General features: G+C 61.3%; 49 protein-coding genes and 1 riboswitch (2 of these 50 running past the window's edge). Of the genes, 16 read left to right on the forward strand and 33 right to left on the reverse strand.

The window, feature by feature from the left end; all coding sequences use genetic code 11:
- The 3 genes in view from folK to folP are tightly spaced (each overlapping or abutting the next) and all read right to left on the reverse strand, a layout consistent with a single transcriptional unit that may run on beyond the window.
- On the reverse strand, positions 1-11 hold the 5' portion of the coding sequence (folK, locus tag J5289_RS11695; RefSeq protein WP_247749095.1) for a 2-amino-4-hydroxy-6-hydroxymethyldihydropteridine diphosphokinase. 508 nt of this gene lie to the left of the window's left edge; the window shows 11 of its 519 coding nt (coding positions 1-11); it begins with the start codon at positions 9-11; its stop codon lies beyond the left edge, outside the window.
- Complete coding sequence (gene folB, locus J5289_RS11700) at positions 4-372, reverse strand: dihydroneopterin aldolase (RefSeq protein ID WP_142822878.1); 369 nt, start codon at positions 370-372, stop codon at positions 4-6. Before folB ends, folK begins: the two co-directional genes overlap by 8 nt.
- The gene (gene folP / locus J5289_RS11705; protein WP_247749096.1) at positions 369-1,220 is read right to left on the reverse strand and encodes a dihydropteroate synthase; all 852 of its coding nucleotides are present in this window, start codon (positions 1,218-1,220) and stop codon (positions 369-371) included. The genes folB and folP overlap by 4 nt, the downstream gene beginning before the upstream one ends.
- A gap of 110 nt (positions 1,221-1,330) precedes the next feature.
- Between folP and J5289_RS11710 the strand changes: the two genes are divergently transcribed.
- Positions 1,331-1,960: a DUF922 domain-containing Zn-dependent protease gene (locus J5289_RS11710; protein WP_209183856.1), complete on the forward strand. Its 630-nt coding sequence runs from the start codon at positions 1,331-1,333 to the stop codon at positions 1,958-1,960.
- 295 nt (positions 1,961-2,255) lie between these two features.
- Here J5289_RS11710 and J5289_RS11715 read toward each other — a convergent pair whose 3' ends face one another.
- Positions 2,256-2,576, reverse strand: coding sequence for a 2Fe-2S iron-sulfur cluster-binding protein (locus J5289_RS11715; RefSeq protein WP_142822881.1), 321 nt, complete (start codon positions 2,574-2,576; stop codon positions 2,256-2,258).
- Between the two features lie 158 nt (positions 2,577-2,734).
- On the reverse strand, positions 2,735-3,103 hold the full coding sequence (locus tag J5289_RS11720) for an Hpt domain-containing protein (protein WP_142822883.1): 369 nt from the start codon (positions 3,101-3,103) through the stop codon (positions 2,735-2,737).
- A gap of 470 nt (positions 3,104-3,573) precedes the next feature.
- On the opposite strand from J5289_RS11720, the gene J5289_RS11725 reads away from it, so the two are divergent.
- The gene (locus J5289_RS11725) at positions 3,574-10,446 is read left to right on the forward strand and encodes a hypothetical protein (protein WP_209183857.1); all 6,873 of its coding nucleotides are present in this window, start codon (positions 3,574-3,576) and stop codon (positions 10,444-10,446) included.
- A gap of 113 nt (positions 10,447-10,559) precedes the next feature.
- Here J5289_RS11725 and J5289_RS11730 read toward each other — a convergent pair whose 3' ends face one another.
- From J5289_RS11730 to J5289_RS11780, 11 genes are all read right to left on the reverse strand, one after another.
- Complete coding sequence (locus J5289_RS11730) at positions 10,560-11,462, reverse strand: hypothetical protein (RefSeq protein ID WP_209183858.1); 903 nt, start codon at positions 11,460-11,462, stop codon at positions 10,560-10,562.
- A 337-nt stretch (positions 11,463-11,799) separates the two neighbouring features.
- Positions 11,800-12,102 (reverse strand): RcnB family protein, encoded by a 303-nt coding sequence (locus J5289_RS11735; protein ID WP_209183859.1) that lies wholly within the window; start codon positions 12,100-12,102, stop codon positions 11,800-11,802.
- Between the two features lie 157 nt (positions 12,103-12,259).
- Positions 12,260-13,867, reverse strand: a complete 1,608-nt coding sequence (locus J5289_RS11740; RefSeq protein WP_209183860.1) for a glycoside hydrolase family 43 protein — start codon at positions 13,865-13,867, stop codon at positions 12,260-12,262.
- A gap of 86 nt (positions 13,868-13,953) precedes the next feature.
- Positions 13,954-14,985 (reverse strand): L-glyceraldehyde 3-phosphate reductase, encoded by a 1,032-nt coding sequence (gene mgrA, locus J5289_RS11745; RefSeq protein ID WP_209183861.1) that lies wholly within the window; start codon positions 14,983-14,985, stop codon positions 13,954-13,956.
- 64 nt (positions 14,986-15,049) lie between these two features.
- The gene (locus tag J5289_RS11750; protein ID WP_209183862.1) at positions 15,050-16,183 is read right to left on the reverse strand and encodes a Gfo/Idh/MocA family protein; all 1,134 of its coding nucleotides are present in this window, start codon (positions 16,181-16,183) and stop codon (positions 15,050-15,052) included.
- A 14-nt stretch (positions 16,184-16,197) separates the two neighbouring features.
- On the reverse strand, positions 16,198-16,959 hold the full coding sequence (locus tag J5289_RS11755) for a sugar phosphate isomerase/epimerase (protein WP_209183863.1): 762 nt from the start codon (positions 16,957-16,959) through the stop codon (positions 16,198-16,200).
- An 87-nt stretch (positions 16,960-17,046) separates the two neighbouring features.
- The gene (locus J5289_RS11760; RefSeq protein ID WP_209183864.1) at positions 17,047-19,503 is read right to left on the reverse strand and encodes a glycoside hydrolase family 2 protein; all 2,457 of its coding nucleotides are present in this window, start codon (positions 19,501-19,503) and stop codon (positions 17,047-17,049) included.
- 121 nt (positions 19,504-19,624) lie between these two features.
- Entirely contained in the window at positions 19,625-20,716 is a 1,092-nt protein-coding gene (locus J5289_RS11765; protein ID WP_111221842.1) for an ABC transporter ATP-binding protein, read from the reverse strand.
- Positions 20,717-20,718: 2 nt separating this feature from the next.
- Positions 20,719-21,657, reverse strand: coding sequence for a carbohydrate ABC transporter permease (locus tag J5289_RS11770; protein WP_209206547.1), 939 nt, complete (start codon positions 21,655-21,657; stop codon positions 20,719-20,721).
- Positions 21,650-22,546, reverse strand: coding sequence for a carbohydrate ABC transporter permease (locus J5289_RS11775; protein ID WP_209206546.1), 897 nt, complete (start codon positions 22,544-22,546; stop codon positions 21,650-21,652). The genes J5289_RS11770 and J5289_RS11775 overlap by 8 nt, the downstream gene beginning before the upstream one ends.
- 66 nt (positions 22,547-22,612) lie before the next feature.
- Positions 22,613-23,851 carry an ABC transporter substrate-binding protein gene (locus J5289_RS11780; RefSeq protein WP_209183867.1) on the reverse strand — a complete coding sequence of 413 codons (1,239 nt, stop codon included), beginning with the start codon at positions 23,849-23,851 and terminating at the stop codon, positions 22,613-22,615.
- Between the two features lie 445 nt (positions 23,852-24,296).
- Here J5289_RS11780 and J5289_RS11785 point away from each other — a divergent pair, with 445 nt between their 5' ends.
- Positions 24,297-25,337, forward strand: coding sequence for a LacI family transcriptional regulator (locus tag J5289_RS11785; protein WP_209206545.1), 1,041 nt, complete (start codon positions 24,297-24,299; stop codon positions 25,335-25,337).
- A 92-nt stretch (positions 25,338-25,429) separates the two neighbouring features.
- Here the strand turns inward: J5289_RS11785 and gndA are convergent, their stop codons facing one another.
- Entirely contained in the window at positions 25,430-26,857 is a 1,428-nt protein-coding gene (gene gndA, locus J5289_RS11790; protein WP_209183869.1) for an NADP-dependent phosphogluconate dehydrogenase, read from the reverse strand.
- Positions 26,858-27,062: 205 nt separating this feature from the next.
- Between gndA and J5289_RS11795 the strand changes: the two genes are divergently transcribed.
- Positions 27,063-27,470 carry an SRPBCC family protein gene (locus tag J5289_RS11795; RefSeq protein ID WP_209183870.1) on the forward strand — a complete coding sequence of 136 codons (408 nt, stop codon included), beginning with the start codon at positions 27,063-27,065 and terminating at the stop codon, positions 27,468-27,470.
- Here the strand turns inward: J5289_RS11795 and J5289_RS11800 are convergent.
- From J5289_RS11800 to J5289_RS11815, 4 genes are read right to left on the reverse strand one after another with little or no spacing between them, the layout of a single operon-like run.
- On the reverse strand, positions 27,467-28,078 hold the full coding sequence (locus J5289_RS11800; RefSeq protein WP_209183871.1) for an ABC-type transport auxiliary lipoprotein family protein: 612 nt from the start codon (positions 28,076-28,078) through the stop codon (positions 27,467-27,469). The two genes, J5289_RS11795 and J5289_RS11800, sit on opposite strands and share 4 nt — an antisense overlap.
- A 32-nt stretch (positions 28,079-28,110) precedes the next feature.
- Complete coding sequence (locus tag J5289_RS11805) at positions 28,111-29,481, reverse strand: MlaD family protein (RefSeq protein ID WP_142822911.1); 1,371 nt, start codon at positions 29,479-29,481, stop codon at positions 28,111-28,113.
- Between the two features lie 4 nt (positions 29,482-29,485).
- A complete protein-coding gene (locus J5289_RS11810; RefSeq protein WP_142822913.1) occupies positions 29,486-30,307 on the reverse strand; it encodes an ABC transporter ATP-binding protein in 822 nt (273 codons plus the stop codon).
- Between the two features lie 46 nt (positions 30,308-30,353).
- A complete protein-coding gene (locus J5289_RS11815) occupies positions 30,354-31,514 on the reverse strand; it encodes an ABC transporter permease (protein WP_111221833.1) in 1,161 nt (386 codons plus the stop codon).
- 109 nt (positions 31,515-31,623) lie between these two features.
- On the opposite strand from J5289_RS11815, the gene dgcA reads away from it, so the two are divergent.
- Positions 31,624-32,607 carry an N-acetyl-D-Glu racemase DgcA gene (gene dgcA, locus J5289_RS11820; RefSeq protein ID WP_209183872.1) on the forward strand — a complete coding sequence of 328 codons (984 nt, stop codon included), beginning with the start codon at positions 31,624-31,626 and terminating at the stop codon, positions 32,605-32,607.
- Here the strand turns inward: dgcA and J5289_RS11825 are convergent.
- Both J5289_RS11825 and J5289_RS11830 read right to left on the reverse strand, forming a co-directional pair.
- A complete protein-coding gene (locus J5289_RS11825; RefSeq protein ID WP_209183873.1) occupies positions 32,559-33,782 on the reverse strand; it encodes an MFS transporter in 1,224 nt (407 codons plus the stop codon). The two genes, dgcA and J5289_RS11825, sit on opposite strands and share 49 nt — an antisense overlap.
- A 107-nt stretch (positions 33,783-33,889) precedes the next feature.
- On the reverse strand, positions 33,890-34,756 hold the full coding sequence (locus tag J5289_RS11830; RefSeq protein ID WP_209183874.1) for a UDP-2,3-diacylglucosamine diphosphatase: 867 nt from the start codon (positions 34,754-34,756) through the stop codon (positions 33,890-33,892).
- Positions 34,757-34,991: 235 nt separating this feature from the next.
- Here J5289_RS11830 and J5289_RS11835 point away from each other — a divergent pair, with 235 nt between their 5' ends.
- Together J5289_RS11835 and J5289_RS11840 are read left to right on the forward strand one after the other, a co-directional pair.
- Positions 34,992-37,304, forward strand: coding sequence for an NADP-dependent malic enzyme (locus J5289_RS11835; protein ID WP_209183875.1), 2,313 nt, complete (start codon positions 34,992-34,994; stop codon positions 37,302-37,304).
- A 215-nt stretch (positions 37,305-37,519) separates the two neighbouring features.
- On the forward strand, positions 37,520-38,614 hold the full coding sequence (locus tag J5289_RS11840) for a DUF2865 domain-containing protein (protein WP_209206544.1): 1,095 nt from the start codon (positions 37,520-37,522) through the stop codon (positions 38,612-38,614).
- A 3-nt stretch (positions 38,615-38,617) separates the two neighbouring features.
- Here the strand turns inward: J5289_RS11840 and bluB are convergent, their stop codons facing one another.
- A complete protein-coding gene (gene bluB, locus J5289_RS11845; protein WP_209183877.1) occupies positions 38,618-39,307 on the reverse strand; it encodes a 5,6-dimethylbenzimidazole synthase in 690 nt (229 codons plus the stop codon).
- 43 nt (positions 39,308-39,350) lie between these two features.
- Positions 39,351-39,551, reverse strand: a riboswitch (cobalamin riboswitch).
- Between the two features lie 38 nt (positions 39,552-39,589).
- Positions 39,590-40,420 carry a PD40 domain-containing protein gene (locus J5289_RS11850; RefSeq protein WP_209183878.1) on the reverse strand — a complete coding sequence of 277 codons (831 nt, stop codon included), beginning with the start codon at positions 40,418-40,420 and terminating at the stop codon, positions 39,590-39,592.
- A 186-nt stretch (positions 40,421-40,606) separates the two neighbouring features.
- Between J5289_RS11850 and J5289_RS11855 the strand changes: the two genes are divergently transcribed.
- Positions 40,607-41,137: a DUF1003 domain-containing protein gene (locus J5289_RS11855; protein ID WP_142822927.1), complete on the forward strand. Its 531-nt coding sequence runs from the start codon at positions 40,607-40,609 to the stop codon at positions 41,135-41,137.
- Between the two features lie 31 nt (positions 41,138-41,168).
- Here the strand turns inward: J5289_RS11855 and J5289_RS11860 are convergent, their stop codons facing one another.
- Positions 41,169-41,564 (reverse strand): GFA family protein, encoded by a 396-nt coding sequence (locus J5289_RS11860; RefSeq protein WP_209183879.1) that lies wholly within the window; start codon positions 41,562-41,564, stop codon positions 41,169-41,171.
- A 388-nt stretch (positions 41,565-41,952) separates the two neighbouring features.
- Between J5289_RS11860 and J5289_RS11865 the strand changes: the two genes are divergently transcribed.
- The 3 genes from J5289_RS11865 (at position 41,953) to J5289_RS11870 (ending at position 44,111) form a co-directional block, all read left to right on the forward strand.
- Complete coding sequence (locus tag J5289_RS11865; protein ID WP_209183880.1) at positions 41,953-42,372, forward strand: TadE/TadG family type IV pilus assembly protein; 420 nt, start codon at positions 41,953-41,955, stop codon at positions 42,370-42,372.
- Positions 42,372-42,863: a pilus assembly protein TadG-related protein gene (locus tag J5289_RS29205; protein ID WP_247750656.1), complete on the forward strand. Its 492-nt coding sequence runs from the start codon at positions 42,372-42,374 to the stop codon at positions 42,861-42,863. The genes J5289_RS11865 and J5289_RS29205 overlap by 1 nt, the downstream gene beginning before the upstream one ends.
- Positions 42,864-42,962: 99 nt before the next feature.
- A complete protein-coding gene (locus J5289_RS11870; protein ID WP_247750655.1) occupies positions 42,963-44,111 on the forward strand; it encodes a hypothetical protein in 1,149 nt (382 codons plus the stop codon).
- A 66-nt stretch (positions 44,112-44,177) separates the two neighbouring features.
- On the opposite strand, the gene J5289_RS11875 is transcribed toward J5289_RS11870, so the two are convergent.
- The gene (locus J5289_RS11875; protein WP_142822934.1) at positions 44,178-45,551 is read right to left on the reverse strand and encodes a class II 3-deoxy-7-phosphoheptulonate synthase; all 1,374 of its coding nucleotides are present in this window, start codon (positions 45,549-45,551) and stop codon (positions 44,178-44,180) included.
- A gap of 252 nt (positions 45,552-45,803) precedes the next feature.
- On the opposite strand from J5289_RS11875, the gene J5289_RS11880 reads away from it, so the two are divergent.
- Positions 45,804-47,093, forward strand: coding sequence for a TadE/TadG family type IV pilus assembly protein (locus tag J5289_RS11880; protein WP_209183882.1), 1,290 nt, complete (start codon positions 45,804-45,806; stop codon positions 47,091-47,093).
- Positions 47,094-47,147: 54 nt separating this feature from the next.
- Here the strand turns inward: J5289_RS11880 and gor are convergent, their stop codons facing one another.
- The 3 genes from gor to rpiA form a co-directional block, all read right to left on the reverse strand.
- Positions 47,148-48,533 (reverse strand): glutathione-disulfide reductase, encoded by a 1,386-nt coding sequence (gene gor / locus J5289_RS11885; RefSeq protein WP_209183883.1) that lies wholly within the window; start codon positions 48,531-48,533, stop codon positions 47,148-47,150.
- A 120-nt stretch (positions 48,534-48,653) separates the two neighbouring features.
- Positions 48,654-49,241 carry a DUF2059 domain-containing protein gene (locus J5289_RS11890; RefSeq protein ID WP_142822940.1) on the reverse strand — a complete coding sequence of 196 codons (588 nt, stop codon included), beginning with the start codon at positions 49,239-49,241 and terminating at the stop codon, positions 48,654-48,656.
- A gap of 4 nt (positions 49,242-49,245) precedes the next feature.
- A complete protein-coding gene (gene rpiA / locus J5289_RS11895; protein WP_209206543.1) occupies positions 49,246-49,953 on the reverse strand; it encodes a ribose-5-phosphate isomerase RpiA in 708 nt (235 codons plus the stop codon).
- Between the two features lie 210 nt (positions 49,954-50,163).
- Between rpiA and J5289_RS11900 the strand changes: the two genes are divergently transcribed.
- The gene (locus J5289_RS11900; protein ID WP_257625351.1) at positions 50,164-50,841 is read left to right on the forward strand and encodes an HAD family hydrolase; all 678 of its coding nucleotides are present in this window, start codon (positions 50,164-50,166) and stop codon (positions 50,839-50,841) included.
- 69 nt (positions 50,842-50,910) lie between these two features.
- Here J5289_RS11900 and J5289_RS11905 read toward each other — a convergent pair whose 3' ends face one another.
- Entirely contained in the window at positions 50,911-52,728 is a 1,818-nt protein-coding gene (locus tag J5289_RS11905) for a murein L,D-transpeptidase (RefSeq protein WP_209184121.1), read from the reverse strand.
- 503 nt (positions 52,729-53,231) lie between these two features.
- Here J5289_RS11905 and fumC point away from each other — a divergent pair.
- Both fumC and J5289_RS11915 read left to right on the forward strand, forming a co-directional pair.
- Positions 53,232-54,623, forward strand: a complete 1,392-nt coding sequence (gene fumC / locus J5289_RS11910; RefSeq protein WP_209183886.1) for a class II fumarate hydratase — start codon at positions 53,232-53,234, stop codon at positions 54,621-54,623.
- A 269-nt stretch (positions 54,624-54,892) separates the two neighbouring features.
- Positions 54,893-55,957 carry a GGDEF domain-containing protein gene (locus J5289_RS11915; RefSeq protein ID WP_209183887.1) on the forward strand — a complete coding sequence of 355 codons (1,065 nt, stop codon included), beginning with the start codon at positions 54,893-54,895 and terminating at the stop codon, positions 55,955-55,957.
- Positions 55,958-55,976: 19 nt separating this feature from the next.
- Here the strand turns inward: J5289_RS11915 and J5289_RS11920 are convergent, their stop codons facing one another.
- Complete coding sequence (locus J5289_RS11920) at positions 55,977-57,167, reverse strand: low temperature requirement protein A (RefSeq protein ID WP_209206542.1); 1,191 nt, start codon at positions 57,165-57,167, stop codon at positions 55,977-55,979.
- A gap of 22 nt (positions 57,168-57,189) precedes the next feature.
- Positions 57,190-57,561 (reverse strand): gamma-butyrobetaine hydroxylase-like domain-containing protein, encoded by a 372-nt coding sequence (locus J5289_RS11925; RefSeq protein WP_209183889.1) that lies wholly within the window; start codon positions 57,559-57,561, stop codon positions 57,190-57,192.
- A 109-nt stretch (positions 57,562-57,670) separates the two neighbouring features.
- Here J5289_RS11925 and moaA point away from each other — a divergent pair, with 109 nt between their 5' ends.
- Position 57,671, forward strand: partial view of a GTP 3',8-cyclase MoaA gene (gene moaA / locus J5289_RS11930; protein ID WP_247749097.1) — a 1-nt sliver only. Its footprint extends 1,073 nt past the window's final position; a 1-nt sliver of its 1,074-nt coding sequence is all that appears in the window; only part of the start codon is in view: it crosses the right edge, with 1 base visible at position 57,671; the stop codon falls past the right edge of the window.

A 57,671-nucleotide genomic window follows, 5' to 3' on the forward strand; every position in this document is an offset into this window, starting at 1 on the left:
GTCTCAGGCAAAGTGCTCGATGCTCACTTGAACGTAGTCGAGAACGCCCGGGACAGGTGCGTTCGGCTTGCGGACGGTCACCCTGACGCGCTTGATCTGCGGAAACTTTTCGCACAGGCCTTTGGCTACGTCGAGCGCCAGCGCCTCGATCAGGTAGCGACGCTTGCCGGTGACGATTTCCTCGATGACGGTGAAGGCGACGCCGTAATTGACGGTGCCGTCGATCGAATCCGTCACCAGCGCCTCGCCGGCGGCAACGTCGAGTTCGGCGTCGACGAAGAACCGTTGCCCTAAAAACTCCTCCTCGTCGTGGACGCCGTGGCGGGCAAAGAATGCACAGTTCTGCAGGGTGATGGTGTAGATACCGCTCATGATGTTTTTATTCCTGATTTCGCCTGCATCTCCAGCATAGCATCGACGACGGCAAGTGCGTCCCTGTTGATTGCGACATTATGCACGCGGAAAATCGCGGCGCCCTGCATTCTGAGCAGCACCGTTGTCGCAGCTGTGCCCGCATCCCGCCCCTCGGCCTCCCGTCCGGTCAACTGGCCGATGAAGCGCTTTCGCGATGTGCCTGCGAGGAGCGGAAGGTCGAACCGCTTCAACTCGGCAAACCGCAGCATGAGTTCCAGGTTTTCATTGCCGTCCTTGGCAAAACCGAAGCCGGGATCGAGCACGATCCTGCCTCGATCGACCCCGGCAGCATCGGCAATTGCCAGCGATTGCTCGAGAAACACCCTCTGATCATCGATAACATCCGCCAACTTCTGGCGTTCGCGACCGGTGTGCATGATGCAGAGGCCGGCCCCGCTCTCGGCGGCAAGTGCTGCAATGTCCGGTTCGCGCTGCAGCCCGAATACGTCGTTGACGATGTGGGCACCGGCGGCAACTGCCAGCCGCGCCGTCTCTGCCCTGTAAGTATCGACGGAGATCAGCGCCTCGGTCTTGCCGCGCAGGGCTTCGATCACCGGCAACACCCTAGCCTGTTCTTCGGCAGCGCTGACGGGTTCGGCGCCCGGCCTCGTCGATTCGCCGCCGATATCGACGATGTCAGCACCCTCGGCGACACAGGCAAGCGCATGGGAGACTGCCGCATCGACGGACTGGAAACGGCCGCCGTCGGAAAAAGAGTCCGGTGTGATGTTGACGATCGCCATGATCGCGCTGCGGCTGAGATCAAGACGACGACCATGGCCCAAATGCCAGATATTATCGCGCATCGCTATCACTAACGTCCGCTCCGTTGAAATTGAAAAAAACCGTCGCCCGATGTTGCGCTCCCAGTGGCTATGCCGCAAGCTTCCGTGAAGTTCAACTGGTCCGATCACGAATGCCGACTGCATCGCGCTTTGCTTGCCTCCCACTCGCCGTTTTGCTGTCATGCGGCGTCTTGCGGAGCGCAGAAGCGGAAGTGGTCGCGCATAAATCCTTCTCTTATTTCGATATCAGCGGCGACACTGCCGACGAACTCGACGAGGCGCTCAATGCCGGCGGCCCAGCGGCGATGGGTGCCAGCAGCCGCCATCCCGGTGCAACCCGCATCCGCTTCGGTGGCCAGGCGACCTATGTGGAGAGCGGCGGCCGGTGCCATATCGGCGGCGCCCGGGTCACGGTTGACATCGTCGTCATCCTGCCGCGCTGGCGGGATCGCCGTCACGCGCAGCCCCGTCTTTCCGCTGTCTGGGACAGGCTGTCGGCCGACATCAAACGCCACGAGGAGCGTCATGCCGAGATTGCGAGGTTGCATGCGCGCAGCCTGGAGAAGGCCATCCTCTCGCTGCCAGCAGAGCGGACCTGCGATCTGCTGCAAGACAAGGTCAGCGGCGAATCAGTGCGCAATACCGTCCTGCACGATCAGGACCAGGCGCGGTTCGACCGTGTCGAGGCTACAAACTTCCAGATCCGCATGCAGCGCCTCGCGCAACGACGACACAGCGAAAAATCGGAAAAGATAGATTAAAAGCATATATTTAGAGAATCGCGACAATCGCTGTCGATCACCGCAACTGTGCGAAATATGACACGCTGTAGCTGAGATAGCAGGGGAAAAGCCGGCTTTACGCTTTACCACAGCCGTAATGTAGGATCATCTTACGTATAGCATCGACGATGTTATTGCGTTCCCATTTTCCTGGGTTCTCCCGGCGTATCCGAAGCCGCAAGCGCTTCCTCCCTCGCCTGTAGGCGATACGCCCGCCTGGCCTCGCTCCGCAAATGGGCGAGGTTTTTTTTGGGGCGCCTTGAGAGATGCAGGACTAGGCTTGGCGCTCCGGCACGTGAACGACAAGGCCGTCCAGCGCCGAGGTCAGCTTGATCTGACAGGAAAGCCGCGAGCTTGGCCTGACATCGAAGGCGAAATCGAGCATATCTTCTTCCATCGCAGCGGGCGGTCCCGCCTGCTCTATCCAGGCATCGTCGACATAGACATGACAGGTGGCGCAGGCGCAGGCGCCGCCGCACTCGGCTTCGATGCCGGGCACGGAATTGCGCACCGCGTTTTCCATCACGGTCGAGCCCTCGTCGGCATCGAAGTCGAAACGCGTGCCGTCGAAAGCAACGATTGTCAGTTTGGTCATGAGATAATCCGGATACGCGAGTGATATTGGCTGGGTGGATTTTCTTCCAACAATTCCAAACAGCAGTCAACATCGCCGGCTCCGAAAGCCACTGGCTCGGCCGGATACCGGTCAGCGATGTTGCCGTCCCTCATGGGGACGGCGCAGCGAATCTAGGCTTAACGGCAAAGCTTAAGAATGAAGTTTTCCGCTTCGACGACGGCGGTGCCGACAGCCGCCATGCAGGCAGCATCGCTGGAGTGCGCTTCGAAAGCCTCGGCGGATTGCGCCACCTTGAAGGCACCGACGGCGCTTGCTGCACCCTTCAGACGGTGGGTCCCGGCCTTCACCTGGTCGGCATTGCCGCTACCAATATCGTGGAGGCAGCTGCGTGCCTGGCGGGCGAACATCTGCAGAACCTCGATTTCGAGCACCTTGTCGCCCATGGTCTGCCGGGCGAGATGGACCAGATCGATCGGCTTTTCCCGCGACGGCCCCATGCCGCGCGAGTTGTCAGGGGCTTCAAATGCAATGTTCAAGGCGGCCATGGGCCCATTCTCCGGTTGTCTCTTGTCGGTGCGTTGCTGCATCCTTGCGGCTGCGGCATGGCCATCCCGTTAAATTCCGGCACAACGAAGGCGGAAAAATGCACGTATGGTTAACGATCGTTAAACACGGTTAAATTATCGGCTTTTCGACAATGCATTGATTTAAAAGGTGTTAACAACACGCTAACGCTTCCGGACGTTTGCCATCCCATAATTGTAACAGTGCTGCTAATGTGTCAGTACGGTACTGGTGTTTCGTGCCGCGGCGTCGCCTTTGCCCGACGCCCCGAAAGTGGTAATGTTTTGGTACCGCCCATTGTGCAAAATTGCACTTCGCGCGGATTGTAATGTGGATGCCGATGCCTTGTTAAGGAAATCGGTAGTACGGCTGGCGAGATGTTGCGTATCGGATCTTGGCGGATTTTCGAAATGCAGGGTCGGCCGGAACGAGTGTAACGAGGCGTATCCGTATGGCGAACAACAAATACAGCGAGTCGGTTGAAGACAAGGCTTTCAAAGCTTTGGACGAAGCGCTGCAAATCGATTTCAGCGATGACGGAATACCAGCTCGCACCGGACCTGCGCCGCGTGCAACGGAGGCAGATTTGGCCGAGACCTCGAATGCGCGTGCACGCCAGGCAAAGGAAGAAGCGGCTCGCAAGGCCGCCGCAGCCCGCGGAATTGCCGGGCGACCGGGCGATACCCCTCGCAATCAGATGTTCGAACCCGCCAACGATACCAGCAGGGCCAGCCCCCAGTCAATCCTGCGCTCGCTGGACAACGCCTCCATCGGCGGCGCCATCCGCAATGCGACGATCTTCTCGGTCATCTGGCTGATTGCCGGCATCGGTCTGACGAGCGTCATCTATTCCCCGCCGATCTGGCAGATCCGCTCGCTTGCTGAACTCGTTGCCCTCCCCGGCGTCATCGCCTGCATCATCGGCATCCTTGTGCCGATCCTGCTGTTCTATGCCTTTGCCATCATGCTGTCGCGCGCCCAGGACATGCGCAATGCCGCCCGCTCCATGGCTGAAGTGGCCCTGCGTCTCTCCGACCCCGAAACGATCGCCTCCGAGCGCATCATGACGGTCGGCCAGGCCGTGCGCCGCGAAGTCTCCGCGATGAACGAAGGCATCGAGCGGACCATCGCCCGCGCCACCGAACTCGAGACCCTCGTCCATTCCGAAGTCAACGCGCTCGAGCGCAGCTACGCCGACAACGAAATGCGTGTGCGCGGCCTCGTCCACGAACTCGGTTCCGAGCGCGACGCCATCGTCAATCACGCCGAGCGCATACGTTCGTCGATCTCTGGCGTCCACGAGCAGATCAAGGAAGACATGTCGCTCGCCACCGAGGAGATCGCCATTCGCCTGGCGACTTCAGGCGAAGCGTTTGCGACCCTGATGGACACGCGCGCCGCTGCACTTTCGGAAAAGTCGAACGCAGCCCTGCAGTCGCTCGGCTCGCTGCTGGCGGCCAAGACCGACAGCCTCATCGAAAACCTGAGTGCTTCCGGCTTCGCACTGAACCAGGAATTCGATACGCGCCTGGAATCCCTCTCCACCACCCTGTCCGAACGCGGCAAGAAGCTTCTCAGCCAGTTCGAGACACGCGCCTCGACGCTGGATGCCAACACCGACAAGCTGAATGCCGCGCTCAACGACCGCGCCCGCCAGTTGAACGAAACCCTGATCGCCCGTACCCGCGAAATTAGCGACAGCCTGAACAGCGGTGAACGCGGCATCACCGGTACCCTCGACAACGTGCTTGCAAAGCTCAACAGCGCACTTGACGAAAAGGGAGCCAGCTTCCGCCAGAGCCTGCAGTCGAGTGTCGACGACACCGTCATGGACCTAGACCTTCGCTCCGGCTTTTTCGAAGAGCGTCTGCAGTCGACGGTCGCGCAGGTGTCGACAAGCTTCGACGAACGTGTCGCGGAATTCGCAACGGCATTCGACAAGCGTGCCGGCTCGCTCGACAGCAAGCTGATAGAAAGCCTTGCGCGCATCAACGAAACGCTGGCCGGCGGCTCGGAAGCCATGGACGGCATCCTTACCACCAGCATCGAGCGTATCGGCTCCTCGCTGACCGACCATTCCTTCGCACTCGCCACAGCCCTGTCGACCGGCCATGAGGTGCTCGAAAGCGCCATCGGCTCGAAGGCAGCCGAAATTACCTCGGCGCTCGAAAGCCGCACTAGCGAATTCACCGCTGCGTTGCGCGGCGCGACTGGCGATGTCGCAGCCGTGCTCGGCACGGGCTCCGAAGAGCTGCAGGCAGCCCTCAGCGCCCGCACAGAGCAGCTGACGTCGGCACTTCGCGGCGCCACGCTCGAACTCTCATCATCCCTCACCACAAGCAGCAACGAACTGAGCAGCACCATCGCAGCCCGCTCAGCCGAGCTGACATCGGCGCTGACAGCCGCCACGACCGATGTTTCGTCGGCCGTCATTTCCGGCACCGAGACCCTGAATGCCACGTTCGAGGGTCGCGCCGAGGCACTGAGCGAGGCGCTTGCTGCACGCTCCGGACAGTTTACCAGCGTCATCGAAACAGCCACGTCCGAACTGACGACGGCGCTGTCTTCCGGTACCCACGAACTGACATCGGCCTTTGTCGGCCGCACGCAGGCGCTCAACGACACCCTGTCGGCGCGCACCGGCGAAATCACCCAGACGCTGGGCTCCGCCCACGAGCGGATCGATGCCGTCATGGCCGAACGCAGCGGCGCGCTTTTCAATGCTCTGTCGGACAGCCAGTCGCGCTTCGAACAGACCCTGGCCAGCCGTTCCGAGACCATCGTCAGCGCCGTTTCGGACAGCCACGAACGCCTGACAGACGCACTGGACGAGCGCACCATGACGCTCGCCATCTCGCTCTCCGATAGCCAGGAACGCCTCGAGCAGACCCTTGCCAGCCGCTCCGAGACGCTTTTGGGCGCAGTATCGACGACCCACGAGCGTCTGACCGATGCCCTGGACGACCGGACGATGGCTCTCGCCATCGCACTGTCCGAAACCCAGGAACGCCTCGACCAGACCCTGGCGAGCCGCACCGATGCCTTCACCAATGCCGTTACCGACAGCCGCGACCGCCTGACGGAAGCGCTGGACGAGCGTGCCATGGCGCTTGGCATCTCGCTGTCCGAGACGCAGGAGCGGCTCGAACAGACCCTGACCAGCCGCACGGACGCCTTCGCTGCTGCCGTTTCCGACGGCCGCGAACGCCTCACCGAAGCCCTGGACGAACGCGCCATGGCGCTGGCGATCTCTCTGTCGGAGACACAGGAGCGGCTCGAAAACACGCTCAGCACCCGCGGCGACGCCATCGCAACGTCGGTTTCCAGCGGTCACGATCGCATGCTGGAAACGCTGGACAGCAAGACCCGCGTCCTCGCGCAGACCTTGGCCGAAAACCACGCTCTGCTGGACGAAACGCTGGGCGTCAGCGTCGAGGCGATCAATGCAGTCGTCTCCAGCAGCCACAGCCGCCTCGGCGATGCTCTCGACGACAAGACCATGGCGCTCGCCATCTCGCTCGAAGAGTCCCAGAACCGTTTCGACAGCGCGCTCGAAGCCCGCACCAACGCCATTCTCGACAGCGTTGCCGGCGCAGAATCCCGCATCGCAGGTACCTTCGGCAAGGAAGCCGAGACCATCCGGGCGGCCTATGTCGACAATCACGAGCGCCTCGACCAGGCTCTCGGTGCCCACACCGAACGGCTGGCCAGCGTCCTCAACAACGGCGGCGAACGCCTCGAAACCGTGGTCGGCCAGTCGACCGCGCGCGTCGAGAATGCGCTTGCCGACACCACGGGCCGCCTCGAGGCCACCATCGGCACCGGCCTGACGCAGATGGACCACAGCCTCGAAAACGCCCACGAGCGCCTGCGCACCACGCTCGACCAGCGCGGCAACGCCATCCAGCAGACGTTGCGCGACGCCCACGAGCAGATCGACGGTACGCTTGCCGAACAGGCCATGACCATCGGCACGTCGATCGCCACCACCGTCGGCATGATGGAAATGTCCCTCGAAGAACACGAAGCCTCGCTCCGGGGTGCCATCGACACCAGCGCCCGCTCGCTCGAGGAACGCCTGCAGAACAGCGCCGGTGCCATTGCCGGCAAGTTCCAGGACGCCGCCGGTGAAATCACCCGCTCGGCCGAAACATTTGCGTCGCACCTGACGACCTCCGTCGAAGGCATGACGACGCGCTTCGAAGACACGGGCTCGCGCGTCGAGTCCGGTCTCGTCGGCATCGAACACCGCATCCGCGACGGTATCTCCGGTGTCGTCGAACAGGTCGACGCTGCCGGTAACCGGCTGGCGGAAAGCCTCTCAGGCAGTGTGGAGCAGATCGACCGCGCCACCAGCGAGGCAGCTGCCCGCCTGACCGAGACCCTCGACGGACGCACTGCCAACCTCAGCAACGCCATGGAAACCGGTACCGCCCGCATCGACGAGCGCCTGTCCACCATGGATCGCGCGCTCAATCTCGGCCTCGATGCTGTCAACCGCACCATCGAGGGCAAGGCCACCGCACTGGCAACGACGCTGCGCACGGCAGTTGCCGACGCCGCGCAGGGCATGGACAACGAAGCCACGCGGACCGCAGAGCTGCTCGCCAGCACCGGCCAGCAGTTTGCCGATAATCTCGGCAACCGCAGCGAAGACTTCACCCGCACGATGGAAGAGCGCTCGCAGGACATCGTACACCGCGTCTCCGAGACCCAGAACCGCCTTGCAGGCCAGGCGGCAGCCGTCGCCCAGACGTTCTCCGAGGCCGGCAACATCATCGTCAACAAGGTTGCCGAAGCTGAAGGCCTCGTCGGCAACCAAGTCACAGCGCTGTCTGCCGCCCTCTCCGAGGTCGAACAGTCGCTCGAGGCCCGCGGCGCATCGCTGCGCTCGGCCCTTGCCGGCACCGGCGAGGAAATTGCATCCACCATGGCCCGCGTCGAACGCGCGCTTGAGGATCGCAGCACCGCCATCCGCACAAGCCTCGACGAACGCAGCCGCGATATCGATGCGACGCTTTCGGATGTCGACAAGACACTCGAAGCCCGCACCCAGCAGATGCGCTCCACATTGGCCGGAACAGGCGAACAGATTGCCTCCAGCCTGACGCGCGTCGGCGAAGCCCTCGAGGAACGCACCAACGCCATCCGCACCAACCTCGACGACCGCGCCCGCGATATCGATGCGACGCTTGCCAATGTCGACAAGGCGCTGGAAGCACGCGGTTCGTCCATTCGCAATAGCCTCGACGACCGGAGCCGCGACCTGAACTCCATGCTGGCCGGCCGCTCTGCGGAACTGGTACGCATCATCGACGAAAAGGCTCGCCCCGTGGTCGACGCCTACGCCGCCACCGGCGAACAGGCAGCCGAGCGCATCGCAGCGGCAGCACAACAGGCAGCCGAGCGCCTGCGCGCCGAGAACGCCGCGCTGGTCAATGCCATCGCGTCGCGCACCAACGAGACACTGGCCGCCATTTCGGCCCGCACGGAAAGCGTCACCAACACGGTGGATGCGCTGGAAACGAGCCTGCTTTCGAATGTCAACGGCCTCATCGAACGGCTGGGCGACAACAACTCGGCGATCGTTGCCATGCTCAACCGCGCCACGCACGATCTGGCCGAAGTCGATACACGCCTCGGCTCGACCAGCACGCGCTTTGCCGAGAGCGCCGGCAAGGCCTCCGAACTGGTCTCCGCCTCGACCCGCCTGCTCGAAGGCAAGATCGACAAGCTCAGCGACATCTCGATCCACACCCTGTCGCAGGTCGGCGGCATCATCAACCGCTTCGATGAGCACTCCAAGGTCCTGACCCAGGCATCGCAGCTTCTGGGCGCCGCCCAGTCGAACCTGATGTCGACGCTGGAAGAGCGTGAAAGCGCTCTGGAAGGCCTCTCGGTCGGGCTCGTTCAGCGCTCCGAGGAAATCGAAAAGACCCTGCGCGCCGTCGGCTCCATCGTCGAAACCGCATTCGACCGCGCCGAACAGCGTTCCAACCAGGTGTCGGGCAACCTGCGCCAGGGCGTCCAGGCATCCGTGGCCGATATCGGTCGCGTGCTGTCCGAGACGGAAGCCCGCGCCCAGCAGACGGCCGAGACGATGCGTGATGCGCTCGCCAAGGCCGGCCAGGAAGCAAACGACGCGATCGAGGGCACCTTCGCCAATGCCGAGCGTCGCTCCAACGAACTCACCAGCCGCCTCCGCGGTGGGCTGACAGCGTCGATGTCGGATGTCGAGAACATGTTCTCGGAAGCTGGCAAGACGACTGACAATGCCGCCTACTCCATGCGCGAAACCCTGCGCGTTGCCGTCGAGGAGGCCATCGACCGCTTCTCCGGCGCCACCGACGAGATCCGCCGTTCGGCCGGCGACATCCGCAAGGAACTAGACCTTACCCGTACGGAACTGAAGCGCGGTGCCTTCGACCTGCCGGAAGAAGCCAAGGAAAGCGCCGCTGCCATGCGTCGCGCCGTGGCCGAGCAGATCAAGGCCCTGCAGGATATCTCGCAGATCGTCGGGCGCTCCTCGCAGCAGCTGGAAATCGCACCGCCAGTGGCACGGGCTTCCGCCCAGCCGCAGCGCGTCGCTCCACAGCCGGCAGCCGTCGCGCCGCAGCCTCAGCCAGTTGCTCCGCAGCCGCAGCCGGTCGCCCAGCAGCGCCAGCCGATTGCCCAGCAGCCGGCACCGCAGTTCCTGCAGCAGACGGAAGCTGCCGCGCCGCAGCGTCCGATCGAGCCGATGGGCCTTCGCGGCACCATCGCTGCCGACCGCGCGCCACAGCAGCCACGCCAGCCCGCAGCAGCGCCAACGACGCCTGCCCGGCAGGATCAGGCCGGCGGCGGATGGATCAGCGACCTGTTGCGCGGCGCATCGCGCGACGACGCGGCCGACACGGCACCGGCCCGCGCACCCGCCCCGCGTGCTCCCGCCGAGACCGCCGCCCAGGCACCTCGCTCCGGCGATGCCAGAAACCCGCGTCACGTCGTGGAATCGCTGAACTCTCTGTCGGTCGATATCGCCCGCGCCATCGATCACGACGCATCGGTTGACCTCTGGCGCCGTTACCAGCGCGGCGAACGGGATGTCTTCACCCGCCGTCTCTACACGCTGAAGGGTCAGCAGACCTTCGACGAGATCAAGCGCAAGTATGACCGCGAGCCGGAATTCCGCACCGCCGTCGACCGCTACATCGGCGACTTCGAAAAGCTGCTCGCAGACGTTGCCAGCACGGATCGCGACAAATCCGTCACCCAGTCCTACCTGACCTCGGACACCGGCAAGGTCTACACCATGCTCGCCCACGCTGCCGGCCGTTTCAGCTGACAACAGCACCCCGCATAAACTGAAAAATCCCTGATCAGGGACCCCAGCACTTCAATAGAAAGCGGAGCCAAGTACCGATTATTTGGCTCCGCTTTTTATTTCCTGACATCTGCCTATCGCGACAGGGCTCTGGCCAAAATGCTTTCGTGTACGAAATGGGGTCCCCGGCCTTCATTTCGTAACTCTAGGGCTCTGATGATTTTCAGCCCATCATGGCTGTGCCGCCAATCTCGCGAAGCCTCGACCGCCACGCACAGGTAATGCGTGTTTCTGCATACGGTGCGTTTGAACCCGCCTCCGCGATCTGAAATCATTCCCTCTATCGCCTTACGCGGACCGAGAGTAAATCTTCCCGTCAGTACGAACATTCGCTGATCAAAAACAACTTCGTTATGATCCTCAAGTGCACCTTCGATTACGCCGACGTTGCCGAAGGTAGCCAGCCCGGTGTCGGTGGCGCTATCTCCGACCAGATGGGTGATCCACGTACATATGTCGTCGGATTCTTCCGGCGTGATCCTGCCATCGGCGATTGATCGACGCGCCGCATCTCTAAGGTTAGTCACCCGTAGATCAGCTTGGATGTTGGGATAGTTGGCCAATCGAGAAAGCAGCTTTTCTACTTCTCTAACAGTAATACGATTATCGCAGGCTATCCCGGCACAAAATCCATACAGCTCGTTGATTTCGTCTTTATCGTTCTCGATAATGAAATTACGGGATCGCATGGTAACGATATTTTCAACGATGTCGTAAATTTCGTGCGGCTCGTTCTTCCAGATATGAAGATCTTCAATGAGCTCGTGCGCATCTGGATCATGAAGCAGATTGAGAAAATTTCTGGCTTCGACAACTAGCGGATCGTATTCGGCAGTCTCGACCTTGCTACTTGCCAGAATGCCCTTCAGAAAGCCCAGCCAATAAGCGAGCGCCTTCCGATAGTTTGACCCGGCGTTAATTCTATCGAGCGATGCGCCTTCATGCTCGTATTGACCCAGCTTTATGGTGTCGACCATTCTATCCCCCTCGTAAGATGAGATAAAATACAACCTATCAGAGAAAATATTGAAAAGCGAGAATAAGCCTGCGAGACGCAAAATCGACCAATTTTGCGCCACTTAAAGTTGGAGAATTGCGTTAAACTATCCGGACTTTAAGCGAGGCCTATCCGCATCGCGCTCATCATCCCGTCATAACCGTTGCCGACGAGGTATAAGCACATTCTGCAGGCGGAGAGGCCCGTTAAAACTTTCTGTCGCCGTTTCTGGAGCGCGCTGCGAATATTTCGGAGTTCGGTCAAATCCTTAAAAGTATTTTGACGGTAGGTAGTCACGCAAAAATCCAGCGGCCGCTTTAGCGCGCGGCCACGACGCTGAGGATGAGGCCGCTGGTGGAGCCGACCATCAGGAAGCTTCCGCCGATGCGGACCCATCGATAGCCGTGGGGTGGCGTCTTCAGGCGGTAGCGGGTGTAGTCGAGGGGGACGGCGTGGTTGCGGTCAGAGGGCGAAAGCCGATGGCCGCGCGTCCAGCTTCCCTTGTGCAGAACAGGCCGATGAACGTCTTTTGATGGCGTCGCGGCAAGGGCCGCAGGGGCTTGCGCCAGCGGTGCAATCAGGCACGCCGCAGCAAGCAGCGCGGTGATCGTCTTCTTCATCGGCTTTCCTCGTAGTTTTACGTCTTTTAGACGCGCAGCCATATCTGAAAAAGGTGACGGATCGCGGTCAAATATATTAAATTTTGTCAATGCAGTCAGGCGCGACCTGCTGTGGGGCAGGCCGGCCAGGCAAACATGGCCCACAACGTCCGTCAACCTAGAGGATGTCGTAGTTGAACCAGTCGAAATCTGCGGGTTTCGCCCGACCAGAGAGATCGAAGGCAAACATGCCGACAAAGGCGCCGGTGAACGAGCCGTGCTCTCCTCGTCCGCCCTCGTCCGAAATCACGCCAGCGTCGAGCACCGGCCCAATCGCCTGCCATGCACCCATGCCCTCGGCCTGCCAGTAGAACTGCAGGTCGTTGTCGCGTACCTCCAGGGAGAGCTGCAATCGTCCCTCTGGAACGGCGACGCCACTGCCGATGGGGAAGGTAAGGCGTCCCTCCGGATAGTCGCCCGGGCATGAGAGAATGGTCAGGCACCTCCCCAGTTCCTCATGGACGGTGACGGCGAGCGCATAGAACTTGAAGCGGTTATAATAATGGGTCAGCCCCGCTACCTGTTGGTAGGTATCCGGCAGAAACTCGATCACGGTTTCCGCCCGGAACCGATGATGCTCCTGCCGACGGGCAACCAGCGATTGCTCGAACCAGGAGCCGATGCTTTCGCGGCCGAACAGCCGCAGATGGCCCGGCCGCTCGGTAAGACTGAACAGCCGCTCCGGCCTCGGGGTGCGAAGCCACTGGAAATCAGCCGGCAATATCGCTCCGTCGAAATTCGCACCGCTGCGTCGCGGCTTGTCGATGGGAACGGCACCGGCAAGGCCCGGAACGTCCACGTCGCCCACCACGGTGCCGTTTGCGAGATAGAGCCAGTCATCCTTCCAGACGCATTTCTGCAGGGCCGTCTCGCGGCCGAGTGTGCAGCGACGCAACGGCGCCAGCGGACGGCCACAAAGGTGGGTGTGATAGGCCTCGCCGTCAGGGGTCTCGACATATTGGCCATGCCCGGTGCGCTGCAGGCCTGCCTCCGGGTGATCCTTCGCGGTGATCAGGTGGCTGTCCGGATGCAGTTCGTAGGGCCCGCCGATATCGCGCGACCGGGCCATGGTGACGGCATGGTCGTAGCCGGTGCCACCCTCGGCGGTCGTCAGGTAATACCAGCCGTTGCGCTGGAACAGGTGCGGACCCTCGACGAGACCGAGCTGGCTGCCGGCAAAGATGTTGCGGATCGGGCCTTTGAGAGACTTGCTGGCGGCATCGTATTCCTGCAGCAGGATACCGTCGAAGGCAGGCGACTTCGGCGAGCCGCCAAAGCTCTCGCTGCGGTGGTTCCACTGCATGTTGACGAACCACTTGCGACCGTCGGCATCGTGAAACAGCGACGGGTCGAAGCCCGATGAATTGACATAGACCGGATCCGACCAATCGCCCTCGATGGTCTCTGAAGTCACGATGTAATTATGGGCGTCCTTGAAATTGCCGTCGAGCCGTTTGACGTCGGTGTAGACCAGCCAGAAAAGCCCATCGGCATGGGACAGGCAAGGCGCCCAGATGCCGCAGCTGTCCGGATTGCCGCGCATGTCGAGCTGCGCCTGGCGCTCGAGCGGCCGGCGCACCAGCGTCCAGTTCACCAGGTCGCGCGAGTGGTGGATCTGCACACCCGGATACCACTCGAAGGTCGATGTCGCGATATAGTAGTCGTCACCGACGCGGCAGATGGACGGATCGGGATTAAAGCCGGGTAAAATAGGATTGCGGATCATCGGTCTACCTCCTCCAAGGCGATGAAAGCGCCGCCCACAGGCGGCGCCTCAGTTCGAACTATCGGCACACAGTCACCGAGCAGTGACTATTCCAGCTCGGCCGACTTGGCCCAGAGGTTGATATCGGCTTCCTTGGCATAAACGTCGATTTCACTCAGCTCCTCGGCGGTGAAATCGACGTTGTCGAGCGCCTTGACGCAATCGACGATCTGTGACGAACGGCTGGCGCCGATCAGCGCCGAGGTCACCCTGCCGCCGCGCAGAACCCAGGCTATCGCCAGCTGCGCCAGCGTCTGGCCGCGCTTTTCGGCAATCGCGTTCAGCTTGCGGATATTCTCGAGGATCGACGGGCGTATGAATTCCCGCTTCAGGAAATGGTCCTGCGCGGCACGGCTGTCTTCCGGAATGCCGTTCAGATACTTGGTCGTCAGCATCCCCTGCGCCAGCGGCGAAAAGACGATGGAGCCCATGCCGACGTCGTCCAGCGTGTCGAGCAGCTTGTCGTCCTCGACCCAGCGGTTGAGCATGGAGTAGCTCGGCTGGTGGATGAGGCATGGCGTGCCCAGTGATTTCAGGATCTCGGCCGCCTCGCGGGTGCGCTGTGAGTTATAGGACGAGATACCGACATACTGTGCCCGCCCGGAGCGAACGATGTAGTCGAGAGCACCGCAGGTTTCCTCGAGCGGCGTGTCCGGATCGAAGCGGTGCGAATAGAAGATGTCGACATAGTCGAGGCCCATGCGCTTCAGGCTCTGGTCGCAGGAGGCAACGAGATACTTGCGGCTTCCCCACTCGCCGTAGGGACCCGGCCACATGTTGTAGCCGGCCTTGGAGGAGATGATCAGTTCGTCCCGCAGGCCGGCAAAATCCGTGCGCAGGATTTCGCCGAACGCCGTTTCGGCCGAGCCCGGAGGCGGGCCGTAATTGTTGGCAAGATCGAAATGGGTGATGCCGAGGTCAAAGGCGGTGCGGCACATCTCGACCTTGCGGTCATGGGACGTGTCGCCACCGAAATTGTGCCAGAGGCCGAGCGAAACGGCCGGCAGCTTCAGGCCGGATCGGCCGGTGCGGTTGTACTTCATCTTGGAATAGCGGTCTTCCGCCGGTTGCCAGCTCATCGATATCTCTCCCATGCTCGAACGCGGGCTGTTCAGCCCGCGCGCACAATAGCTCCCGCCAGCTTTACTTCAAGAGCGCCTGTGCCTCTTCAATGCCGAGCGCTGCCGGCTGGCTGCAGGTGGTCGTCAATTCGATAAACCGGTTCTCGGCGCCGGAAGTCAGGATCGACGTCATGACATCGACGCCGTGCAGCGTACGGTCGAGCGAGCACCGGGCATCGCGCCCGTCGATCAGCGAGGCCGCCATGTCGGCGAGCCCGGCGGTGCGATAATTGGCGCGCGGACCCTGCGGACTTTCCTGGTTAGCGATGCCGAAGGGATGCTCCCATGCATCCAGCGTCTTGATGTCCTTGTTGCGACCGCTGGCTTCGACCGTTCCACCGAAGAAATTCGGATCGGGCACGTAGAGCGAGCCCTCGGTGCCGTAGAGCTCGATGCTGCCATGCCGATGCGACCAGACGTCCCAGCTGGCCGTGAGCGTGATGGTCGCGCCGCTGACGAATTCCAGCAACGCCTGGATGGTCGTCGGCGTCTTCACCGGAATGATTTCGCCATGGCGTGGCTGGCTGGTGATCGTGCGGGTCTCCGACGCCATCGAGGTCATCGCGCCGACGCGCTTGACGGGCCCGATCAGGTTGATGAGATCGGCCACGTAATACGGGCCGAGATCGAGGATAGGACCGGCGCCGGGCAGGAAGAAGAAGTCCGGGTTCGGATGCCACATCTCCATGCCGGCGCTCATCACATGGCAGGTGCCCGACGTGATCCGGCCGATGCCGCCGTCGTCGATGAACTTGCGCGCCAGCTGGTGGGCGCCGCCGAGAAACGTGTCCGGGGCGCAGCCGACGGCGAGCCCCTTTTCCGTCGCAAGACGCCGCAGCGTCTCGCCCTCTTCCAGCGTCAGCACCAGCGGCTTTTCCGAGTAGACGTGCTTGCCGGCTTCGAGGATACGCTTGGAGACCGCGAAATGGGCGTCCGGGATGGTCAGGTTGACGATCACTTCGAGCTCGTCGTTTGCGAGCAGTTCGTCGATCGTTTGCGCCCTGACGCCAAACTCCTCCGCCCGGAGCTCCGCCGCACCCATGTTGATGTCGGCGCAGGCGAGCACCTTCAATCCCTTGAAGAGCGGTGACAGCGTGAAATAGGTCGTTGAGATATTGCCGCATCCAATGATGCCGACACCGAGTTCCTTGGCCATGATGAGCCCTCCGATCAGTAGGTCTTGAACGATGCGATAGAGCGCGTCACGACGCGGTCCAGATCGTTGGGATTGTCATGCTCCACCACATAATGGCGGGCGCCCGTCGACTTCAACGCCTGCATCAGCTTGGCCCAGTCGAGTGTGCCGTGGCCAACGTCGGCCCAGCCACCCTCGTCCGTGTTTTCGCCGGCCGGCGCGATGTCCTTGACATGGACGGCGGTGATGCGCGGACCCAGCGTCTCTATCCACGCGAACGGATCGGCGCCGCCGCGCACCACCCAGGCGATATCGGCTTCCCACGAAAGACCGGGGCCACCGGCCATGATGTGTTCCATCGGCGTCGAGCCATCGGCAAGCTTGACGAACTCGAAATCATGATTGTGCCAGCCGAAATCGAGGCCGGCATTCCTGAACCGGCGGCCCGCCGCCTCCAGCCGGGCGCCAAATGCATGCCAGCCCTTTGCGTCCGAGGGCCGCTGGTCAGGCATGATGTGCGGTGCGTAGATCGACTCGATGCCGAGCACGCCGGCGATCTCGAGGGCACGCTCGGGGTTGCTCTCCAGCAGGTCGAGGCCGAAGTGTCCGGTCGGCATGGTGAGGCCGTTGCTGTCGAGATCGGCACGCATCGCCTTCAGTCCGGCATCGTCGAGGCTCGCATACATCGCGCCGTAACCTTCGACCTCCTTGTAACCGGCCTTGGCAACCTTGGCGAACACGTCGGAAAACGGCGGGAACTCGCGGGCGCTGTAAAGCTGAAAACCAAGTGTCGTCATTGCTTTCTCCTCCATGGCCGTTCGGCCTGTCGTCTTGGCCGGCTTGTGCCGGTCGGGGTGCCGCCGATGGCAGCAACGTGATCGGGGTCAGTCCAGCGATTGGCAGGACTGCAGGTCGTAGAAACGGAAATCCGGCAGGGCGTCGGGCGCCATCGGCAGCGACGGCATGAACCTGACCAGCCGCGTCTCGCCGGCCGTAAGATCGAATGCGTTGTCGGAATAGCGCCCGTCCGTCTCGCTCTCGATCATGACGAAAAGTGCAAGTCCGCTGGCGGTGAGCGTCATTTCGACCGCCCCGTCCTCCGTGCGCTCGATGCGCCGGACGCTGAGGCCCGATGGCTCGAGTTCCAGCGCCTTGTAGGTACCGTGGACGTAGTGTCCCTGCCCGCCCATGCCGTTCGAAGTTGTGAATGTCCATCCGAGAAGGCAGCCGGGAGCAATCGCCGCGGCATCGACCTCGAAGGCGGCAACGGCAGCATCCGGACCGCAGGTCGCCTGCACCGAGGTCATCGGCCTGACCTCACCGGACATTGTGATGACGTGCAGAGCGAGGTCGATGCTGACCTCGTCGAGTGTGTCGTTGACGACGGACATCCGGATCGTCGCCTTGTCCTCGGAGGGGATCGCGGCAACTGCCACCGGCTGGAAGAAGCGGCGCACCATGTAGTGCATCGCCTTCCAGCGCCCGCCATAATCGAGGCTGGACCAGGAAGCGACCGGCCAGGTGTCGTTCAGCTGCCAGTATATCGTCCCCATGCAATGGGGCTTCAGCGAGCGCCAGTAATCGACCGCCGTCTGGATCGCCAGCGCCTGCTGGATCTGGCTGAGATAGACGAAATTGGCGAAATCCTTGGGGAAGCGGAAATAGCGGAACATCGTTGCCGCGATCCGCTCGTTGCCGCCGGCGTTCTTCTGGTGAAGCTCCATCACCGGCGATGCGACGTTCATGTCCTTCGGCTCGGCATAGGTCCGGATGACCGGCAGCGAGGTGTAGGACTGAAAGCCGAATTCCGAGCAGAAGCGCGGGCGCACGGAGCGGTAATTGTCAAAGCTCTTGTTCTCGTGCCAGACCGACCAGTAGTGCATGTCGCCGGAGCCATCGGCATGCCAGGCATCGCCGAAATCGAGATAGCCCGAGGCCGGGCTCGACGGCCACCAGATCGCCTCCGGCGCCGCCTGCTTCATGGCAAGCTCGATGGTCCGGTTGAGCCGGTCGTATGAGACCAGGTAGCGGTCGCGATCCTTGCGCGATTCCTCGAACCAGGTGAGAGCGCCCACCAGTTCGTTGTCGCCGCACCAGAGCGCGATCGAGGGATGGCTGGCCAGACGCTTTACCTGATACATCACCTCGGCCGCGACATTGTCGAGAAAGTCCCCGGTCGAGGGATAGAGATTGCAGGCGAACATGAAGTCCTGCCAGATCATCAGGCCAAGCCGGTCGCAGATGTCGTAGAACCAGCCGGCCTCGTAGAAGCCGCCGCCCCACACCCGGATCATGTTCATGTGCACATCGGCTGCAGACTGCAGCAGGTCCTCGGTCTTTTCCCGGCTCGAGCGCGAGAACAGCGCATCGGCGGGGATCCAGTTGGCACCGCGGCAGAAGATCTCGCGACCGTTGACCTTGAAGGCAAACCGGCTGCCGGCCGCATCCTTGTCGGTGATCAGTTCGATGGTGCGAAGACCGATCTGCCGTGTCACCACCTCGTTTCCGGTTTCGACCGACAGCCTGTAGAGCGCCTGCTCGCCGCTGCCGGCAGGCCACCAGAGCCTCGGTTCGTCGATATGGAAGACGTGGGTAATGGCGGTCTCGCCGGCCACCACGCCGCAATCAAGCCGCACCCGCTCGCCGTCCAATTCGAAATAGAGCTGTGCCACCCCCTGCCGGCCGGCAAACAAGGCCGCCGTCACCAGGAGATCGACGGTGCCGTCGTCGTTGTGCATCTGGCGCGTCGTCACGCTCTCGATCCGCGCCGTCTCCAGCCGGCGCAGCGCTACCGTGCCGTAAAGTCCGAGCGGCGCGATAGCGATATTCCAGTCCCAGCCGAAATGGCTCTGCGGCTTGCGCAGCATGTTGCCGTTGGCGATGGGCGAATTGCCGGGATGGTAGGGGATGTAGAAGGGCTGCTTCTCCTGCAAGGCGGCGCCGACTGCAATGCTGGAATGCAGCACGATGCTGAGCGTGTTTTCACCGGGTCGCAGAGCCTTGGAAACATCGGGACGATAGCGGCGAAAGCAATTGTCCGCCTCGAGCACGACGGTATCGTTGATCGTAACGGTCGCCACCGTATCGAGAGAGTCGATATCGAGATACCAGTCACCGTCGACCTCGCCGAGGACAAATCGCCGCTGCAGCACCCAGTCACGATGGGCCACCCATTGGACCACCTCCTCGTTGCGCCCGACATAGGGGTCGACAATGATGCCGGCCGCCTGCAATGCCGAATGGACATCGCCGGGGATCTGGATTTCGGCCTGGTGGTCACTGCCCGGTGATGTCAACTGCCATGGGCCGGCGAGATCGATCGAAGTTTCTGTATCCGTCATGCCGTCATTTCCTAAATTCAACGCCGAAAGCGCCTCTCGCTCTTTCTTCGCTCAGTCCTCGGCCAGCAGGGCATGCCTCAGCGGCGCGGAAGCGCCGAAGGAGACCCGCAACCCCTCGCCCCTAGATCCGCAATTCTGTCGCAGCGTCGAAGACCGAGGCCACGGACATGTCGAAAATCAGCTTGATCGCCGCACCCGGCTTGAAACGACGCGCGCCGTTGATGCGCACCGACATGATGTGGCCGGCATGCTTGATCCACAAAAGGTTGTCGGCCCCCATCGGCTCTTCGATATCGACGACCGCATCGTGGACTTCAGCACCGGGACCGGCGGCCTCGTTGACCCCTATATGCTCCGGACGCAGCCCGAGGACGACCTTGCGACCCGCCACAAGGGGCTCGGAAGCCGCATAGCCGTCGAGCGTGAAGTCCACGCCGTTGGTCGAGAAAGCCACCTTGCCATCGCGCTCGACGAGTTCGCCACGCAGGAAGTTCATCGACGGCGAGCCGATGAAGCCGGCGACGAACAGGTTGCGCGGCGCGTTGTAGATCGTGGTGGGATCGTCGAGCTGCTGGATGACGCCGTTCTTCATGATGGCGATGCGGTCTGCGAGCGTCAGAGCCTCGATCTGGTCATGGGTGACGTAGATCATCGTGTTCTTCAGCGCATGGTGCAGTCGCTTGATTTCGACGCGCAGCTCGGAGCGCAGCTTTGCATCGAGGTTGGACAGCGGTTCGTCGAACAGGAAGACGTCGACGTCGCGCACCAACGCCCGGCCAATGGCAACGCGCTGCCGCTGGCCGCCCGAGAGCTCTGCCGGCTTGCGCTTCAGCAGCGGCTGGATCTGCAGGATCTCGGCAGCCCTTGCGATGCGCTTTTCGATCTCCGCCTTCGGCAGACGCGCCACGCGGAGGCCGAAGGACAGGTTCTTTTCGACCGTCATCTGCGGATAGAGGGCGTAGGACTGGAACACCATGCCGATGCCGCGGTCCTTGGGCTCTTCCCAGGTGACGTTCTTGTCCTTGATGAAGATCTGGCCGTCGGAGATGTCCAGCAACCCGGCAATGCAGTTCAAAAGGGTTGACTTGCCGCAACCGGACGAGCCGAGAAGCACCAGGAACTCGCCGTCCTCGATTTCGAGGTTGAGGTTCTGCAGGACATTGACCGCGCCGAAATTGAGCGACAGATCGCGAATGGAAACACTGGATGTCATGATCAACCCTTTACTGCGCCGGCGGCAATGCCCCGGACGAAAAGCCGTCCCGAGACGAAATAGACGATCAGCGGAACGAGGCCGGTGAGGATCGTCGCGGCCATATTGACGTTGTATTCCTTCACGCCCTGAACGGAATTGACGATGTTGTTCAACTGCACCGTCATCGAATAGAGATCGGGCGTCGTGTAGACGACCCCGAACAGGAAGTCGTTCCAGATACCGGTGACCTGCAGGATCATCGCGACGACGAAGATCGGCAGCGACATCGGCACCATGATCTTGAAGTAGATGCCCCAGAAGCCTGCGCCATCGACGCGGGCCGCCTTGAACAGTTCCTGCGGCAGGGATGTGAAGTAGTTGCGGAACAGCAGCGTCAGGATCGGCATGCCGAAGACCGAATGCACCAGCACCAGTCCCGTCAGCGAGCCGTAAAGCCCGATCGAGCGAAGCATGATGACGATCGGGTAGAGCATGACCTGATAGGGCACGAAGGCGCCGAAGATCAGGATCGTGAAGAACAGCTGGGCTCCCTTGAAGCGCCAGTTGGCGAGCGCGTAGCCGTTGACCGAGGCGATGGCGATCGAAATCAGCACCGACGGCAGGGTGATCCTGACCGAATTCCAGAACCCGCGGCTCAGTCCGTCGCAATTGAGGCCGGTGCAGGCGGAGGACCAGGCCTTCACCCAGGGCTCGAAGGTGATCTCCATCGGCGGTGAGAAGATGTTGCCCATGCGGATCTCGGGCATGCCCTTAAGCGACGTGACGATCATCACGTAGAGCGGCAGGAGATAGTAGGCCGCAACGACGAACAGCGTTCCGTAGAGCATGATGTTGCGGGGCGAAACGATTCGCCGGGGCTTGGCACCGCTCGGGCCGGAAAGCGTACGCGGTGCCGCCATGCCGGGGGCTGGTTGATTGACTGCGAGCACGTCAGGCATTCTTCCGGCCTCCGCCAAATTCGAGATAGGCCCACGGGACGACGACGATCACCACCGAGATCAACATCATCGTCGAGGCCGCGAAACCCTGGCCGAGATTTTGAGCCAGGAACATGAGGTCGTAGACATATTTGGCGGGAATTTCCGAAGCGATCCCGGGTCCGCCACCCGTCTGCGCGACAACCAGGTCGTAAAGTTTGACGATGCCGCTGGTGATGATCACCAGCGTGGTGATGAAGACCGGACGCATCATCGGGATGATGATCAGCAGGTAGGTTTTCCACATCGGGATGCCGTCCACCCGGGCCGCCTTCCATATATCCTCGTCGATACCGCGCAGGCCGGCGAGCATAAGGCACATGACGAGCCCGGTGCCCTGCCAGAGACCGGCAATCAGCACACCGTAGATGACGATCCTCTGGTCATAGAGCGGATCGAAGGTGAAGGTCGAAAAGCCTAGGCTGCGCACGATGTGCTGGATGCCGAATTCCGGGTTGAGGATCCACTGCCAGACAAGCCCCGTGACGATGAAGGACATCGCGAACGGGTAGAGGAAGATCGTTCGAAACGTGTTTTCGAACCGGATCTTCTGGTCCATCAGGGCCGCCAGCAGGAAGCCGATCAGCAGGCTGAAGATCAGCGACAATATTCCGTAGATCGCCAGGTTCTCGATGGAGATCAGCCAGCGCTGCGTCCCCCACAGCCGGCGGTACTGGTCAAGCCCGACGAAATTGAGCCGGGGCAGAAGCTTCGAGTTGGTGAAGGAATAAACGACGGTCCAGATCGTTCCGCCGGTGAAGACGCAGAGAGCCGTCAGGATCATCGGGATGGAAGCGACCTTGGCGTTGAGATTTTTGAAAAGCTGCCTCGGGCGAGCATTCTGGGGCATGGGGGCCTCGCGGTCCTGTCTCGGAAAGAGTGGCCGGCCCTGGGGGGGGCCGGCACCAAAGCGAGCTTATTCGGCGCTGCCGATGATTTCGGCATAGCTCTTCTGCGCATCTTCAGGCTTGATGCTGGCGTCGTTGAAGAACTGCGTCATCAGGTTGTTGAGCTGCGTCGTCGTGTCCGGAGTGATCAGTTCGTCCGTACTTTTGACGACGTTGCCCTTCTTCAGGACAGCCAGTCCCTTCTTCATGCAGTCATTGGCAGCCGTCAGGTCGACGTCGCCACGAACCGGCATGGAGCCCTTCTTGAGATTGAAGGCGAGCTGCCCTGCCGGCGACATCATCACGGAGGCGAGAACTTCCTGCGCCTTGGACTGGTCGGCATTGGCAAGCTTGGGGAAGTAGATCGAATCCCCGCCGGTGCTGATGTAAGGATCGGCGGCACCGAGATCGACGAGGCAGGTATAGTCCTTGCCGGCGACCTGGTTGGCCACCTGGAACTCGCCCTGCGCCCAGTCGCCCATGGACTGCGCCCCGGCCTTGCCGGTGATCACGAGGTTGGTTGCCTGGTTCCAGTCCTGCACGTTGGAACCCTTGGCCAGCTTGCGGGCGTCGTCCGCAGCCTTGAAGATCTTGGCCATCTCCGGACCGGCCGCTGCCTTTGCGTCCTTCTTCTCATAGACACTGAGATAGAGGTCCTTGCCGCCGAGGGCGAGAAGCAGGTTGTTGAACAGTCCGGTGACCTGCCAGGACTGCTGACCCAGCGCCAGCGGAAGAATGCCGGCCTTCTGCAGCGCCGGACCGGCCGCGACGAATTCATCCCAGTTCTTCGGAACAGCAACGCCAGCCTTTTCGAAAGCGGCGTTCGATAGCCACAGCCACTGCCAGGCATGGATGTTGACCGGTACGCAATAGATCTTGCCATCGACGGTGCATCCGTCGAGAAGCGATGGCGGGTTGATGACTGATTTCCAGTTTTCCTTCATCGCGACATCGTTGAGATCGCGCATCAAGCCGGCCTGGACGAGCTCTTCTGCCTGCCGACCATGGTTGAACTGCGTGGCACCCATCGGCTTGCCGCCGGTAATGCGCGAGACCATGATTGGCCGGGCTGTATCACCGGAGCCGGCAATGGCACCGTCCACCCAATGGTTGCCTGTCGCATCGAATGCTTTCGCAAACTCCTTGACCGCCGCAGCCTCCCCGCCGGACGTCCACCAATGCGTCACTTCAAGATCTGTAGCCTTCGCCGAAACGGCAGAAAGCGCCACGGAAGCCAGCATGGCGACCGTCAAAAAACGCATATTCATGAGTTCTCCTCCCTCACTGAAACGTTACAGTAAAAACGTAGAGCAATCGTTTTGAGGGCGCAACTACCTGGGCGCAATTTTCTCAGAAAAAAGCCTATCCTTCCCATTGTGAGCATCTGCTAAGCAAAAATGAGCGTTGCGCTCAGCAAAAAGGCAAATCCGATTCACGCGCCTTATTATCGCCAATGCATTGTTTTCGTGCATTTTTCTTTTTCAAGAGACCCCTCTATTTTGGTGGTTATTTCGCAGCCGCACAAATTTGCGGCATTGCAGCAGAGGCAGCAGGGATGGAGATCTCCAATGAAGAAAAGCAAAATATGGGCTCGACATCGGAACTGTATCGTTACAGATTTAGCACCTCAGATCGCCACAGGCCCACCCGTTGACGCTTGCGGTCCAAGCGCCATCATACTAAGGCGTCCCATCAGGAACGGCGTTGGACAGCATGGACAATCAAGAAAATTCAGAAGGAGACCGGCGCCCAGCCGCTATCCGCGAGCGACCGACCTTGAAAACCATCGCCTTCATGACGGGCCTCGGCATCACGACCGTGTCGAGGGCGTTGAAGGACGCCTCCGATATCGGCGCAGAAACGAAGGAGCGGGTGAAAATGGTTGCCCGCCAGCTCGGCTATCAGCCGAACCGCGCAGGCGTGCGCCTGCGCACCGGCAAGACCAACGTCATCGCCCTGGTGCTCAGCATTGACGAGGAAATTCTCGGTTTCACCAGCCAGATGGTATTCGGCATCTCCGAGGTCCTATCCGGAACGCAGTATCACCTCGTGGTGACACCCTATTCCCACGACCGCGATCCGATGATTCCCGTCCGCTACATTCTCGATACGGGGTCGGCCGACGGCGTCATCATTTCGCGCACGGAGCCGGACGATCCGCGCGTCCGGTTGCTGGCCGAGCGCAACCTGCCCTTCGTCACCCATGGCCGCACAGACATGGGCATCGTCCACCCGTTCCATGATTTCGACAACGAGGCGTTCGCCGAGGAAGCGGTCAGGGCGCTCACCGCCAAGGGCCGCCGCCGCATTGCCCTGCTGCCTCCGCCGGCGCGGCTGTCCTATTACACCCACACGCGCAACGGCTTCCAGAGCGGCTTGCTCCGCTATGGTGCCGAGGAAGTCCCGCTGAAGATCACCATCGATGCGCCGCTGGAAGAAATCCGCAACGCTATCGAGCAGCTGATGCGCTCCCCCAATGCGCCGGACGGTATCGTCTCCACAGCCGGCGGCGGTGCTATCGCCGTCAACGCGGGCATCGAGGCAGCCGGCCTGCGGCTCGGGCACGATGTCGATATGGTCGCCAAGCAATCGAGCCATATCCTGAACTGGATCAGGCCCGAGATCGTCACGATCTACGAGGACGTACGTCACGCCGGCCGCGAACTGGCGCGCTCGCTGATCCGCAGCATCGACGGCACCGGGCCGGCAGAGCTGCAAAGCATCAGCGCCCCCGTCTGGCCGGACGCCTCGTAGATAACGTCGCGACTTCAGCCGCACCCAACGAGAAGAGCCCGCCGAAACGTCGGCGGGCTCTCTCATTTTTCTAGATGGCATCTAGGGCGAAATCAGCCCTGTGCGCCGCTGCCCCAGGGGCCGTGGTGGATATCCTTGCCATCGACCCGGTCGAAGCCGTGGGCGCCGAAGAAATCGCGCTGGGCCTGGATCAGGTTGGCGGTACCCCGCGCCTGGCGATAGGCGTCGAAATAGCCGAGTGCCGAGGCAAGTGCTGGAACCGGCAGACCGGCAGTCACGGCGGCGGAGACGATGCGGCGCAGCGATGGCAGCGATTCCTTGACCATGTCGGAGAAGGCCGGCGTCACCACCAGGTTGGCGGCATCCGGCGCCTTGGTGAAGGCGCTGGTGATTTCATCCAGGAACTGCGAGCGAATGATGCAGCCGGCGCGCCAGATCTTGGCGATAACAGGCATTGGCAGCGACCAGTCGAACTGGCGCGATGCCTCGGCCATGACGGCGAAGCCCTGCGCATAGGCGCCGATCTTTGCCGCGAACAAGGCCATTTCCAGATCGTTCAGCAGGTCGGCGCCAAATGTCATCGGAAATTCGTTTGTCGGTGCGCCAAAGATCTTTTCGGCGGCCTCGCGCTGCTCCTTCATCGACGACAGGCTACGGGCAGCCACGGCTGCCTCGATGGCGGTTGCCGGGATGCCCATGTTCTGCGCTTCGATCACCGACCACTTGCCGGTGCCCTTCTGGCCGGCCTTGTCGAGGATGATGTCAGGCATGGCAGTCCCTGTGGTCGGGTCTTTCGCCGCCAGCACCTTCTCGGTGATCTCGATAAGGTAGGAGTTCAGACGACCCTTGTTCCAGTCGCCGAAAATCTTGCTGATCTCGTCCGCGCTCTTGCCGAGACCGTCGCGCAGGATGCCGTAGATCTCGGCGATCATCTGCATGTCGGCATATTCGATGCCGTTGTGGACCGTCTTGACGAAATGGCCTGCACCGTCTGTGCCGAGCCAGGCGCAGCAGTCCTCGCCGTTGTATTTGGCCGAGATCGAGGTCAGTACCTTCTCGACGCGCTTGTAGCTTTCCTCGGTGCCGCCGACCATGATCGACGGGCCGTGGCGGGCACCCTCCTCGCCGCCGGAGACGCCCATGCCAATAAAGGTCAGCTCGGTGTCCTTGAGGCGGTCGAAGCGGGCCATGGTGTCGCGGAAATTGGCGTTGCCGGCGTCGATCATGATGTCGCCCTTGGACAGATGCGGCTGCAGCGCCGCCATCTGCTGGTCGACGGGTTCGCCGGCCTTGATCATGATGATGATCGGCCGTGGCGGCCGGATAGCCTCCACGAACTCCTCGATCGTCCGGCAAGGGATGATCTGCTTCTTGAGGTCACCAGCACTCTCGTAGAACTCGTCGGTAACCGAGGTGGTCCGATTGAACACGGCGATCCGATTGCCTTTTTCAGCGATGTTCAGTGCGAGGTTGGACCCCATGACCGCAAGGCCGATGAGACCGATTTCTGCCTTTTCCACGACAACTCTCCCTTGTTGAAACTTGGACGGACTTTGTCGCACCACCATCGGCCATGGGCAAGCCTTGCCGTGTTCAAAACGGATCGATTGACAGAACCAGGCAGGATTACCGTAGGATCGGGCAAGGGGTTTTGCGGCCGCAAATTGCGGCACTGCGCCTATATCGCGGAACCTCATAGGAACAAGGGGACGCCAGGAGGGAAAGATGTCCGCAATGGCGGCAAAGATTGTCCATGTAACCATCCATCGCGACTGTCGGGCGGTCTACGACTTTGCATCGAAGCCGGAAAACATGCCGCTTTGGGCATCCGGCCTGGCGACTGCCCTCGTGCCCGACGGTGCTGACTGGATCGCAGCCGGAGCGCTTGGCACCGTGCGGATCGCCTTTGCGCCGCCGAACGACTTCGGCGTCATCGACCATACCGTCACCGAGCCTTCCGGCCGGCAATTCTACAATGCACTGAGGGTCGTTAGGAACGGCGCCGGGTGCGAAGTGATGTTCACCCTGCTGCGCGTCGAAGGCATGACGGATGCGCAGTTCGAAGCCGATGCCGAGCACGTCGCCAGGGATCTGGCGACGCTGAAGGGGCTGATGGAGAGCGAGGCGCCCTAGATGCTTTTCAGCGTCCAGTCGACGATCTGAGCCGACACGGATGCGAAGGCCTTGTCGAGCGACTTAACATAGGCGTCGTTGGTCGTGCCGGTCGTCGGCACGGCGACGCGGAAGACGTCCTGCTTGCGCACGGTGCCGGTCTTGTCGTTGAGGATCTTGGCCGAGATCTCTACGACTGCTGCCTGCTTGGTGGTATCGATCTCGAACGCGCGGATATCGGTCACGACCTGGTAATCGATTGCCAGACCCTGGCCGGGAACGCCGACGCCGCCGACCTTGCCGGAGTTCTCGAAGGCTTCCACCAGCTTCGACTGCACCATGCGGCTGAGCTTGTCGCTCCACTGCGCCTTGGCGAGATACTGCAACTCGGAGCCGCTGACCCGCACAACGATCTGGTTGCTGTCGATGGCGCTGAGCGCCGTCGGTGCAGGTACCAGGATCTGCTTGCCATGGGCTGCCGGACCCTTGCCGCTGACATTGGCAGCCAGATCGAACGTATCGTTCTTGGCGCCACCACCACAGGCCGTCAGCAGCACGGCCACCAATGGCAAAGCCACTGCGGACCTGCGTGCCGCGAACCAACCCTGAACCGAACCATATTCGAACATGCTGCGCCTACCCCTTGAAACCTTGCCGCCGGTCAATGCCGTGTCCGCCCGTTATACTGCTTGACGGTGTCGCCACCGAACAGCAGGCGCTGCGGGTTCTTGTCGAAATTGCTGATCGTGTCGTTCAGATTCTGTACCGTCCGCCTTGTATCGTTGACCAGCGTCTGCACGTCGTTCAGGCCACCGGCCGAAAAGCGCTGCAGGTTGTCGGCGATCGGTCCGATACGCGAGTTGATGCTGTCGGCAACCTTCTTGAACGATTCCAGCGTGTCACGTGCTTCCGTAAACAGCGACTGGGTGTTGTCGGTTCCCAGCAACGCATCGACTTTGATCAGAATTCCATCGACGCGGGTCGAAGCAGAGTTCAGCTTGTTGGCCATCTGCGACACATCCTGGATCGTCTGGCTGATTTCGGCCTGCTTGGCCGACACGCTGGCGGTGATATCGCGGATCGAGGCGACAGCAACGCGGGCATCCTTGGTCGCCTGCGAGATATCGTCTACCGAGCCCTTGATCTTCGAAGGATCGATCGAGGCCACCAGCTGGTCGACCTTGTCGAGCGTCAGCTGAGCCTTCTTGCCGAATTCGTTGTAGGTATCCGACGTTTCCTTGATGCTGGTGATCGTTGCCTTCAGGTTGCTGGATGCATCGGCGACGTTCGCTGTCAGCTTGTCCACGTTTTTCACGACGTCGTTGATGCTCTGGGCGTCGACCGCACGAACCAGCTTCTCGACGGCATCGAGCGTCGAATTGACCTTGCCGGAGACGCTGCTGAAGGTCTTGGCGAGTTCACCAGCACTGGCAAGAAACTGATCGATATTGCCGGCATTGTCCGCAAGCGCCTTGGAGAAGGTATTGGCGTTCTTGACGGTATCGGTGAGCGGCCCACGGGCATCCTTCACGAAGCCCTGGAAATCGCCAATAGTGTCGTTGGCGCGGTCCATGATCTTGTCGGCGGTCGCCAGCAGATTGGTAACGCTCGATTGGTCGGCGAGCAGAACGGCCCGCTTGCCGGTATCGAGCGAGCGCTTGAGGATGTTTTCGTCGCCGGTGCGACCGCCGGAGAGTTCGATATAGGCAGCACCCGTCAGGCCCTGGATTTCGAGAACGGCCTTGGTCGTCTCATAGACCGGCGCATCTGCCCGCACTTCGGTGAAGGCCAGCGAATAGCGCGGATCGTCGGCATCGATCGAAAGCGTCTTGACGCTGCCGACCTGGATACCGTTGAAGCGCACCGGCGAGCCGACGCTCAGGCCGTTGGCAGATCCCGGGATACGCACGATCAGCTCGGTCATCGTACCGCCACGGCCGTATTCGGCCATCCAGTAGACGAAGCCGAATGCGGCGGCGATGACCAGGACGGTGAAAATTCCGACGATCGTGTAGTTTGCTCTGGTTTCCATGATCTCAGTTCTTCTCGCGGCTCTGGTTGCCGGGTTCTGCAGTCTCTTCGTGGCGGACGACGGTACGAGCCCGTTTGCCGCGGAAATAGGATTTCACCCAAGGTTCGTCGCAGGCAAGCATGTCGTCAACAGTTCCCTCGATCAGGACACGCTTTTGTCCGAGCACGGCAATGCGGTCGCAGACGGAAAACAGGCTGTCGAGGTCGTGGGTGACCATGTAGACGGTAAGGCCGAGTGTATCGCGCAGCTTGGCGATCAGTTCGTCGAATTGGGCAGCGCCGATAGGGTCGAGGCCGGAGGTCGGCTCGTCGAGGAACACCAGATCCGGATCGAGCGCCAGCGCCCGTGCCAGCGCCGCGCGCTTGATCATGCCGCCCGACAGTTCCGACGGATATTTGTCAGCCGCATCCGAGGCGAGACCGGCAAGCCGGATCTTCATATGCGCAAGCTCGTCCATCATCGAAACCGGCAGGTCGAGATATTCGCGCATTGGCACCTGGATGTTTTCCTTCACCGTCAGTGATGAAAACAGCGCACCTTGCTGGAAAAGCACGCCGAGACGCATGTCGAGCTTGTTGCGGTTCGATTCGTCGAGCGAATCGTAGTCTGTACCGAGAATTTTGATCGTCCCGGCGCTGCGCGGCAGAAGCCGCAGCACGGTGCGCATCAGCACCGACTTGCCGGCACCGGAGGGACCGACGAAGCCGAGGATTTCCCCGCGATAGATGTCGAGATCGAGCTTGTCGAGCACGATTTTCGGGCCGAAGTTCACCGTGACGCCACGCGCCGACAGCACGACGTCGCGGCCATCCGCGGCGCGTTCCATCTGTGTGTCATCCCGGTCTGGCTGAGGCGCGTCCAAATGCTGGTCCTTAAAAATCGATTGCGGCGTAGAAGATGGCAAACACACCGTCCATCATGATGACGACGAAGATCGACTTCACCACGGAAGATGTCACGTGCTGACCCAGAGACTCGGCGCTGCCGCCGACCTTCAGGCCTTCGACTGCGGCGACGATACCGATCACCAGCGCCATGAAAGGCGCCTTGATCATACCCGATATCACCGTCGATACGCTGATTGCCTCGTGCAGACGGGCAATGAAGGTCGCAAAAGTGATGCCCGAATAGGTGTAGGTGACGGTCGCGGCACCCAGCAGCGATGCAAAGTTGGCCAAGACCGTCAGCAGCGGCAGGGCGATGGTCAGCGCCACCAGCCGCGGAAAAATCAGCACGCCGATCGGGTTCAGGCCCATGACCTTCAGCGCGTCGACTTCTTCGCGCATCTTCATCGAGCCGATTTCGGCCGTGATCGCACTGCCCGAACGGCCGGCGATCATGATGGCGGTCAGCAGCACACCGATTTCACGCAGCTGCAGGATGCCGACCAGATCGACCACGAAAACTTCGGCGCCGAAATAGCGCAGCTGGAAGGCGCTCTGCTGGGCGATGATGGCGCCAATGAGGTAGGACATCACCAGGATGATCGGCACGGCGCGAACGCCCATGTGATCGAGCTGGTTGACGATGGATGCCGGAGAAACACCGCTGCCGCGACCGAGCTTCAGCTGCGCACCGCGCACGGCCGAGCCCAGGATGTACATCGCAGCCACGAAGAAGCTGCCGAGCTCGGCGACTTTCTCACCCATCGGCGAGAAAATCCGGTCGAGCAGCGGCACTTTCGGCTTTTCCTGGGCCGCGATCTCGCTTGCATCCTCGTCGAAGGATTTCAGCAGTTCGTCGATGTGGTCGTTCGATCCTTCGATCGTGACGGTCGCATCGTGCGATTCCTGGCTGAGCTTCAGCCTGCGGATCAGCAGCACGCCCGCAGTATCGACATCAGACAGGCCGGTCAGGTCGATGACGACGTCACCGCCGCTCGTGCGCTTGGAAAGGTCGTCTATTCGTCGCAGCACGCCGTGAATGCTGGCGCTGCGCCAATTGCCTGCAAGCCGGTAACGATGACCGGAACCATCGGCCTCATCGTCGATCGTCGGCGCATCCGGTATGTTTTCAGCTACGCTCAAACTCATGCGTCTTTCAGATTGGCGGCATCATGCCGACTCAGCGATGTATCGCATCCCGCTCATTACGCGACTATACAGAAACGATCTACAGTCTCGTGCCGCAGAAAGAGCAGATATGTCACGCCTTCTCAATGTCCAAATGAATTCCTGGCCGATCGCCGGCACATTCACAATTTCGCGTGGCAGTAAGACCACAGCGGAGGTCGTCACATGCAACATTAGCGAGAGCGAATGGCAGGGAAGTGGCGAATGCGTGCCGTATCGGCGCTACGGCGAGACAATCGAAAGTGTCATTTCGGAGATCGAGTCGGTCCGGACTGCCGTCGAATCAGGCATGACTCGCGAAGAGTTGGCGGTCGCCATGAAGCCCGGCGCTGCCCGAAACGCCGTCGACTGCGCGCTCTGGGATCTCGAGGCAAAGCGCTCCGGTATATCGGTGGCGCGGACCATTGGCCTCTTGACGATGGAGCCTCGCACGACCGCCTTTACGATTTCGCTGGGCGAGCCCGAGGTCATGGCGGCAGCAGCCGGCGCACAGGCGCACCGCACCCTGCTGAAAGTCAAGATCGGCACCTCCGACGACGAAAGCCGTATCCGCGCGGTACGCATGGCAGCGCCGCAATCGGCGATCATCCTCGATGCGAATGAAGGATGGACGGAAGACAATCTTGCCCGCCACCTCGAGATCTCCGCCGAAGCAGGGATTGCCCTGGTCGAGCAGCCCCTGCCCGCCGGCAACGACAGGCTGCTGGCAACTATCAGAAGGCCCGTCCCCGTCTGCGCCGACGAAAGCGTCCATCACACCGGCGATCTCGAAAGCCTCCGCGACCGCTACGACGCCATCAACATCAAGCTCGACAAGACAGGCGGGCTGACGGAGGCCCTCCGCATGAAGGCAGATGGCGAACGGCTCGGCTTCCGGATCATGGTCGGCTGCATGGTCGGCACCTCGCTGGCGATGGCACCGGCGCTGATGCTGGCCCAGGACGCGGCCTTCGTCGATCTCGACGGACCGCTGCTGCTTTCCCGCGACCGCGAACCCGGATTGCGCTACGAGGGGTCGCTGGTCTTTCCACCGCTCTCGGAATTGTGGGGCTGAAGGCGCGAGGCGACGACGATCATGGCGAGCCCGGCAGCGGCGATCAGCGCCATCAGGTAGAAACCCGACGTGCCAAGCCAGCCGTAGACATAGCCGGAGGCGATGGTCGCGATGCCGAGGCACATGCCGTTATAGAAGAAGTAGACGCCCTGGGCCGACGCCTCCTGCGTTTCCTGCACCGTCGCCACGATGCGGCGCTGCACCCCGATATGGACGCAGGCATAGGTGAAGGCGTGAAAGCACTGCAGCACGAAGTGGCCGGCAAAGCCGAGGTCCATCGGAAAGACGATCCACCGGCAGACGCACATCGCAGCGCCGAAGCGCATCAGGGTCCAGGCGCTGAACCGGCGCCCCAACCGCTTGGAGAGGAAGAAGATCGTCACCTCGGCCGCCACCCCGGCGCTCCAGAGTATCCCCACCTGCGTGCCGGAAAAGCCGATCTGGTGCCAGTAGATCGAAGCGAATGTGTAGAACAGCGCATGGCTTGCCTGCTGGACCGAAACGCCGATCATGGTCAACAGCAGGCGCGGATTACTGAGCGCATTGCCGATGGGCGGCGCCTTGATGTCGAGCGGCAGGCCGCGCCGCCGCGTCGGCCCGATCCGGGGACAATAGAGCGCCATCGCAGTCGTCAGGATGAAGCCGATAACCATCAGCGGCAGAACCATCCTGCCGCCGAACGCGCCGATCACCTGGCCGCCAATCAGCGTCGAGACAATGAAGGCTATCGATCCCCACACCCGGGTCGAGCCGTAGTCGATCCCCCAGCGCCGGACACCGGAGATGGTAATCGACTCGACCACCGGCAGGTATGGCGCATAGGTGGCGCCCTGCAGCGCATAGACCAACAGGACGGTCGCGAAGTCGTCGGTCCAGAACAGCGCGATAGCGGTCAACAGAGACAGGCCTCCCGACCAGAGAAGCACGGTCGCCCGCTCCCGCATCCTGTCGGCAAACAGCGCCACGACAGGCGCCACCAGCACACGCACGACCATCGGCAGGGCGAGAATGATGCCGATCTGCTGGTCGTTGAACTTCAGGGTCGCGAGGAACACAGGAAAGAACGGCAGGGCGATGCCGTTGACGATCAGCGGGGCACAATAGGACAGGGCGCTGCGCAGCCGGAAATAGGCAGGAGCCTCCCTGCCCGTCGAAGTCATCGTTGCGGGAATCATGACAATGCCTGATTTGGAAACGCTGATTCCCTACCACGCATTCGCCATCGCGCCTACGGCGCCTTCAGGTCGGTGGGAAATTCAAGGCGCTGGAAGGCCTTGTCCGCTCACTCGGCAGCGGTCATACCGGACGCCGCCTTTGCTTCGGCCATCATCAGCGCAAGGTCCATGGCCGGGCGCGACGGCAGGCGATCCTGGCGGCTCTCGGCCACGGCAGTAGCAGGCTTCGCGTCGAGGATCTGGCGCCAGGTGATCAGTTCGAAGCTTCCATCCTCATGCTCGGCAATCGCCGTACAGCTTTCAACCCAGTCGCCGGTGTTGATGTAGCGCAGGCCATCGATGTCCTCGATGACGGCATGGTGGATATGGCCACAAATGACCCCGTCGGCATGGTTGCGCTTGGCCTCTTCGGCCACCACGCGCTGGAACTCGCCGATGAAGTTGACCGCATGCTTGACCTGCTGCTTGGCCCAGGCTGAGAACGACCAGTAAGGCATGCCGAGCCGGCAACGAATGCTGGCGAGCGCGATATTCAACACAATGGCGACGTCGTAGGCCCAGTCGCCGAGATAAGCGAGCAGCCGGGCGTTGCGCACCACGACATCGAACTCGTCGCCGTGCAGCACGAGATATGTCTTGCCGTCGGCAGTGGTGTGGATCGCCCGTTCGGCGACCTCGATACCGCCGAAATGGTTGCCCGGGAAATCGCGCAGGAATTCGTCGTGATTACCGGGGATGTAGACGATGCGCGTGCCCTTGCGCGCCTTGCGCAGGATCTTCTGGACGACATCGTTGCAATCCTGCGGCCAGTACCAGCTGCGCTTCAGCCGCCAGCCGTCGATGATGTCGCCGACGAGGTACAGGGTATCGGCTTCGTGATAGCGCAGGAAGTCGAGAAGATAGTCCGCCTTGGCGGCCTTCGATCCCAGATGAACGTCGGAAATGAACAGGGTTCGGAAGTGTCGAGTGTCCATCAATGTCTCCACGAACGTAATGCCCGTGCCCCAATCTTCGCTGTGCCCGGAATAATCAGACTCGTGTTTCAGGAAGATGACATCACATCCAATTCGAGCGCGAAGATGGCGTAGCTTACCCTGCCGCGCATCGGCAAAATCTTGCCGCCCTGCCACAATTCCGTACTGTGCACCCCCGAGGATTGTTGTATGCAGTGACGTGAAATCGTTAGACGAATGGTAATGGAGAAGCGTGATGGACCCGCAGGATGCATCGAAGGCACAGAAGAACATGACCAGCGGTGACCTCGACGAACAGGCGCTTTTCTTCCACCGCTATCCCCGTCCGGGCAAGCTGGAGATCCAGGCGACCAAGCCGCTCGGTAACCAGCGCGACCTGGCGCTCGCCTATTCGCCGGGCGTTGCCGCTCCCTGTCTCGCCATCCGCGACAACCCTGAAATGGCTGCCGAATATACATCGCGCGCCAATCTCGTGGCCGTCATATCGAACGGCACGGCCGTGCTTGGCCTTGGCAATATCGGTCCGCTGGCCTCAAAGCCGGTGATGGAAGGCAAGGCCGTACTGTTCAAGAAGTTCGCCGGCATCGACGTCTTCGATATCGAGATCGAGGCACCGACCGTCGACGAGATGGTCTCGACGATCTCGGCACTGGAGCCGACCTTCGGCGGCATCAATCTCGAGGACATCAAGGCGCCCGAGTGCTTCGACGTCGAGCGCCGCCTGCGCGAGATGATGAAGATCCCGGTCTTCCACGACGACCAGCACGGCACTGCGATCATCGTCGCCGCCGCCATCCTGAACGGCCTGGAACTGGCCGGCAAGACGATAGAGAACGTCAAGATCGTCGCATCCGGTGCAGGCGCTGCCGCCCTCGCCTGTCTCAACCTTCTCGTCATCCTCGGCGCCAAGCGCGAAAACATCTGGGTCCACGATATCGAGGGCCTGGTCTACACCGACCGCAACGTGCTGATGGACGAGTGGAAATCCGTCTATGCCCAGCCGAGCGACAAGCGGACGCTGGCCGAATCGATCGGCGGCGCCGATGTGTTCCTCGGCCTGTCGGCCGCTGGCGTGCTGAAGCCGGAACTGCTGGTGCAGATGGCCGAAAAGCCGCTGATCATGGCGCTCGCCAATCCCAACCCCGAAATCATGCCGGAACTCGCCCGCGCCGCCCGGCCTGACGCGATGATCTGCACCGGGCGCTCGGATTTCCCGAACCAGGTCAACAACGTCCTCTGCTTCCCCTACATCTTCCGCGGCGCGCTGGATTGCGGCGCGACGACGATCAACGAGGAAATGAAGATGGCGGCGGTGCGCGCCATCGCAGCCCTTGCCCGCGAAGCCCCCTCGGATGTTGCCGCCCGCGCCTATACCGGCGAAACGCCGATCTTCGGCCCGGAATACCTGATCCCCTCGCCCTTCGACCCGCGCCTGATCCTGCGCATCGCTCCGGCCGTCGCCAAGGCTGCGGAAGAGAGCGGCGTGGCGCTTCGCCCGATCACTGATTTCGACGCCTATCTCGATACGCTCAACCGCTTCGTCTTCCGCTCCGGCTTCGTCATGAAGCCGATCTTTGCAGCTGCCAAGCTCGCTCAGCCGAAGCGCGTCGTGTTTTCCGAAGGCGAAGACGAACGCGTGCTGCGCGCCGCCCAGGTGCTGCTCGAGGAAAACACGGCCGTGCCGATCCTCATCGGCCGCCCCAGCGTCATCGAGACACGCCTGAAGCGCTACGGCCTGAAAATCCGCCCGCACACCGATTTCGAAGTCATCAACCCGGAAGACGATCCGCGCTTCCGCGATTACGCCGACCTCTATTTCTCGCTTGTCGGCCGCAGCGGCGTCATCCCGGAGGCAGCCCGCACAATCGTCCGCACCAACACCACCGTCATCGGCGCACTGGCGCTGAAGCGTGGCGACGCCGATGCACTGATCTGCGGCCTCGAAGGCCGCTACGAGCGGCACCTGCGCGTTGTCCGCCAGATTATCGGCAAGCGCGCCAATGTCCGCGACTTCTCGGCCATGAGCCTGCTGATCTCGCAACGCGGCAACACGTTCTACACGGACACCTACGTCAACTTTAATCCGACGGCCGAAGAGATTGCCGAATCGACAGTGCTGGCAGCGGAGGAAATCCGCCGCTTCGGGATCACGCCACGCGCCGCCCTTGTCTCGCATTCGAACTTCGGCTCGCGCGAATCGGAGAGCGCCACGAAGATGCGCAATGCCCTCAGGCTCATCCGGCTTGCAGCCCCCGATCTAGAGGTCGATGGCGAAATGCACGGCGACAGCGCGATTTCCGAGCATCTGCGCCGCCGCGTCATGCCGGATAGCACGCTGACCGACGAGGCCAACCTGCTGGTGTTCCCGAACCTCGATGCGGCCAACATCACGCTTGGCGTTGTCAAGGAGATGATCGACGGGCTGCATGTCGGCCCAATCCTGCTCGGAACGGCCCTGCCGGCCCATATCCTGTCGCCCTCGGTCACCTCCCGTGGCGTCGTCAACATGGCAGCCGTGGCCGTGGTCGAGGCATCGCAGCCCGGCTGATACTGACGGGACCGCCGGGCATCATCCCGGCGGTCGACCACCTGCTGCCGAGCGCAGGGCTGGCGCAAGTCTGTGGGCGCCATATATCTTGCGCGTGATAATGGATGAACTGCAACTTCGCCCCGGCTGAGGCGGACACCATCCGAACGGAGCAGGCCAAAGGCGTGACAGTGGGCTGGAAACATTCATTTTGGGCGCTTGCCGCATCCTTGGCGATGGCAGCGCCACTGGCTGCCCAGACGAACGCAATCTGCGACGACCTGCGCGGCCAGATGGCCAATCTCAGCGAAACCGTCGGCACCAACCGCCAGCTCCGGCAATACCGCACCGCCATCGCCCAGCAGATATCCGAGTTGCGCCAAGTCGAGAACGACCTTGAGGACAACGAGTGCTCGTCCGGCAGCATGGTGATCATAAACGGTGACGACGACGGCACCTGCGCGCGGATCGAGGATACCCTGCAGCGCATGCAGGAGAACCTGCAGGATCTCGTTGCCAAGCGCGACCAGATCCAGCGCGGAGACGTTTCGGAAGGACCCACGCGCAACCAGCTTTCCGCAGCGCTGCGCGCCAACGGCTGCGAAGATCAGGATAGCGGCGATACCATCATCACCAACCGCCCGGCCCCGCAGGCAGGCATCGAGCCCAGCTACCCCGCAACCCCAGGGGCAACGACGCTGGACAGCAGCGGCGGTCCATCCGGCAACGAACCGGCACCGCAATCGCCGATCCAGAGCTACGCCTTCGGTCAATCCTATGGCGGCGGCAATGTCCGCACGGTCTGTGTGCGCACTTGCGATGGCGGTTTCTTTCCGATGACCCAGAATGCATCGCCCGGCGATTTCCAGCGGGATGGCGAAACCTGCGCGAGGATGTGCCCGGGCGTAAAGACCGAGTTGTTCTTCCACCGCCTGCCCGATCAGGAAACATCGGCGATGGTCTCCGCCTCGTCGGGCACCCCCTACAGCGCCATGCCCTACGCCTTCGCCTTCCGCAAACGGCCGCCGAACGAAAAGACCAGCTGCACCTGCAATCTGCCGGCCTATTACGAGGAAATGCGAAGGCAGAACGCACTGACAAAGCCGCCAGCCGCAGGCACGCAGCAAGGCTCGATCACGACGATCATTCCAAAAGAGTCGCCGCCGGCCGTGCCGACCGCACCCGCAAAGGGCGATGCGCCGCCGGTGGAACGGCCGTACGATCCGTCAGCCGGCAATGTCCGCCAGGTCGGCCCGGCATTCCTGCAGCCCGACCAGCGCAAACTAGACCTCACCCGTCCGGCCGTACCCGGCGAGCAGCCCCAGCAATAGGCCTCAGCCCTGCGGCCGGCCCCAGCCATTCTCGAACACCAGATCCTCCAGCGGCAATCGCTGCCGCCAGCCTTTGACGGCGAGTTCCGGTTCGCCATAGAGCTCGTCTACGAACCCCAGGCAGAGCCAGGCGATCATCTCGATCCGCTCCGGTATGCCGAGCAGCGCCCGGATATCGGCGTCGTGAAAAATGCTGACCCAGCCGACGCCCACACCCTCGGCGCGCGCCGCAAGCCAGAGATTCTGCACGGCGCAGACTGTCGAATAGGCATCCATGCGCGGATTGTGGGTGCGGCCGAGCACGACGGGCCCGGCACGATCCGGATCGCAGGTGATGCAGATGCTGAGCGGCGCCTTGCGGATCCCCTCGAGCTTCAGCGACCGGTAACTCTCGCGGCGGGCACCCTCGAACTGCAGCGCTGCCTCACCATTGGCGCGCTCGAAGGCTTCGAAAGCCTTCTCGCGGATACCGGCGTCGCGCACGAGAATGAAATTCCAGGGCTGCATGAAGCCAACCGAAGGCGCGTGATGGGCAGCGCCCAGCAGCCTTGCGATCAGGTCGTCCGGCAGCGGCTGCGGAAGGAACTGGTCCCGCACGTCCCTGCGCGTTTCGATCGCATGGTAGATGGCGTCGCGCTCGGCGACGGAAAAGGCTTGTGCGCGGACGAGATCGTCCCTGCAGTCAGGTCGCATCGTTTATATCCCCAACAATGCCAACCGCCCGCCGTCCTCGCGGGATCAGTCTATCTTATCAGGCCGGTCTTCTGGCTCGGCTTCATCTGGCGATGCTGCCTTCCCGGTCGAAACCAGTGGCATATCGGAGAACTGACCGTTCCCCCTGCATCGCCATCCGCCTTACAGCGTTGGGCACGCGCCGGATTTACACCGGCTTCCCGATTCTCCCGCCTGGGCGGGCACCTGATGAAGGAGATATGCGCGATCCGGCTAGCGATGGCAAGCGGATCGCAGGCCTGCTCAGCGCTCCGGTTCGTACCGGACAAAGGCGAACTCCTCGCCATCGGGTGACCAACTCGGTACGTTGATTGTCCCCTGGCCCCCGAACAGCTCGAACAACGTCGTGATGTTGCCGCCATCCATGTCCATCAGGCGCAGGCGGACGTCGAGATCGCGCGGATGATCGAAGACGTCGCCGTCGTAGGAGAGCAGCACGACCTTGTCGCCCTTCGGCGATGGATGGGGAAACCAGTTGCCGAACTCGTCGTCGGTCACCTGCTGCAGGTCGCGACCGTCAGGCCGGATCCGCCAGATCTGCATACGGCCCGTCCGGCTGGAGTTGAAATAGATCCACGCGCCATCGGCCGACCAGTCCGGCCCGTCGTTGCGGCCCTCGCCATGGGTCAGCCGCGTCTCCGCACCGCCCTCGACCGAGATCGTGTAGATGTCGAAGAGATCGCCGCGAATGCCGCAGTAGCTGACATGCTTTCCGTCGGGCGACCAGCCGTGCCAGTAGGACGGCAGGTTTGCCGTCACCTGCCTGGGAACGCCGCCTTCCGCCGGTACGAGATAGATGCAGGACTTGCCGTACTGGACCTTGTCGCAGAGCGCGATCAGCGTACCGTCGGGCGAGATGCCATGGTCGTTGTTGCAACGGTTGGCAAAGCCTGTATCGACGCGCTCGACAGTGGCGAGCCCGTCGAGCGACAGGCGGTAGAGAAGCCCGTCATCGTTGACGAGCAGGTAGCGTCCGTCCGGCGCGAAGTTCGGCGCCTCTACGAGACGATCGGTCTGCCAGACGACCCGCCTCTGACCTGTTGCAATGTTGAAGATCTCGACCGAACTGCGCATGTCTCACCCATCCTCGAAGCCGGCGCCCGAACCAAACAGCGACCGCGGAGGTTTTAACGGCTCGCCCAACGGACATCAACTGGCTCGACCGGACGCGATTGCGTGAGGCATCGCCATTCCCATGTTTTGCCGTTGCAATTCATCGTGGCAACCGAATACTGCCGCTAACCAGCATCGGAGCCACGCATGCCCAATCTCCCGAACTTCTTTCACACCCACTTCGATAAATCGTCGGACGATCTCGGCGTCATCGAGAAGCGGGTGCTGAAGCGAGCCCGCGAACGCAAGATCATCTCGACGGATGTCAACGCCGCCTTTTCCGCAAATGCCTCCGTCGGAGAGCGGCTCGCAGACGGGATTGCCCGCGTCGGCGGATCATGGGCGTTCATCGTCTCCTTCCTGTTGTTCCTGGTCGCCTGGACGGTGCTCAACACCATCCTGCTCTCGTCACGCGCCTTCGATCCCTACCCGTTCATCTTCCTCAACCTGATCCTCTCGATGATCGCAGCCATCCAGGCGCCGATCATCATGATGTCGCAGAACCGCCAGACCGAACGCGACCGCTTCGAGGCTGCCAAGGACTACGAAGTCAACCTCAAGGCCGAACTGGAAGTCCTGTCGCTGCACGAGAAGATCGACCTGCAGGTGTTGACCGAACTGTCGGCCCTCAGGGAGGAAGTGGGCCGCATTACGAGGCTGCTGGAGGCAAAGGCCTAGCGTCGGCGGGACTGCCCCTTGCGGACGATGGCTAGTCGGATTTCGGGAACTGGGGCAGACCGTCGTGGAGGCCGTAGAAGCCTGCCTTGTCGGCGCAGTAGATGTGATGACCCATCTTCAGGTCATTCGGATCATCGAACAGGCCGGCCATGATCGAGATCTGGTCGGCATCGTCGGCGACCCAGAACAGCGCGGAACCGCAGGTCTTGCAGAACCCGCGGCTGGCAGCGGGACTGGAGCGATACCAGCTGACATTCTCACCGCCCTCGACCGTAAGGTGGTCGGTCGCCGCGTTGGTGGCGGCGAAGTAGAGGCCGGTCTGCTTGCGGCATTGCGAGCAGTGACACCCGACCACATCCCTGAGCGGACCTGTCGTCCGTATTTTCACCGCGCCGCAAAGGCAAGATCCGGTATGGTCGTCCTTCATAGCGCCTTCTCGATCCTTGTCGTTAGGTATCATCCTGATGGTGCGGCATGCAGCTGTCAACTTCAGATTTCATGACTGCAGCATCAGCCACGCTGATAGCAGACCCTTTGCTGAATGCTCCCGGCATGCCCTCGTCGAAAGACGGTTAACAGGGCATTAAGCCACCTTTTCCCCCCGTCGTTGCCATGGCCGCACCAAACAGCCGGGTCCGTCGGCCAAGGTGCGATTTTGGGACAACCTATTCTGAAACGCGCCATTCATGCGTGCGTGTGGTTCAAAAATAAACCCGCCCAAAAATTGTATAGGTAACCTAATATTAGGATATCGCAATTCAAATTAAACCAGCAGGAATGGGAAGGTTGCGGCGACCGAAGGGGAGACGGAGACGATGATCAAGACCAAATTTCGCCATTGCGAACGTGGTACCGCAGCCCTCGAATTTGCGATCATCTTTCCTGTGTTCATTCTCGTGCTGATGACGCTGATCGCCTACGGCATCTATCTCAGCGCCGCCCATTCCGTTCAGCAGATCGCGGCCAATGCAGCCCGGACAGCCATCGCCGGCGTCACCGCGGCAGAGCGGGAGCAACTGGTCAACACCTACATAACCACCTCCACCCTTAACGATGCCATTCTGAACCCGGCTAAATTCACAGTCACGGTGCAGCCGGATCCGGCCAACGCCAACCAGTTCACGGTCAAGTTGTCCTACGACGCTCAGGACCTGCCGATCTGGAACCTCTACAGCTTCGCCATGCCAAGCAAGACGATTGTACGCACCGCAACGATCCGCATGGGAGGCATCTGATGCCGATCGGAACCATCCTGCGGCGCTGGACCCTGAGCGAGCAAGGCAACGTCGCAATCCTGGCTGCCATCACCGCACCTCTCATTCTGTACTGCATGAGCCTGGGTCTCGATTATGGCATGCTGAGGCTGCAGCAGCGCCGCCTGCAGCAGACGGCCGACCTGTCCGCAATTGTCGCGGCATCCGACGTCAACAATGCCCAGGCCAATATTCTCAACTACTTCAGCACCAACAACCTGAACATGGCTGTCCAGACGGCAAGCGGCTATGTCTCGAACACCGGAACGTCACCTCTTGGAGACGCCGTGAGTGCGGCAAAGTTCGACGGTATCGCAACGATAACGCTCGGCACCTACGTCGCTGATCCGACGATTGCCCTCGGCAGCCGCTTCGTGCCGGGCGCCACGCCATACGACGCCGTCAAGGTGAAAATCGAGCAGACCGGTGGACTGATTTTTGCCGCGAGTTTCGCAACCCCGCCGACCCTTTAGGCCGTCGGCACTGCATCGACGGAGAAGATTGCGGCGTTTTCGATCGGCTCGGGGCTGGCAAGCGTCAACAACGGACTTCTGAATGCCGTCCTGGGTGGCTTGCTCGGAACCAGTCTTTCCCTCAGCGCCATGGATTACAACGCGCTGCTGTCCACCAAGGTGAACGCCCTCTCGGTCGCCGACAAGCTGGCGACCAATCTCAACCTCACCGCCGGCAGCTATGCCGACACACTGGCGGCGGACGTCAAGTTCGGCGACGTGCTCAATGCAATCGGTGGTCAGGCCGGTCTCAACTCGGCCACCCGGAAAGCCATTCAATCCGTACAGACGGCGGCAAACAGTGCCCAGCTCCGGCTCAAGCTCGCCGATATATTGTCGCTCGGGCCTGTCGCCCAAAGACCCACCGGCAGCGGCTCGCAAATCAGCCTCGCTGCCAACGTCAGGGATCTGGTCACGGCCGCCGCCCTCGCCGCCAATGGCAGCAAGCAGGTTTCCGTCAATCTCGGCGGCACCATACCAGGCCTCACCACGGTGCAGATGACGATGGCCATCGGCGAACCGCCGCAAAGCACACCATCCCTGGCCGTTGGCGCCGTCGGCACGGTGGTGCGCACCTCCCAGACCCGTATCAAGCTATCCATAGCGATCGACGCACTGGCGGCGCTGGCTGGCACCAAAGTGCAGCTGCCGCTTTACGTGCATCTGGCCAATGCGACGGGAAAGCTTTCGGCCATCACCTGCCTCGGCAACGGCGCGCAGAACGCCAATGTCTCCGTCAGTACCATACCTGGCGTCGCCGATCTCTACATCGGCAACGTCGACACCACGCAGTTTTCCAATTTCGCGACCGGCCCGGACGTGACAGCTGCAACCTTGGTCAACGTGCTGGGCCTGATCACCGCCACGGCCAGCGCCCACGTCGCCATTACAAATATGACAAAGACGACGCTCACCTTCACGCCAGCCGACATAGCTGCCGGGGTGACAAAGACTGCCTCCACCACGGACACACTGACCTCCGCGATCTCGTCCCTGCTCGCCAACACCAACTATTCGATCAATATCCTGGGCCTCACCCTCGTCACCAAGGCCGTCTTTCAGCAAGCTCTGGCCATGACGCTTTCGAGCGTCAGCACGCCGCTCAACGATCTGCTCAGCAACGTGCTGCTTCTGGCCGGCGTCAAGGTCGGCCAGGCCGACGTCACGGTAACAGACGTCCGCTGCCAGCAGCCCGTACTCGTCCAATAGACGACGTCCCCAAAAAAACGGGCCGATCTTTCGACCGGCCCGTTTTCAATGTGATGTAGAGACTGCTCAGCCGTTGGCGACAAGTCGCTTTTCGTCGCGACCGCCCTTCATGCGCTCGGCCAGCAGGAAGGCGAGCTCCAGCGCCTGGTCGGCGTTGAGGCGTGGATCGCAATGGGTGTGGTAGCGATCCTGCAGGTCGTCGGCGGTGACGGCGCGGGCGCCACCAGTGCATTCGGTGACGTCCTTGCCGGTCATCTCGATGTGGATGCCGCCCGGATGCGTGCCTTCGGCGCGGTGGATCTGGAAGAAGCTCTCGACTTCCGACAGGATGCGCTCGAACGGCCGTGTCTTGTAGTTGTTGAGCGTTATCGTGTTGCCATGCATCGGATCGCACGACCACACGACCTTGCGGCCCTCGCGCTCGACGGCGCGCACCAGCTTCGGCAGGTTGTCGGCGACCTTGTCGTGGCCGAAGCGGCAGATCAGCGTCAGGCGCCCGGCCTCGTTGGCGGGGTTGAGCACGTCTATCAGTTCCAGCAGGTTGTCGGCCGTCAGCGACGGGCCGCATTTCAGTCCGATCGGGTTCTTGATGCCACGGAAATACTCGACATGGGCGTGGTCGAGCTGGCGCGTGCGGTCGCCGATCCACAGCATGTGGCCCGAGGTCGCGTACCAGTCGCCCGAGGTCGAATCGACGCGGGTCATCGCTTCCTCATAGCCGAGCAGCAATGCTTCGTGGCTGGTGAAGAAATCGGTTTCGCGAAGGCTCGGATTGTTCTCTGCCGAGATGCCGATGGCCTTCATGAATTCCATGGTTTCGCTGATCCGGTCGGCCAGCTTGCGGTAGCGCTCGCCCTGCGGGCTGTCCTTGACGAATCCGAGCATCCATTGATGAACGTTTTCGAGGTTGGCATAGCCACCCATCGCGAAGGCGCGCAGCAGGTTCAGCGTCGCGGCGGACTGGCGGTAGGCCATGATCTGCCGTTCCGGATCAGGAATGCGGGCCTTTTCGGTGAACTCGATACCGTTGACGATGTCGCCGCGGTAGGCCGGCAGCGTCACATCGCCCTGCGTCTCGACATTCGACGAGCGCGGCTTGGCGAACTGCCCGGCGATACGACCGACCTTGACGACAGGCAGCTGGGCGCCGAACGTCAGCACCACGGCCATTTCGAGAAAGGCGCGGAAGAAATCACGGATGTTGTCGGCGCCATGTTCGGCAAAACTCTCGGCACAGTCTCCGCCCTGCAGCAGGAAGGCGTTGCCTTCGGCGACATTCGCCAGGTGCTTCTTCAGGCGACGCGCCTCGCCGGCAAAAACCAGCGGAGGATAGGTCGCAAGCTGCGCTTCCATTACCGTCACGGCATCCTTGTCCGGGTATTCCGGAACCTGGCTGATAGGCTTCTGCCGCCAGCTGCTGGGGGACCAATTCTGTACCATCGTGCTCACCTGTTTTCCGCCCGGTCTCCGCCGGTTCCCGCTATGTCGAAATAAGCGCGGCTTATATCCCTTTGCGTGCGACTTGCATAGCGGGGCTACTCTCTGCGCGTTCCGATGCAGATTTTAACCGAATACAAACCACGGCAATTGCCGGATTGTTGATGAAACTACCCTATAAAGCGCGCAAACGCCGCGACGATGATAGCCGCGACCGATCGCCATGACGGCAAAGCTGCGAACGGGCTATCGACGATGCGCATTCAAAACCTCTGGAAAGACAGATCCGGCAACTTCGGCATCATGACGGCACTGCTGCTTGTGCCCATCGTCGGCACCGCGGGCATGGCCGTGGATTTCGCCAATGCGCTGAATATACGCAACCAGCTATATGCTGCAGCCGACGCCGCTGCCGTCGGTTCTCTGGCCGAAAAATCGGCTGGCGTGACCGCTGCCATGGGGATGACATCGGATGGCACCGTCGCGGTTGCCCAGACCGATGCGAATTCGCTGTTCTTTGCCCAGAACAGCGCGGCACTCACCAGCAGCAACGTCAAGGTCGCCATCGCAGTCACCAAGACCGGCAACACGCTTCAGTCGAATGTCAGCTTCACGGCAACAGTGCCGACGACGTTCCTGCACGTAATCGGTCAGGACACCATCTCCATCGCAGGCAAGGCCACGGCGCAAAACCAGACGCAGACCTACATGGATTTCTACATCCTGATCGACAACACCCCATCCATGGGCGTTGGCGCGACGCCTACCGATGTGGCGCTTATGGAGGGCAACACCCCTGACAAGTGCGCTTTTGCCTGCCACGAAACCGGCGTGAACGACGGCAAGGATTACTATACGCTCGCCAAGAGGCTGAATGTGAAGAAGCGGATCGACGTCGTCCGCGAAGCCACAATGAGCTTGACGTCCACCGCCAAGACGCAACGGACCATCGATAACCAGTATCGAATGGCAGTTTATACCTTTGGCAAATCAGCGGATGAGGCATGGCTGACAACGATATCGCCGCTGATTTCCGACATGGACAGTGTTCAGGACCTTACAAGTAAGGTCGACCTGATGACAACCGTCGGACAAAACTACAAAAGCGATGCGCAGACCAGTTTCGACACGGCCCTGACAACCTTGAATACCACAATCCCGACACCGGGAAATGGCTACACCAGCAGCAGCCCCCAGAAGACCTTGTTCTTCGTGACGGACGGCGTCGGCGACAGCATAAAGCCGGTCGGCTGCACTGCACCGTTGGATGGTAACCGCTGCCAGGAGCCGATCGACACATCTTTCTGTACGCCCCTGAAGAACCGCGGCGTCAAGATAGCCATTCTTTATACGACCTATCTGCCGTTGCCGAATAATGATTGGTACATGCGGTGGATCAATCCGTTTAGCAAGCAGATCCCTGCCAAGCTGCAGAGCTGCGCGTCACCCGGCCTCTATTTCGAGGTCAGTCCGACCCAAGGCATCAGCGATGCCATGAATGCGCTGTTTATGCGGGTGGTCAACGGGTCCAGGCTGACGAGCTGATACCAGGTAAACTGGAGGCGAGCGCGAGATAGCGCGCTCCCTCCATAATCTTGATCAGACGCGCACGCCGTTCTTGATCAGATAGCTCGGCGTATACATCGTCACCAGCTCTTCGGACGCAGTCGGGTGGACGGCCATGGTGCGATCGAAATCGTCCTTGGTGCAGCCGGCCTTCAATGTGATGCCGAGCAGCTGCGCCATCTCGCCGGCATCGTGGCCGAGAATGTGGGCGCCGACCACCTTGCGGTCGGCCGCATTGACGATCAGCTTCATGATGCTCTTTTCGGCCCGCCCCGATAGCGTCGCCTTCATCGGCCGGAACTGGGCGCGATAGACTTCAAGCGCCTCATATTTTTTAGCGGCCTCCTCCTCGCTCAGGCCGACGGTGCCGATTTCAGGCTGCGAGAACACGGCGGTGGCGATCAGCTGGTGATCCGGCTTGGTGGGATTGTTCTTGTATTCGGTCTCGATGAAGCACATCGCCTCGTGAATGGCGACCGGCGTCAGTTGTACCCGATCGGTGACGTCGCCGAGTGCAAAGATGTTTGGCACCGAGGTGCGCGAGTATTCGTCGACGACGATGGCGCCACGACCGTCGACCTTGACGCCGGCGGCCTCCAGCCCGAGCCCCTTGGTGTGGGGATCGCGGCCAAGCGCCAGCATCACCGTGTCGACGCTCAGCGTATCGCCCTGCTTCGTGCGGGCCTGCAGGCCCTCCGCCGTCCTAGTGACTTCCTCGATGACATCATGGCAGCGGATCTTGATGCCCTTGGCGACCATTGCCTCATGCAGGCCCTGGCGCATGTCGTTGTCGAAACGCGACAGGATCTCGGCGCCGCGATAGATCAGCGTCGTATCGACGCCGAGGCCATGGAAGATATTGGCGAATTCGACGGCGATGTAGCCGCCGCCGGCAATCAGGATCGACTTCGGCAGCGTCTTCAGGTCGAACGCCTCGTTCGAGGAAATGCAGAACTCGTGGCCCGGAAGCGACTGGTGCGCATTCGGCATTCCGCCGACGGCGATGACGATGCGCTCGGCAGTCACCGTCTGGCCGGTCTTGGTGAGGCGCACGGTATGGGCATCGACGAGCTCGGCGCGGCTGTCGTATATCTCGGCCTTGGCATTATCGAGGCCCTTGCGGTAAAGCCCTTCGAGACGGGTGATTTCCCTGTCCTTGGCCTCGACCAGCTTGCTCCAGTCGAACGTGCTCTTGCCGACAGTCCAGCCGAACCCTTCCGCATCCTCGAAATGCTCGTGGAACTGCGAGGCGTAGACGAACAGCTTTTTAGGAACGCAGCCACGGATGACGCAGGTCCCGCCATACCGGAATTCCTCGGCAATCCCGACTTTCTTGCCAAGCGACGCCGCGACGCGGGCGCTGCGCACGCCGCCGGAGCCTCCACCGATGACGAAAAGATCAAAATCGAATGACGGCATGGGAGCTCCTGGAATTTCTATGCCGGCGAGCCGGCTGGATCGATGCTGATATAGGAATACCGGCGATAAAAAGAAAAGCCCGGATGAACCGGGCTTTGGAATAACAGATATGCGAAGCGATTAGGGCTTCGGAGCAGGTGCCGGCTTTGCAGCAGGTGCCTTGGCAGCCGGAGCCGGTGCGGCGTCGGCAACTGGCGGAGCCGGCGGAACCTTGACGATCTTCTCGAGTGCCTTGTTGCTCTGGTTGGCGAGGTCACGCGAAATGCCCTGTCCCCAGATGTCGGCAGCCTTGTAGAGTTCGCGTGTGGCGATCGGGCCATCCTTCAGCAGCTTCTTGCCCGCTTCCGAATTGTAGAAGTCGGCCATTGCCTTTAGTTCTTCGGTTGTGAACGACTTGGCATAGGTTGCAGCCGCTTCCTTCTCGAGGTCGGCGCGGCGGGCAGCAAGCGCGAGCGCCTGCTGGTCGACGGTCGAGCTGATGGCTTCCTGGAAATTCGGGTTGGCCTGGATCATCGTGCTTTTCAGCTGCTCGGCCAGCGTCGGCAGGATGGAATCGAACTGATTGGTGATGCCGAGCGCGTTGATCGCGGCACGGGCAGCCTTCATCTGTTCTTCGGAGATTTCCTGCGCGCTGACTGAACCGAACGCCATGCCGGAAAGAAGAACGGTTGCAGCGGCCAGGCGGCCGAAACCCGCTATTTTGATCATGTGTTCAATCTCCTGTATGATGCGCGTGAAGCGTGTGCGCGCCTGCCGGGCCGGCAATGACCGCAAGCGTCGCCAAGTTGATAAAGAGCCCGTGTTCGACAACGCCGGGTATGGAATGAAGTGCGGCTGATAGCGCCTCTGCATCAGCAATGCGGCCAAAAGATGCATCGAGGATGTAGTGCCCGCCATCGGTCGTAAAAGTCTGGTCGCCCGCTTGGCGCAATGCCAGGGCGCCGGATAACCCAAGTCTGGCCGCAGCCTTTTCGATCATCAGCCGCGTTGCCGTCAGCCCGAAGATGTTGACCTCGATGGGCAATGGAAATGCACCCAGGGTTTCGACAAGCTTGCTCTCGTCGGCAATGACGATCATTCGGCCGGATGCGGCAGCGACGATCTTTTCGCGCAGCAGCGCGCCGCCACCGCCCTTGATCAGTCGCAAGCTGTGGTCGAGTTCGTCGGCGCCGTCGATGGTCAGGTCCAGTTCCGGGCGCTCGTCCAGTGATTTGAGCGGCACGCCCAGCTCCATGCAGAGCCGCGCCGTGCGCTCGGATGTCGGAATGCCTTCGATCCGCAATCCGTCGGCGACCTTTTCGGCAAGCAGCCTGACGAATTCCTCAGCGGTGGTGCCGGTGCCGATGCCAAGCCGCATGCCGCTCTCGACATAATCGAGAGCCACTGCCGCAGCTTTGATCTTCATTTCGCGGGCGTCCATGCGCCACGTGCTCCCACCGTTTCGATGGAGTGCTGTTTACACGGCCCGCTTGGCAAACGGAAGCCAAAATTCGGCGGTGCGGAAGAATTGCGGCGGCATCCCGAGAGGCGCGCAAGAGGCAGCCGGAGTTCGCCGGCGTTGCATTGGCAGACGCGATCTTTTACTGGAAAGGCTCGTTTTTCCCTCCCCGTTAGCCAAGGCGGTCTGCCCGTGAAAACTCCCACTGTAGTCTTCGATCTCGATGGAACGCTGGTCGATACCGCGCCGGATCTCGTCGCCAGCCTCAACCATACGATCGCCGCCCTCGACCTCCAGCCGGTCGGCTATAACGACCTCACCTATCTGGTAGGCCACGGTGCAAAAACTATGATCGAGCGGGCCTGCAAGCTCGGCGGTTACGATCTCGAGGAAAAGGACATGCCGCCTCTGATGGAGCGCTTCATTGACTTCTACGGCAAGACCATGCCGGGCGACAGCAAGCCTTATCCCGGTCTCGTCGCCGCCCTGGACCGCCTAAGGGCCGAAGGCTTCGCGCTTGCTGTCTGCACCAACAAGATGGAGGCGCTGGCTGTAACCCTGCTCCAGAAGCTACGCCTCGACCACTACTTCGCAACCATCGTTGGCGGCGATACCTTCCCTGTCCGCAAGCCTGACGGCCAGCATATCCTCGGCACCATCGACAAGGCTGGCGGCGATGCGACGCGGGCAATCATGGTCGGCGACAGCATCAACGACATCCTCGCCGCCCGCAATGCCGCAGTTCCGTCGATCGCCGTGCCCTTCGGCTACTCAGACGTGGAGATCGCAAGCCTGTCTCCAAACCATATCATCCAGCACTACGAAGAACTGACGCCCGAACTGGTCACAAGGCTGCTCGCAACGCGCTGAGGCATATCTCCGAAACGAAACAGGCGACCCGAGGGCCGCCTGTCGAAAGTAATTGTCCGAGGGACGCGATCAGATCTGCGCTTCGCGGACCTTGGTCGTCGTAGCGAACGCCTTCATCGTGTAGGTGTCGCGATCGTAGACATCGTCGAAGTAGCGAACGACGCCATCCTTGTCCGGCCACGCCGTGAAGTAGGCGATGTAGACCGGGAAGCGCTGCGGCACGGGCACGGCCTTGTTCTCGCCGGTGGCGATCTGCTTGGCGACATCGGCAACAGTCGTGTTCAGCACTGCCGCTGCCATGGCGCGCGGATCGGCCAAGCGGACGCAGCCGTGGCTGAGGGCGCGCATGTCCTTCTTGAAGAAGCTCTTCGACGGCGTATCATGCATGTAGATCGCATGGCTGTTCGGGAACAGGATCTTCAGTTCGCCCAGCGCATTGTCGCTGCTCGGCGGCTGGCGCACGGCAATGTTGGTGGTCGATCCGTACCAGTCGACGCTGGACGAAGGGACGGCGCGACCGTTGACCTCGACCTGGTAGCCGGTCTTGTCGAGATAGTTCGGATCGGCCCTGAGCTTCGGCAGCATCTCGTTGACGATGATCGACTGCGGCACGCCCCAGTACGGGTTGAACTCGACGGTCTGGATCTGGTTCTCGAAGAAGTTCGTCTGGTGCCCCTTGGCACCGACGACGACGCGCATCGACAACGCTTCCTTGTTGTCGTTGTAGTAGTAGACCATGAAGGCCGGCTGGTTGATGAAGACGTAGCGCGGGCCGAGCTGGTCCGGCAGCCAGCGAAGCTGTTCCATGGCGATGGTCAGCTTCTGCAGCTTGGCATCGCTGTTTTCCCCGACGATCGCACGAACGGTCGACTGGCCGATGACGCCATCGGCCGTCAGGCCTTTTTCCTTCTGGAACGCTTCGACCAGCGAAACCAGTTCCGGCGTGTACAACGGCGTCTGCTGATAGGACGAGAACACGTCGGCATGAGATGTCGTCAACGCATCGGAACCCTTGAGCTGGATGCCCTTGACGATGTTGGCGATCTGCGGCGAGGTATCGCCGGGCTTGATGATGCCGCTGAGGGTAATCGCGACGCGGTTGGCATCGTTGGTAGTCTCGGCCTTCAACCGGGCATATTCAGCCTTCAGGGCATCGAACTGCGGGTTCTGCGGGCTGCGGCTGTTGAGATAGGCAGTGACGTCAGGGCTGAGCGACAGGTTGCCCAGCACGGGCATCAGGTTGACGTCCTTGCGCTTGAAGTCGTGATAGCCGGACAGCTTGTTCGGATCGATGCGGCCGCGCTGGTTGTCCTGCACGAAGGCGAGAACCTTGGCCGACAGCGCCAGTTCGAACTGAGTCAGCGCCCGGTCACGGTCGGCAGGATTGACGCTGCCCTCGTCGATGACGGGAACGGCAACCTTGTAGTCGTCGGGATCGAGACCGATGAGATCGGCCTGCGCCAGCACAGCCATGGCGGCCTTGGCCTTCTCGGACACCGCGTTATCGGCAACCCAGACCATCGGCTTCTTGCTGTCGGCGTAATAGTCCTCCAGAGCCTTGGCGACATCGTTGGTCGCCGACACCCGGGCTTCGGTGAGATAACGACGCTGGGCGCTGGACGGGTCGACTGCGACAGGAGCAGAAGACACATCGGCAACGGCACCGGTGACCACCGGATCCGCGAATTTGCTCGTTGCGACCAGGCGCATCGGCTCGGGCTTGTAGGTGTAGTAGGTCGGCGAGCTGACCTTCGGAGCCGGGCCACCACCACCCGCACCTTCTCTGGGGACGGGAGCAATCGGCATGCTCGGAGGCAGGATCTGATTGCTGTCAACCTGCTGCTGCGACCGACCCTTGCCGCCACGAATGAAATCCATCAGCGTCATGGCATGCGCAGACGTGCCAACGATCGTCAGGCCACAGGATAGTGCCAGGACGGATGCTGCTGCTTTCGTCAGAAATGTCGTTCTCAATTCAGTCCCCTGTCATGGGTGTGTCGGACAGCCCGAGCTCATGTCAAATAATTCAGCGATACTAGAAGATCGGGCGGTGAATTGGAAGAAAACCACCCGGTCGGAACGACGCACGAATACTTGCTTTTCGCATGGGATTCGGCCGCGTCGAACGCTCAGAAGTTCACACAAAATTATGAAATTATTGGTTAATTTTTTGTGGAATTTTGCGTTGCAATTGAGGCGTAAAAATCGGCCGAAAAACATTGGCAAGGCGCGTGATATAAATAGCACGGGAATTTGCGGCCTGGAAAGATCGAGTCGACGCAACTTTCAGGAGACTTCTCTTTGCTGTTTTCTTACCGGCGGATCGGCCTTATAACAACGCGGATTTTCGAACGGAGCGGCAGCTCCACGGTCCCACGAAAGGCAGCAGAATGACTTCCACCCGTAAGGAAACCGACACGTTTGGCGCGATCGACGTTGCCAGCGACCGGTACTGGGGCGCACAGGCGCAGCGCTCGCTCGGCAACTTCAAGATTGGCTGGGAAAAGCAGCCGATGTCGATCGTCCGCGCGCTGGGCATCGTCAAGCAGGCAGCCGCCCGCGCCAATATGCAGCTCGGCGGGCTCGACGCCGATCTCGGTAAAGTGATCGTCGCCGCCGCGCAGGAAGTCATCGACGGCAAGCTCGATGCGCATTTCCCGCTGGTCGTCTGGCAGACCGGCTCCGGCACCCAGTCGAACATGAATGCCAACGAAGTGGTTTCCAACCGGGCAATCGAAATGCTCGGCGGCGTCATGGGCTCGAAGAAGCCGGTGCATCCGAACGATCACGTCAACATGAGCCAGTCGTCCAACGACACCTATCCGACGGCGATGCATGTCGCCTGCGCCGAGCAGATCGTCCACCACCTGCTGCCGGGCCTGCGCCACCTGCACGAGGCTCTGGAAGCCAAGGTCAAGGCTTTTGCCCACATCATCAAGATCGGCCGCACCCACACGCAGGATGCCACGCCGCTGACGCTCGGCCAGGAATTTTCCGGCTATGCAGCCCAGGTCGGCTCGGCCATCAAGCGTATCGAACTGACGCTGCCCGGTCTCTATGAACTCGCCCAGGGCGGCACGGCCGTCGGCACCGGCCTTAATGCACCGATCGGCTTTGCCGAGAAAGTTGCCGAAGAGATCGCGGCGATCACCGGCCTGCCCTTCGTCACCGCGCCTAACAAGTTCGAGGCGCTGGCCGCCCACGATGCCATGGTATTCGCCCACGGCGCCATCGCGGCTGCTGCCGCCGCCCTGTTCAAGATCGCCAACGACATCCGCTTCCTCGGCTCCGGCCCACGCGCCGGTCTGGGCGAACTGTCGCTGCCGGAAAACGAACCGGGCTCGTCGATCATGCCGGGCAAGGTCAATCCGACCCAGTCGGAAGCCCTGACACAGGTCTGCGCCCACATCTTCGGCAACAATGCCGCCATCACTTTCGCCGGCAGCCAGGGCCACTTCGAGCTCAATGTCTTCAATCCAATGATGGCCTACAATTTCCTGCAGTCCGTCCAGCTCCTCGGCGACGCCGCCGTCTCCTTCACCGACAATTGCGTCGTCGGCATCGAGGCGCGCGAGGATAACATCCGCAAGGGTGTCGAGAACTCGCTGATGCTGGTGACAGCGTTGAACGGGCGCCTCGGCTACGATGCCTGCGCCAAGATCGCAAAGACCGCCCACAAGAACGGCACCACGCTGCGCGAGGAAGCCGTTGGCGGAGGATATCTCAGCAACGAGGAGTTCGACACACTGGTTCGGCCTGAAAACATGATCGGCCCGAAGTAACATTCGGCCCTCGCATCCCGGCTTCGGCCGGGATGCCCAACGCAACCAAAACATTTAATTAGATAAATATAATATTAACTTCCGGTAGACTTTTCTTGCCAACAAAGACAAAATCTGCAACCGCACTTTCAATAATTACAATTATATTCAATAGCTTAACAGTATTCGCAGGATTTCATTACTAATTTCCAGCAAGGTTACCCTTAATCTTTTCAAAAGAAATTTAGGCTACATAAACCATAGTCATTTAAATCCTTAGGAGTTCGCCAATGAGCACGGTGATTGCGTCCAAGTCGCAAATTCCCGACGTGGCAGGACAGATCATCTATGCTATGCGAGCTATGGGCGTTGCTCCGATCCCGCGCAATTACGAGCTTTTCTACGAAGCCTATATTGGCTCCAACCCAGCTCTCACCCGTGACTTGGCAGCACTTGGCAGCAACGCCACGCAGGAAGAGATCGATCTTCTCGGCAGCCAGTATTTTTCACATTCCACACGGATCTACGACGACGCCCATTCGCGAATCATAAACGAGCTGGATGGCGTCCTGCGCACCCTGAAGCAGGAACAGACATCGCTTTCCAGCTACAACAAGCTCCTCGGCGAAACCTTCGCCCGTATCACCTCGAAGACCGCCAACAGCGCCGACCTGCTGCGCAATGCGATTGACATGCTGACCGAAGCCACCGGCGACACTATGGCGCGCGGCGAAAAGACGGTTGAGGATGTTGCCCAGCGCTCTCAGGAGATGGATCAGGTTCGCAAGGAACTCGACGAATATAAGCGCATCGCCAACACCGATTCCCTGACGCGCCTCTCCAACCGCCGCGCCTTCGATGACCGCCTCGCATCGGTGTTCGACAATCCGATGGCTAAGTCCGTCACGGCGCTGGTGTTATGCGACATCGACAATTTCAAGAAGGTCAACGACAACTTCGGCCATCCGGTCGGCGACAAGATCCTGGCGACAGTCGCGTCAGTAATCCGCGCCAACGTCCGTCGTGACGTCTTCGTTGCCCGCACCGGCGGCGAGGAATTCGCCCTGATCATCGATGGCAATACGGCTGACGAGGTGATGGCGATCTGCGAGCGGATCCGCCGCACTCTCGAATCGACCCCCTTCCGCAATTCGCGCACCCGCGTCGACTACGGGCCGATCACCATGTCGCTTGGCGTCTGCATGGCGTCGGAAGCGAAGGATCCGGGCGAACTCTACAGCAACACCGATATCGCGCTCTATCAGGCCAAAAATTCCGGACGCAACTGCACGTCGCAATATCAGAGCGGCATGCAGAAGGATTTCAGCAAGAGCTGGCTGATCTACAAGAACTGAGCCTCGATACCGAGGCCGGTCAGCGCTGCCGCAAGGTCTGTGAACTGTGCCGCAGCGACACGAATTCCCACAGCGCCACCCCTACAAGAATGCCGGTCGCAAGGATTGCCAGGTCGAACCTGTCGACCCGCGACGCGAGCATCATCGACAGCAGCAGAACAGCAATACCAACAAGATGCGACAGCGGCGGACGGTTGCCGGTGGTCGCCTTGAACCAGAGATTACCGCATAGGAAAATCAGCGGGCCACCGAGGATAGCGCCGGCAACGCCTAGGTCCGCCACATCGTCCGGATGCGTCAGGGCGAGCTCGTTGGCGACCACGGTGACGATAATACCGGCGAGAATAGGGATATGCGCGTAGGTGAACGCCTGCCTCGCGAGACTGCCGGGCAACTCGGCATGCTCAATCCGATGGGCGGCACGCTCGTGGCCGAACTGGAAGTAGATCCACCACATCGCCACAGTGCCGGCGAAAACGCAAACGAGCATCATCATGCTCTGCGGCACGAGCGGCATCTCGGAGAAGGTCTCCCCGGCCTCGAGAATGGCCTCGCCGAGGCAGATGATGATGAACAGCGCGCAGCGTTCCGCCAGGTGTGCGCCCGAGACGTTCCAGTCCGCAGGCGTCGAGCGCCCGAGGCCCGGCACCAAGAAACCGGCGGCTGGTGCTGCATATTCGATCGCCAGCGCTACCAGCCAGCACACCAGCCGTACCTCTCCCTCTTCCAGGCCACCGGCGATCCAGAAGACGCCGGACAACAACAGCCAGACGGTGATGCGCAGGAAATTGCGGTGATTGGAGGGGGCGGCGTGGCGCAGCGCGTAGACCGCGAACAGCGAGCGCCCTACCTGCATGAACACGAATGCGCCCGCAAACATCAGGCCCTTCTCGCCGAACGCCTCGGGGATCGATGCCGAGAGAATCAACCCGGCGAGCATCAGCACGAACAGCATCACCCGCACCGGCTGCCGGTCCGGATCGAGCCAGTTGGTGACCCAGGTTGTGAATATCCACACCCACCAGACGGCGAGCGTCAGCAGCAGCGCCTGAAGTACGCCGAGCACGGTGAAATGCTCGTAAAGCGCATGGGCGAGCTGAGATATCGAGAACACAAACACGAGGTCGAAAAACAACTCGACGAACGAGACCCGGTGCTCGTTCCGGCTCCCCTTCTGACGTAACCATCCATCTGCTTTACGACCGGTCATACTCTATCCCCACCTGATGTTCTCAGTGCTGGCCGACCCTGTCGCGACTCAGGCCTTTGTCGGCCAGTTCGCTCTCGTAGGCTGCCATCAGCGCCGGCCCATTCTCACCCAGCTCTCGCAGATAGGTCCAAGTGAAAATGCCGGTGTCGTGAAGGTCGTCGAAGCCGATGCGGACCGCATAATTTCCGGTTGGCGTAATCGTCATGATGCCGACATCGCGCTTGCCGGCAACGGTCACCTTCTGGCCGGGTCCGTGCCCCTGAACCTCGGCAGACGGGGATGTCACCCGCATCAGTTCGGCCGGAATGTCGAAACTGGCGCCATCGTTGAAAGTCACCAGCAATCGTTGCCGATCCTTCGATACCCGCAACTCGGTCGGCCAAATCCCGCTCATACTGCGCCCCACTCTTTGCTACAACCGCAGGACTAGGCTGCGGCCGCACCGCGCGCAAGACTCTTTTCTCGAGCATTTGCCTTGACGCAACAAGCCAGTCGTCCCAGTTA

The sequence above is a fragment of the Rhizobium sp. B230/85 genome (assembly GCF_019355735.1).
GTDB classification, from domain to species: Bacteria; Pseudomonadota; Alphaproteobacteria; order Rhizobiales; family Rhizobiaceae; genus Rhizobium; species Rhizobium rhododendri.

Excerpts from the sequence above, each read along its gene's own strand:
- folB (WP_142822878.1), bottom strand. The coding sequence starts at position 372 with ATGAGCGGTATCTACACCATCACCCTGCAGAACTGTGCATTCTTTGCC.
- folP (WP_247749096.1), bottom strand. The coding sequence starts at position 1,220 with ATGCGCGATAATATCTGGCATTTGGGCCATGGTCGTCGTCTTGATCTC.
- J5289_RS11710 (WP_209183856.1), top strand. The coding sequence starts at position 1,331 with ATGCCGACTGCATCGCGCTTTGCTTGCCTCCCACTCGCCGTTTTGCTG.
- J5289_RS11715 (WP_142822881.1), bottom strand. The coding sequence starts at position 2,576 with ATGACCAAACTGACAATCGTTGCTTTCGACGGCACGCGTTTCGACTTC.
- J5289_RS11720 (WP_142822883.1), bottom strand. The coding sequence starts at position 3,103 with ATGGCCGCCTTGAACATTGCATTTGAAGCCCCTGACAACTCGCGCGGC.
- J5289_RS11725 (WP_209183857.1), top strand. The coding sequence starts at position 3,574 with ATGGCGAACAACAAATACAGCGAGTCGGTTGAAGACAAGGCTTTCAAA.
- J5289_RS11730 (WP_209183858.1), bottom strand. The coding sequence starts at position 11,462 with ATGGTCGACACCATAAAGCTGGGTCAATACGAGCATGAAGGCGCATCG.
- J5289_RS11735 (WP_209183859.1), bottom strand. The coding sequence starts at position 12,102 with ATGAAGAAGACGATCACCGCGCTGCTTGCTGCGGCGTGCCTGATTGCA.
- J5289_RS11740 (WP_209183860.1), bottom strand. The coding sequence starts at position 13,867 with ATGATCCGCAATCCTATTTTACCCGGCTTTAATCCCGATCCGTCCATC.
- mgrA (WP_209183861.1), bottom strand. The coding sequence starts at position 14,985 with ATGAGCTGGCAACCGGCGGAAGACCGCTATTCCAAGATGAAGTACAAC.
- J5289_RS11750 (WP_209183862.1), bottom strand. The coding sequence starts at position 16,183 with ATGGCCAAGGAACTCGGTGTCGGCATCATTGGATGCGGCAATATCTCA.
- J5289_RS11755 (WP_209183863.1), bottom strand. The coding sequence starts at position 16,959 with ATGACGACACTTGGTTTTCAGCTTTACAGCGCCCGCGAGTTCCCGCCG.
- J5289_RS11760 (WP_209183864.1), bottom strand. The coding sequence starts at position 19,503 with ATGACGGATACAGAAACTTCGATCGATCTCGCCGGCCCATGGCAGTTG.
- J5289_RS11765 (WP_111221842.1), bottom strand. The coding sequence starts at position 20,716 with ATGACATCCAGTGTTTCCATTCGCGATCTGTCGCTCAATTTCGGCGCG.
- J5289_RS11770 (WP_209206547.1), bottom strand. The coding sequence starts at position 21,657 with ATGCCTGACGTGCTCGCAGTCAATCAACCAGCCCCCGGCATGGCGGCA.
- J5289_RS11775 (WP_209206546.1), bottom strand. The coding sequence starts at position 22,546 with ATGCCCCAGAATGCTCGCCCGAGGCAGCTTTTCAAAAATCTCAACGCC.
- J5289_RS11780 (WP_209183867.1), bottom strand. The coding sequence starts at position 23,851 with ATGAATATGCGTTTTTTGACGGTCGCCATGCTGGCTTCCGTGGCGCTT.
- J5289_RS11785 (WP_209206545.1), top strand. The coding sequence starts at position 24,297 with ATGGACAATCAAGAAAATTCAGAAGGAGACCGGCGCCCAGCCGCTATC.
- J5289_RS11795 (WP_209183870.1), top strand. The coding sequence starts at position 27,063 with ATGTCCGCAATGGCGGCAAAGATTGTCCATGTAACCATCCATCGCGAC.
- J5289_RS11800 (WP_209183871.1), bottom strand. The coding sequence starts at position 28,078 with ATGTTCGAATATGGTTCGGTTCAGGGTTGGTTCGCGGCACGCAGGTCC.
- J5289_RS11805 (WP_142822911.1), bottom strand. The coding sequence starts at position 29,481 with ATGGAAACCAGAGCAAACTACACGATCGTCGGAATTTTCACCGTCCTG.
- J5289_RS11810 (WP_142822913.1), bottom strand. The coding sequence starts at position 30,307 with ATGGAACGCGCCGCGGATGGCCGCGACGTCGTGCTGTCGGCGCGTGGC.
- J5289_RS11815 (WP_111221833.1), bottom strand. The coding sequence starts at position 31,514 with ATGAGTTTGAGCGTAGCTGAAAACATACCGGATGCGCCGACGATCGAC.
- dgcA (WP_209183872.1), top strand. The coding sequence starts at position 31,624 with ATGTCACGCCTTCTCAATGTCCAAATGAATTCCTGGCCGATCGCCGGC.
- J5289_RS11825 (WP_209183873.1), bottom strand. The coding sequence starts at position 33,782 with ATGATTCCCGCAACGATGACTTCGACGGGCAGGGAGGCTCCTGCCTAT.
- J5289_RS11830 (WP_209183874.1), bottom strand. The coding sequence starts at position 34,756 with ATGGACACTCGACACTTCCGAACCCTGTTCATTTCCGACGTTCATCTG.
- J5289_RS11835 (WP_209183875.1), top strand. The coding sequence starts at position 34,992 with ATGGACCCGCAGGATGCATCGAAGGCACAGAAGAACATGACCAGCGGT.
- J5289_RS11840 (WP_209206544.1), top strand. The coding sequence starts at position 37,520 with ATGGCAGCGCCACTGGCTGCCCAGACGAACGCAATCTGCGACGACCTG.
- bluB (WP_209183877.1), bottom strand. The coding sequence starts at position 39,307 with ATGCGACCTGACTGCAGGGACGATCTCGTCCGCGCACAAGCCTTTTCC.
- J5289_RS11850 (WP_209183878.1), bottom strand. The coding sequence starts at position 40,420 with ATGCGCAGTTCGGTCGAGATCTTCAACATTGCAACAGGTCAGAGGCGG.
- J5289_RS11855 (WP_142822927.1), top strand. The coding sequence starts at position 40,607 with ATGCCCAATCTCCCGAACTTCTTTCACACCCACTTCGATAAATCGTCG.
- J5289_RS11860 (WP_209183879.1), bottom strand. The coding sequence starts at position 41,564 with ATGAAGGACGACCATACCGGATCTTGCCTTTGCGGCGCGGTGAAAATA.
- J5289_RS11865 (WP_209183880.1), top strand. The coding sequence starts at position 41,953 with ATGATCAAGACCAAATTTCGCCATTGCGAACGTGGTACCGCAGCCCTC.
- J5289_RS29205 (WP_247750656.1), top strand. The coding sequence starts at position 42,372 with ATGCCGATCGGAACCATCCTGCGGCGCTGGACCCTGAGCGAGCAAGGC.
- J5289_RS11875 (WP_142822934.1), bottom strand. The coding sequence starts at position 45,551 with ATGGTACAGAATTGGTCCCCCAGCAGCTGGCGGCAGAAGCCTATCAGC.
- J5289_RS11880 (WP_209183882.1), top strand. The coding sequence starts at position 45,804 with ATGCGCATTCAAAACCTCTGGAAAGACAGATCCGGCAACTTCGGCATC.
- gor (WP_209183883.1), bottom strand. The coding sequence starts at position 48,533 with ATGCCGTCATTCGATTTTGATCTTTTCGTCATCGGTGGAGGCTCCGGC.
- J5289_RS11890 (WP_142822940.1), bottom strand. The coding sequence starts at position 49,241 with ATGATCAAAATAGCGGGTTTCGGCCGCCTGGCCGCTGCAACCGTTCTT.
- rpiA (WP_209206543.1), bottom strand. The coding sequence starts at position 49,953 with ATGGACGCCCGCGAAATGAAGATCAAAGCTGCGGCAGTGGCTCTCGAT.
- J5289_RS11905 (WP_209184121.1), bottom strand. The coding sequence starts at position 52,728 with ATGACGCTGATGGATTTCATTCGTGGCGGCAAGGGTCGGTCGCAGCAG.
- fumC (WP_209183886.1), top strand. The coding sequence starts at position 53,232 with ATGACTTCCACCCGTAAGGAAACCGACACGTTTGGCGCGATCGACGTT.
- J5289_RS11915 (WP_209183887.1), top strand. The coding sequence starts at position 54,893 with ATGAGCACGGTGATTGCGTCCAAGTCGCAAATTCCCGACGTGGCAGGA.
- J5289_RS11920 (WP_209206542.1), bottom strand. The coding sequence starts at position 57,167 with ATGACCGGTCGTAAAGCAGATGGATGGTTACGTCAGAAGGGGAGCCGG.
- J5289_RS11925 (WP_209183889.1), bottom strand. The coding sequence starts at position 57,561 with ATGAGCGGGATTTGGCCGACCGAGTTGCGGGTATCGAAGGATCGGCAA.